Source organism: Hyphomicrobium sp., assembly GCF_003987855.1.
Taxonomy (GTDB): Bacteria; Pseudomonadota; Alphaproteobacteria; order Rhizobiales; family Hyphomicrobiaceae; genus Hyphomicrobium_B.
The window spans coordinates 23,772-81,442 of sequence record NZ_RXIZ01000001.1; the positions used below are offsets into that span (position 1 = coordinate 23,772).

General features: G+C 58.4%; 48 protein-coding genes (1 of these 48 only partly in view). 20 read left to right on the plus strand and 28 right to left on the minus strand.

All coding sequences use genetic code 11. The features are described 5' to 3' along the window. Positions 1-398, plus strand: a 398-nt coding sequence (locus EKK30_RS00110) for a hypothetical protein (protein WP_366927306.1), incomplete at its 5' end; no start/stop codon positions are given. A gap of 17 nt (positions 399-415) precedes the next feature. Here the strand turns inward: EKK30_RS00110 and EKK30_RS00115 are convergent. After that, on the minus strand, positions 416-679 hold the full coding sequence (locus EKK30_RS00115; protein ID WP_290978435.1) for a hypothetical protein: 264 nt from the start codon (positions 677-679) through the stop codon (positions 416-418). Positions 680-794: 115 nt separating this feature from the next. Beyond that, positions 795-1,556, minus strand: a complete 762-nt coding sequence (dksA, locus tag EKK30_RS18130; protein WP_366927307.1) for an RNA polymerase-binding protein DksA — start codon at positions 1,554-1,556, stop codon at positions 795-797. A 290-nt stretch (positions 1,557-1,846) separates the two neighbouring features. Between dksA and EKK30_RS00125 the strand changes: the two genes are divergently transcribed. Continuing rightward, positions 1,847-2,692: a MoxR family ATPase gene (locus tag EKK30_RS00125; RefSeq protein WP_290978437.1), complete on the plus strand. Its 846-nt coding sequence runs from the start codon at positions 1,847-1,849 to the stop codon at positions 2,690-2,692. A 392-nt stretch (positions 2,693-3,084) separates the two neighbouring features. Next, a complete protein-coding gene (asnB, locus tag EKK30_RS00130; RefSeq protein ID WP_290978457.1) occupies positions 3,085-5,127 on the plus strand; it encodes an asparagine synthase (glutamine-hydrolyzing) in 2,043 nt (680 codons plus the stop codon). 24 nt (positions 5,128-5,151) lie between these two features. Here asnB and EKK30_RS00135 read toward each other — a convergent pair whose 3' ends face one another. Next, entirely contained in the window at positions 5,152-5,817 is a 666-nt protein-coding gene (locus EKK30_RS00135) for a TetR/AcrR family transcriptional regulator (RefSeq protein ID WP_290978459.1), read from the minus strand. Between the two features lie 170 nt (positions 5,818-5,987). On the opposite strand from EKK30_RS00135, the gene EKK30_RS00140 reads away from it, so the two are divergent. Further along, positions 5,988-7,274 carry an HlyD family secretion protein gene (locus EKK30_RS00140; RefSeq protein ID WP_290978461.1) on the plus strand — a complete coding sequence of 429 codons (1,287 nt, stop codon included), beginning with the start codon at positions 5,988-5,990 and terminating at the stop codon, positions 7,272-7,274. 30 nt (positions 7,275-7,304) lie between these two features. Beyond that, positions 7,305-8,891, plus strand: a complete 1,587-nt coding sequence (locus tag EKK30_RS00145) for a DHA2 family efflux MFS transporter permease subunit (RefSeq protein WP_290978463.1) — start codon at positions 7,305-7,307, stop codon at positions 8,889-8,891. Here the strand turns inward: EKK30_RS00145 and EKK30_RS00150 are convergent. After that, entirely contained in the window at positions 8,888-9,277 is a 390-nt protein-coding gene (locus EKK30_RS00150; protein WP_290978465.1) for an ester cyclase, read from the minus strand. The two genes, EKK30_RS00145 and EKK30_RS00150, sit on opposite strands and share 4 nt — an antisense overlap. A 196-nt stretch (positions 9,278-9,473) precedes the next feature. On the opposite strand from EKK30_RS00150, the gene EKK30_RS00155 reads away from it, so the two are divergent. The 3 genes from EKK30_RS00155 to EKK30_RS00165 are packed head-to-tail and all read left to right on the plus strand — an operon-like array spanning position 9,474 to position 12,150. Beyond that, complete coding sequence (locus EKK30_RS00155; protein WP_290978466.1) at positions 9,474-10,622, plus strand: patatin-like phospholipase family protein; 1,149 nt, start codon at positions 9,474-9,476, stop codon at positions 10,620-10,622. Beyond that, complete coding sequence (locus tag EKK30_RS00160) at positions 10,619-11,362, plus strand: acetoacetate decarboxylase (RefSeq protein ID WP_290978467.1); 744 nt, start codon at positions 10,619-10,621, stop codon at positions 11,360-11,362. The genes EKK30_RS00155 and EKK30_RS00160 overlap by 4 nt, the downstream gene beginning before the upstream one ends. Before the next feature lie 11 nt (positions 11,363-11,373). Continuing rightward, positions 11,374-12,150: a 3-hydroxybutyrate dehydrogenase gene (locus EKK30_RS00165; RefSeq protein ID WP_290978472.1), complete on the plus strand. Its 777-nt coding sequence runs from the start codon at positions 11,374-11,376 to the stop codon at positions 12,148-12,150. A 56-nt stretch (positions 12,151-12,206) separates the two neighbouring features. On the opposite strand, the gene EKK30_RS00170 is transcribed toward EKK30_RS00165, so the two are convergent. Then, positions 12,207-13,460, minus strand: a complete 1,254-nt coding sequence (locus tag EKK30_RS00170; protein WP_290978474.1) for an MFS transporter — start codon at positions 13,458-13,460, stop codon at positions 12,207-12,209. Positions 13,461-13,964: 504 nt separating this feature from the next. Here EKK30_RS00170 and EKK30_RS00175 point away from each other — a divergent pair. Next, positions 13,965-16,991, plus strand: coding sequence for an EAL domain-containing protein (locus EKK30_RS00175; RefSeq protein WP_290978476.1), 3,027 nt, complete (start codon positions 13,965-13,967; stop codon positions 16,989-16,991). A gap of 204 nt (positions 16,992-17,195) precedes the next feature. Then, positions 17,196-18,317: a hypothetical protein gene (locus tag EKK30_RS00180; RefSeq protein WP_290978478.1), complete on the plus strand. Its 1,122-nt coding sequence runs from the start codon at positions 17,196-17,198 to the stop codon at positions 18,315-18,317. A gap of 15 nt (positions 18,318-18,332) precedes the next feature. Here the strand turns inward: EKK30_RS00180 and EKK30_RS00185 are convergent, their stop codons facing one another. The 7 genes from EKK30_RS00185 to EKK30_RS00215 all read right to left on the minus strand — a co-directional run bounded on the left by EKK30_RS00185 (position 18,333) and on the right by EKK30_RS00215 (position 22,652). Beyond that, on the minus strand, positions 18,333-18,686 hold the full coding sequence (locus EKK30_RS00185) for a hypothetical protein (protein WP_290978480.1): 354 nt from the start codon (positions 18,684-18,686) through the stop codon (positions 18,333-18,335). Between the two features lie 192 nt (positions 18,687-18,878). Further along, positions 18,879-19,175 (minus strand): hypothetical protein, encoded by a 297-nt coding sequence (locus tag EKK30_RS00190; RefSeq protein ID WP_290978482.1) that lies wholly within the window; start codon positions 19,173-19,175, stop codon positions 18,879-18,881. Between the two features lie 282 nt (positions 19,176-19,457). Next, positions 19,458-19,883, minus strand: a complete 426-nt coding sequence (locus tag EKK30_RS00195; protein WP_290978484.1) for a GFA family protein — start codon at positions 19,881-19,883, stop codon at positions 19,458-19,460. Between the two features lie 164 nt (positions 19,884-20,047). Then, entirely contained in the window at positions 20,048-20,887 is an 840-nt protein-coding gene (gene cysQ / locus EKK30_RS00200) for a 3'(2'),5'-bisphosphate nucleotidase CysQ (RefSeq protein WP_366927308.1), read from the minus strand. 5 nt (positions 20,888-20,892) lie between these two features. Next, on the minus strand, positions 20,893-21,711 hold the full coding sequence (locus EKK30_RS00205; RefSeq protein ID WP_290978488.1) for a sulfotransferase family 2 domain-containing protein: 819 nt from the start codon (positions 21,709-21,711) through the stop codon (positions 20,893-20,895). Positions 21,712-21,890: 179 nt separating this feature from the next. Continuing rightward, on the minus strand, positions 21,891-22,286 hold the full coding sequence (locus EKK30_RS00210; protein WP_290978490.1) for a glycine zipper 2TM domain-containing protein: 396 nt from the start codon (positions 22,284-22,286) through the stop codon (positions 21,891-21,893). 150 nt (positions 22,287-22,436) lie between these two features. After that, positions 22,437-22,652: a hypothetical protein gene (locus tag EKK30_RS00215; protein WP_290978492.1), complete on the minus strand. Its 216-nt coding sequence runs from the start codon at positions 22,650-22,652 to the stop codon at positions 22,437-22,439. 182 nt (positions 22,653-22,834) lie between these two features. On the opposite strand from EKK30_RS00215, the gene EKK30_RS00220 reads away from it, so the two are divergent. The 3 genes from EKK30_RS00220 to EKK30_RS00230 all read left to right on the plus strand — a co-directional run bounded on the left by EKK30_RS00220 (position 22,835) and on the right by EKK30_RS00230 (position 26,004). Further along, on the plus strand, positions 22,835-23,113 hold the full coding sequence (locus tag EKK30_RS00220; protein WP_290978494.1) for a transglycosylase: 279 nt from the start codon (positions 22,835-22,837) through the stop codon (positions 23,111-23,113). A gap of 270 nt (positions 23,114-23,383) precedes the next feature. Then, complete coding sequence (locus EKK30_RS00225; protein WP_290978496.1) at positions 23,384-24,595, plus strand: putative DNA modification/repair radical SAM protein; 1,212 nt, start codon at positions 23,384-23,386, stop codon at positions 24,593-24,595. Then, positions 24,592-26,004, plus strand: coding sequence for a UdgX family uracil-DNA binding protein (locus EKK30_RS00230; protein ID WP_290978498.1), 1,413 nt, complete (start codon positions 24,592-24,594; stop codon positions 26,002-26,004). Before EKK30_RS00225 ends, EKK30_RS00230 begins: the two co-directional genes overlap by 4 nt. Here the strand turns inward: EKK30_RS00230 and EKK30_RS00235 are convergent. The 8 genes from EKK30_RS00235 to EKK30_RS00270 all read right to left on the minus strand — a co-directional run bounded on the left by EKK30_RS00235 (position 25,994) and on the right by EKK30_RS00270 (position 33,335). Further along, positions 25,994-26,188, minus strand: coding sequence for a hypothetical protein (locus EKK30_RS00235; RefSeq protein WP_290978500.1), 195 nt, complete (start codon positions 26,186-26,188; stop codon positions 25,994-25,996). The two genes, EKK30_RS00230 and EKK30_RS00235, sit on opposite strands and share 11 nt — an antisense overlap. Continuing rightward, positions 26,188-26,670, minus strand: coding sequence for a pyridoxamine 5'-phosphate oxidase family protein (locus EKK30_RS00240; protein ID WP_290978502.1), 483 nt, complete (start codon positions 26,668-26,670; stop codon positions 26,188-26,190). Before EKK30_RS00240 ends, EKK30_RS00235 begins: the two co-directional genes overlap by 1 nt. A 114-nt stretch (positions 26,671-26,784) precedes the next feature. Then, positions 26,785-28,812, minus strand: a complete 2,028-nt coding sequence (locus tag EKK30_RS00245) for a response regulator (RefSeq protein ID WP_290978504.1) — start codon at positions 28,810-28,812, stop codon at positions 26,785-26,787. Then, the gene (locus tag EKK30_RS00250; RefSeq protein ID WP_290978506.1) at positions 28,812-30,623 is read right to left on the minus strand and encodes an ATP-binding protein; all 1,812 of its coding nucleotides are present in this window, start codon (positions 30,621-30,623) and stop codon (positions 28,812-28,814) included. Before EKK30_RS00250 ends, EKK30_RS00245 begins: the two co-directional genes overlap by 1 nt. Beyond that, positions 30,620-31,639 carry an ATP-binding protein gene (locus EKK30_RS00255; protein WP_290978508.1) on the minus strand — a complete coding sequence of 340 codons (1,020 nt, stop codon included), beginning with the start codon at positions 31,637-31,639 and terminating at the stop codon, positions 30,620-30,622. Before EKK30_RS00255 ends, EKK30_RS00250 begins: the two co-directional genes overlap by 4 nt. A gap of 7 nt (positions 31,640-31,646) precedes the next feature. Next, on the minus strand, positions 31,647-32,051 hold the full coding sequence (locus tag EKK30_RS00260) for an anti-sigma regulatory factor (RefSeq protein ID WP_290978510.1): 405 nt from the start codon (positions 32,049-32,051) through the stop codon (positions 31,647-31,649). Beyond that, positions 32,032-32,433, minus strand: a complete 402-nt coding sequence (locus EKK30_RS00265) for an STAS domain-containing protein (RefSeq protein ID WP_290978512.1) — start codon at positions 32,431-32,433, stop codon at positions 32,032-32,034. Before EKK30_RS00265 ends, EKK30_RS00260 begins: the two co-directional genes overlap by 20 nt. Before the next feature lie 2 nt (positions 32,434-32,435). Continuing rightward, positions 32,436-33,335 carry an STAS domain-containing protein gene (locus EKK30_RS00270; protein WP_290978514.1) on the minus strand — a complete coding sequence of 300 codons (900 nt, stop codon included), beginning with the start codon at positions 33,333-33,335 and terminating at the stop codon, positions 32,436-32,438. Positions 33,336-33,579: 244 nt separating this feature from the next. Between EKK30_RS00270 and EKK30_RS00275 the strand changes: the two genes are divergently transcribed. Further along, positions 33,580-38,034 carry an ATP-binding protein gene (locus EKK30_RS00275; protein ID WP_290978515.1) on the plus strand — a complete coding sequence of 1,485 codons (4,455 nt, stop codon included), beginning with the start codon at positions 33,580-33,582 and terminating at the stop codon, positions 38,032-38,034. 95 nt (positions 38,035-38,129) lie between these two features. Further along, positions 38,130-38,660: a hypothetical protein gene (locus EKK30_RS00280; RefSeq protein WP_290978516.1), complete on the plus strand. Its 531-nt coding sequence runs from the start codon at positions 38,130-38,132 to the stop codon at positions 38,658-38,660. Between the two features lie 14 nt (positions 38,661-38,674). Here the strand turns inward: EKK30_RS00280 and EKK30_RS00285 are convergent, their stop codons facing one another. The 5 genes from EKK30_RS00285 to EKK30_RS00305 all read right to left on the minus strand — a co-directional run bounded on the left by EKK30_RS00285 (position 38,675) and on the right by EKK30_RS00305 (position 49,142). Next, entirely contained in the window at positions 38,675-39,082 is a 408-nt protein-coding gene (locus tag EKK30_RS00285; protein WP_290978518.1) for a response regulator, read from the minus strand. Continuing rightward, positions 39,058-42,516, minus strand: coding sequence for a chemotaxis protein CheB (locus tag EKK30_RS00290; RefSeq protein ID WP_290978521.1), 3,459 nt, complete (start codon positions 42,514-42,516; stop codon positions 39,058-39,060). The genes EKK30_RS00285 and EKK30_RS00290 overlap by 25 nt, the downstream gene beginning before the upstream one ends. Before the next feature lie 622 nt (positions 42,517-43,138). Then, the gene (locus EKK30_RS00295; protein WP_290978523.1) at positions 43,139-46,039 is read right to left on the minus strand and encodes an autotransporter outer membrane beta-barrel domain-containing protein; all 2,901 of its coding nucleotides are present in this window, start codon (positions 46,037-46,039) and stop codon (positions 43,139-43,141) included. A gap of 718 nt (positions 46,040-46,757) precedes the next feature. Further along, a complete protein-coding gene (locus tag EKK30_RS00300; protein WP_290978525.1) occupies positions 46,758-47,444 on the minus strand; it encodes a hypothetical protein in 687 nt (228 codons plus the stop codon). Between the two features lie 117 nt (positions 47,445-47,561). Continuing rightward, the gene (locus EKK30_RS00305; RefSeq protein ID WP_290978527.1) at positions 47,562-49,142 is read right to left on the minus strand and encodes a glucan biosynthesis protein; all 1,581 of its coding nucleotides are present in this window, start codon (positions 49,140-49,142) and stop codon (positions 47,562-47,564) included. 204 nt (positions 49,143-49,346) lie between these two features. On the opposite strand from EKK30_RS00305, the gene EKK30_RS00310 reads away from it, so the two are divergent. Continuing rightward, positions 49,347-50,219 (plus strand): Ku protein, encoded by an 873-nt coding sequence (locus tag EKK30_RS00310; protein ID WP_290978529.1) that lies wholly within the window; start codon positions 49,347-49,349, stop codon positions 50,217-50,219. Positions 50,220-50,225: 6 nt separating this feature from the next. Continuing rightward, positions 50,226-50,471 carry a hypothetical protein gene (locus tag EKK30_RS00315; RefSeq protein WP_290978531.1) on the plus strand — a complete coding sequence of 82 codons (246 nt, stop codon included), beginning with the start codon at positions 50,226-50,228 and terminating at the stop codon, positions 50,469-50,471. Here the strand turns inward: EKK30_RS00315 and EKK30_RS00320 are convergent. Continuing rightward, the gene (locus EKK30_RS00320) at positions 50,468-51,322 is read right to left on the minus strand and encodes a Ku protein (protein WP_290978533.1); all 855 of its coding nucleotides are present in this window, start codon (positions 51,320-51,322) and stop codon (positions 50,468-50,470) included. The genes EKK30_RS00315 and EKK30_RS00320 overlap by 4 nt on opposite strands. 152 nt (positions 51,323-51,474) lie before the next feature. On the opposite strand from EKK30_RS00320, the gene xth reads away from it, so the two are divergent. Continuing rightward, complete coding sequence (xth, locus tag EKK30_RS00325) at positions 51,475-52,260, plus strand: exodeoxyribonuclease III (protein WP_290978535.1); 786 nt, start codon at positions 51,475-51,477, stop codon at positions 52,258-52,260. A 29-nt stretch (positions 52,261-52,289) separates the two neighbouring features. On the opposite strand, the gene EKK30_RS00330 is transcribed toward xth, so the two are convergent. Then, positions 52,290-52,745: a hypothetical protein gene (locus EKK30_RS00330; protein WP_290978537.1), complete on the minus strand. Its 456-nt coding sequence runs from the start codon at positions 52,743-52,745 to the stop codon at positions 52,290-52,292. A 280-nt stretch (positions 52,746-53,025) separates the two neighbouring features. Between EKK30_RS00330 and EKK30_RS00335 the strand changes: the two genes are divergently transcribed. After that, entirely contained in the window at positions 53,026-54,522 is a 1,497-nt protein-coding gene (locus EKK30_RS00335; RefSeq protein ID WP_290978539.1) for a tetratricopeptide repeat protein, read from the plus strand. A 3-nt stretch (positions 54,523-54,525) separates the two neighbouring features. Here the strand turns inward: EKK30_RS00335 and EKK30_RS00340 are convergent, their stop codons facing one another. Then, entirely contained in the window at positions 54,526-55,143 is a 618-nt protein-coding gene (locus EKK30_RS00340) for an OmpA family protein (protein WP_290978541.1), read from the minus strand. Positions 55,144-55,283: 140 nt separating this feature from the next. On the opposite strand from EKK30_RS00340, the gene EKK30_RS00345 reads away from it, so the two are divergent. After that, positions 55,284-57,671 carry the 5' portion of a CHAT domain-containing tetratricopeptide repeat protein gene (locus EKK30_RS00345; protein WP_290978543.1) on the plus strand. 342 nt of this gene lie beyond the right edge of the window, so 2,388 of the gene's 2,730 nt are visible here — the first part of the coding sequence; its start codon is at positions 55,284-55,286; its stop codon lies off the right edge, out of view.

Here is a 57,671-nt window from a genome sequence, read left to right on the forward strand (position 1 = left end):
TATCCGCACCGATCAGCCAGCGAGGCAGTCAAAAAATGCAAAGCTATTTCTTTTGGACGTTCCTGCTGATCGTCTTCGCCGTCCTAAGCGTTGGCGGCACAATCTTCCTGCGCTCGTATCTAACGGGTACGTCGCCGAGCGCGCTGCTCTTTCGGCCAAAGGGCGATCGTCGGCTGGAAGTCGTGGATCACGCCAACATCGACGGCCGGCGTAAGCTGATCTTGATTCGCCGCGATAACGTTGAGCATCTTCTGTTGACCGGCGGTCCGGTTGACGTCGTCGTCGAGACAGGCATTCAAGGCCCGCCGGCTCGTGCGGTCGTACCAAATTCCGAGGCGGAGCCCGCTGCAATCCGACGTGCGCCGATCTTCAGCCGCGCAAACGAGCCTGCGCCGTAACCTTGCAACGAAATGAATTATTTCTCTGGCTCGACGTCGCCGAAGTCGGCCATCGATATTTTTTTCAGATTGAAATCGCTAACCGCGCTGGACGCATGCGCGGTCTGCATTTGAGAACCCGTCGCCACCTGGCGGGGCGGAGGCGTACGCGAAGCGCGCGACAATGACCCTTGTTCCATATCGCCGGCACGAAATGGCGAAAGGTCGAGTTCGCCAGCTTTCGCCGGCACGCTCGCGCCTAATGCCAGAAGCGCGATAAAATATTTTGCATGCACAGTCACGGACACCACTCCCCGCAATCGCGGATGTGAAAGTGTCCGGCAAATCCCTTAAGAGGTGGTGAACCGCCGTGTCGAAACGACACCCCTCACGCTGCAGGAGCGCGCGCTAACGCACCTACTCTTCGCGATAGACCTTTTCGCGCCGTTCGTGGCGTTCCTGGGCTTCAACCGACAAGGTGGCGATCGGCCGAGCATCGAGACGCTTCAACCCGATCGGCTCGCCGGTATCTTCACAGTATCCGTACGAGCCATCTTCGATCCGGCCCAGCGCCGCATCGATCTTCGCAATGAGCTTACGCTGCCGGTCGCGCGTTCTGAGCTCCGTCGCCCGGTCCGTTTCAGACGTCGCGCGATCGGCGAGATCGGCGTGCTGCGTGGAATCCTCGTGAAGAATCGCGAGGGTCTCGCGCGTTTGACGGAGAATCTCATCCTTCCAGTCGAGCAGGCGCTTTCGAAAGTAGGCCTTGTGCATGTCATTCATGAACGGCTCGCTTTCCGAAGGCTTGTAGCCTGGCGGAAGAACGATATCTGCAATCTTTACGCGGGCAGCCATCTTCTTGTTCGTACCCTCTGACTTTTTCGAAGCCGTCGACTTGGCGACCGCTAATGTTCGCGCCGGAGCTTTCACCTCACTCGGCGGCTCCGCGATAGACCTGCTAACGGCCTGAGCGCCCTTCCCCGTCGGGCCTTTTTTTGGCGTACTCTTTGCGGCAGCCTTTGCCACCTTAATTTTCGCAGCTGCGAGCTTTTTTGCCTTTGCTGGCTTAGCGATGACTGTGCGCGATACCGCACTTTTGCCCGCGCCACTGGCTTTCGTCGCGGTCTTCCTGGAGACCGTTTTGGACTTCGCAGCCTTCGTGCCGGTTGCCTTGCTCATCGTCCGCCTCTCCAGAGGCTGCGTTCGCTCGAGCCGATCTTCCTCCGCCGAAAAAAGCTCTACTGTGAGTCGGCCTCGTTCGGCCGCCCCTTATCTATGTGCGATGCCCTCCGAGTCAAGCTCGGCCCGTCGCTATCATAAATTTTAGGGCTGCGATTTTTACCGAGATAAATCAAGCTTCTAACATATTATCAGGGCAAGGATCGCAATGAGCGGTCCCAGTCTTGATTGTGTGGGAGTGCTCTTCGGTCACCTTGCGAGGACAAGCCCTCGGAGTTTAGTGACGAACCATGAATTTCGAAGGTACCTCCGCCTATGTCGCGACGCCCGATCTCAAGATCGCGGTCAACGCCGCTGTAAAGCTACAGCGGCCTCTCCTCATCAAAGGAGAGCCGGGAACTGGCAAATCCGTTCTTGCGGCAGAAGTCGCAAAGGCACTCGGCGCGCCCCTAATCGAGTGGCATATCAAATCGACGACCAAGGCGCAGCAGGGTCTTTACGAGTACGACGCCGTCTCACGGCTACGTGACGGCCAGCTTGGTGACGAACGCGTCAAGAATATCGCCAACTACATCAAGCGCGGAAAACTGTGGGACGCGTTCGCTGCTCCGGAACGCTGCGTCCTGCTGATCGACGAGATCGACAAAGCCGACATCGAGTTTCCCAACGATCTTCTGCAAGAACTCGACCGCATGGAGTTCTTCGTCTACGAGACGAGCGAGACGATCAAGGCAACGACACGACCAGTCGTTATCATCACTTCGAATAACGAAAAGGAACTGCCCGACGCGTTCCTGCGCCGCTGCTTTTTCCATTTCATCAAGTTCCCCGACACCGAAACGATGCGCCAGATCGTCGAAGTGCATTTTCCGGGCCTGAAAAATCGGCTCGTGAGCGATGCGCTCCGCGTCTTCTATGAACTTCGCGAAGTGCCAGGACTGAAGAAAAAGCCATCCACTTCCGAGCTTCTCGATTGGTTGAAATTGCTTCTTCACGAAGACATCGATCCAGCGCTCGTGCGGGAGAATGATCCTCGCAAACTGGTGCCGCCGTTGGCCGGCGCACTCATCAAGAACGAGCAGGATGCTCAGCTGCTGGAGCGTCTCGCGTTCATGTCGCGGCGCCGAGGTGAGTAACAGGCTCACAGGCGGTAACTGCCGTTTACGTCGGGAATAAGTCCCCTCGATACTGAACGCCAATGAGGAAATTATCTTGCTCGATCAGAGCTATCGTCCTGGGATGCAACCCTTGCGTTCTTCCCGCCCAGTAACAATGTGCTATGAGGCTTTAGGCTGTTCGGTCTAATCCGCGGCGGCAACGTGCGTATTTGTCGCTCGCGGTAACCACCATTATGAGCCGGACTGGCAATATAGGTTCCGGCTCGGCAATCAACTGCCCTCAGTGCCTGACGATGTGCCGGCGAGCGCGTCCCTAAAGAAAACCGGCGGAGTGGGACGCCGCCGAAAGCGATACCTATCTCTGACCGGCAGATTGCCTGCCGTTCAGCTGATGAACCGTTGGAAACCCCATGTGTGGAATTTTCGGAATTATCGATCTCAAGGGCCGTCGTTCGGTACCTCTCTCGGTCCTGAAGCGCGCCGCCGATGCGATGCTCCATCGGGGTCCCGATGAAGACGGATACCTTCAGCGGCCTGGATTTGGATTTGCCGCGCGCCGTTTGAGCATCGTCGGTCTCGCCGACGGTCAACAGCCGGTCTTCAACGAAGACAAGTCGATCGCGGCTATCTTCAACGGCGAGATTTTCGATCACGACGATTGGCGCCAGCAACTTCGCGGCCTCGGCCACACACTGACGACCCATTGCGACACCGAACTGTTTCCGCACATGTGGGAACAGTACGGAGAAGACATGTTCGAGAAGTTCAACGGCCAGTTCGCCGTTGCCCTGTTCGACGAACGCAAACAGAAGTTCATCCTGGCGCGAGACCGGTTCGGAATTTGTCCGCTCTACTGGACGCGCACCACCCGCTTCGGCACCGATTGGCTCGTCTTCGGATCAGAGATCAAAACCATTCTGGCGACCGGCCTCGTAGAACCGAAAGCTGATCCCCGCGGCATCGATGCCCTCTTCAACTTCCTTGCTGTTCCCGGACCCGCAAGCTGCTTTGAAGGCATCAACATCCTGCCTCCAGGCCATTTCCTGACAATATCGCGAGGCCGCGTAGGCGAAGACGCTCACATCGATGAGCGCACCTACTGGCAGATGAATTTCCCCGACATGGGGAAAGAGACGCGTTTTGCCGACGAAGAAAAACTCGTCAAAGACTTCGAAGCCGTTCTCTACGACGCTGTGAAGCGTCGCCTGCGCGCCGACGTGCCGGTGGCCTCTTATCTTTCCGGGGGCGTCGATTCCAGCACTGTCGTCGCCATGGCGAAAGACATTCTTGGAGCGGCTCCCGCGACGTTCACCGTCAAGATCCGCGATCCGAAACTGGACGAGACCGAGCAGGCGTCGATCATCTCGAAGCACCTCTCGGCCGATCCTTACGTCGTCGCGTGCGGGTCAGAGGAAATCGTTTCGAACTATCAGCGCCTACTCGTCGCAACAGAAGCGCCCGTCACGGATACCTCGTGCACGGCCTTGATGATGCTTGCCGGCAAGGTGCACGAGAAAGGCTTCAAAGTCGCGCTGACCGGCGAAGGCTCCGACGAATGGCTGGCGGGCTATCCATGGTACAAGTTCGACCGCATTATCGAATGGATGGGCAAGGCGTCCGGCGGAGCGCTCCCGCCGCGGATGCAGCGGCTTTTCCATCGGTGGCTCGGGTGCAACGACGAAGCGATCGCCTACCTCGATAAGTGCGTGGAATCATCGGGCGGCATGCACGCCTTCCAGCGCTTCTACGACCTTCTTGGCGCCTCGCGCTTCCGCTTCTATAGCCCCGGCATGATGGCTGGCCTGAGCAGCCATGATCCCTATCTCGCGATCGATCCGGACGCCGGCCGCGCCGCGAAATGGCATCCCGTGAACCGCGGTGTCTACTGGGCCGGCAAGATCCACCTTCCCGGCCAGCTCCTGAGCCTGAAGGGCGATCGCATCGCGATGAGCCAGTCGGTCGAGATGCGCTATCCGTTCCTGGACAACAACGTCTTCGACTTCCTCGCCGGCATCGATCCGAAGTGGAAGCTCAAGGGCCTGACCGAGAAATACTTGCTCCGCCGCGTGGCCGAGAAGTGGCTACCGAAATCCATCGCCTGGCGTCCGAAAGGCATGTTCCGTGCCCCGCTCGACGGGTTCTTCCTCGAACAGCGTCTGCCCTACGTCGACGAGCTTCTCAGTGATGAGTCGATCAAGAAGGCCGGATACTTTGATGCCAAGGCGGTCGCGAAATGGCGCGCCGATTACAAGAACCTTTCCTGGTGGGGCTATCAGCGTCAGTCGGGTGAGTTGGGCCTCGTTGCCGTACTCGCGACCCAGCTTTGGCACCACACCTACATCGATCCGACCCTCGCGAGCTTGCCAGACTGGCGGGCGCTCTCCGGCGTTCCGGCAGAGTGGAGCGATCTCGATTTTGCAGAAAAGACGATGGCGGAGGAAAGCGTCGCCTAACCCTAGGCGGCGCTTCCGCGCGAATTAGGCCGCGTAGCCTTTGAGGAACATCGCTAGGCCGGAGCTGACGTTCTTCTCGATATCCTCGCGCGGCGGAGCACCGGCGATAACGCCGTAAAGGCGGGCTTTGCACAACCCGCCTTGTATCACCTCGCACAATTGCGCAGCTGCCAGCCGGGTGTCGGGAATGTTCAAGCGCCCTGCCGCAACGTGGTGGTCGAGATACTTCGCCACCGCATTGATCACGCGGACCGGTCCCGCCTCATAGAACTCCGAACCGATTTCCGGCATTCGTTCGGCCACGCTGATGACGATCCGATGCGCCGCAATCACGAAAGGCGCCGCCATCGTCTCGAGCATCTCGATTCCGAAACGATACAAGACATCCTCAAGCGGCTGATCGACATCGAGGAGCGCGATCTTTTCAGCGATATGCCGGTCGCGATGCTCCGCGCAGATTGCCGTGAAAAGATGTTCCTTGTCCTGAAAGTAGACGTACAGCGTTGCCTTAGAGACCTGCGCCGCACGCGCCACGTCGCTCATGCTCGTGGCATCGAACCCTAGCTCGGAAAAGATCCTACCCGCGCCGTCGAGAATCTGACGCCGCTTCGCGGGGTCGGTGCCTGCTGCAGGCCGACCGCCGCGCCGTTCATCCTTGGGGCCAGAGCCGGTGAACTGTGAACCTTCCATAACCTCATCCTACCCGATCGAAACCCGCGGTTCAATTCAAACATCGTAAAAAACGAACCAGACGGTTCAGTTTCATCTTGATCTCTACCGTTCCAGCCTGTATGTCAAGTGCAAAGTGAACCAAATGGTTCAGTACAACGTTCAATCGTCCATGAAGCGAGGCGGGCGTGATGGGCAGACATAACTTGAACAGCGTTTTGAAGAGTTCGCAGGAAGAAGCCGGATCGGCACCGCAGGAGACGAGCGACAGCCATACTGGGCCGGCACCGGCGCGCGTGAGCAGCATCTCACCGGTATCCACGCCCCGCGGCGCACCGCAGGCAAAGGCTGACGAGGCCGAAGCGCGGGCGCGAAACGCTGAAACCACGACTCCCGCCGATACCGCCAAGCCGCGCTCGCATCGCAAGCCGATCTTCATCGGTCTCGGGATCCTGGCGCTCCTCGCCGCTGTCTACTTTGGCTACGATTACTTCACCGTCGGCCGCTTCATGATCTCGACCGATGACGCCTACGTCGGCGCCTATATGTCGATAGTCTCTCCCAAAGTTTCAGCGATCGTGACCGACGTTCCCGTGGTCGACAATCAAGCGGTCAAAGCCGGGCAAGTCCTCGTTCATCTTGACGAGGGCGATTACCGCCTCGCGCTCGAGCAGGCTGAATCGAAGCTTGCGACGCAAATGGCGGTCATCCAGACGTTCGAAGCTCAAATCCGTGCAGCGGAAGCGACCGCCAGCCAAGCGCGCGCTCAACTCGATGCAGCAAAGGCCAACGTCATCAAGACGCAAGCCGACTTTGAGCGCACGAATGCTCTCACGGCAAAAGACTACGCGTCCAAGTCTACGCTTGATGCGGCGGTCGCCGCGCGCGACTCCGCCACAGCACAGGTCAAAGCCAACGAAGCCGGCATTCAATCCGCTGACGCGAACGTAGCGTTGCTCCATGCCCAGCGCATCCAGGCGGAAAAGACAGCGAAGGAACTCCAGGTCGCCGTCGACCAAGCCAAGCGCGATCTTTCCTTCACCACGATCTATGCGCCTTTCGATGGCGTCGTCGGTAACCGCGGTGGCGTCCAAGTCGGCGATTACGTCACGCCAGGCAAACGTCTGATGGCCGTGGTGCCGCTCGACAAGGTGTTTGTCGATGCAAACTACAAAGAGACGCAGCTTCCCCCGATCACGGCGGGCCAGAAAGCGACCGTCTGGGTAGACGCGCTCAACGGCGAGGCACTGAAGGGCACAGTTGAAAGCGTTTCTCCCGCGTCCGGCTCGCAGTTTTCACTTCTCCCCCCGGAGAACGCGACGGGCAACTTCACCAAGATCGTCCAGCGCGTACCCGTGCGCATCGCGATCCCTGCATCCGAAGCAAAAGGCAAGCTGCGCCCGGGACTGTCCGTTGTGGTCAGCGTAGATACGCGGTCGGCCGCAGCATCTAAGCCGGACAATACCGCCCAGAACTAGGACGGCCTCTGACGAGCCTGAGAGTGGGCAATGACGATAGCCACCACATATTCGGACGAACCGAAGAAACTCGATTGGATCGGGGTTACGCCGCGCGAACTGGCGGGCTTTCTCGCCATGGTCTTCGGCATGTTCATGGCGATCCTCGACATTCAAATCGTCTCGGCTTCTCTGAAGGAAATCCAGGCGGGCATTTCGGCGAGTTCCGATGAGATCACCTGGGTTCAAACGTCCTATCTGATTGCCGAAGTTGTGATGATCCCGCTCTCGGGCTTTCTGGCGCGAGTGTTCTCGACACGGGTCCTGTTCTTCAGTGCGGCCGTGGGCTTCACGGCGGCCAGCGCGCTGTGCGCGACTGCCACCAACATCAATGAGATGATCGTTTATCGTGCGATCCAGGGCTTCATCGGCGGCGGCATGATCCCGAGCGTATTTGCCGTGGCCTTTACGCTTTTCCCGCGATCTAAGCAAAGCATCGTCTCACCGATCATCGGCCTTGTCGCGACCCTTGCGCCGACGATCGGCCCGACCGTCGGTGGTTATCTCACCGACACGTATTCCTGGCACTGGTTATTCCTCATCAATGTCGTGCCGGGTATTCTCGTCGCCATCGCCGTCTTCTTTCTCGTTGATTTCGACAAACCGAACTACGCGCTCCTCGATCGTTTCGATTTCGTCGGCCTCATCGGGATGGCGATGTTCCTAGGCTCACTCGAATACGTTCTCGAAGAGGGGCCGCGCTACGATTGGTTCGACGATCAGACGATTGCAGTCTTCGGCGTGCTCACGGTTCTCGGCGCGCTGATCTTCTTCTGGCGCGCGGCGACGGCTGAAGATCCGATCGTCGAGCTTCGCGCCTTCAAGAATCGCAATTTCGCATTCGGTTCAGCCTTCAGCTTCACCATGGGCATCGGCCTCTACGGGTTGACCTACGTCTACCCCGTTTATTTGGGGCAGGTGCGCGGATACGATTCCCTGATGATCGGTCAGACGATGTTCGTGACCGGCGTCGCGATGTTCATGACCGCGCCGGTCAGCGGCCGGCTCTCAGCACTGATCGATCCCCGATACATGATGCTGATCGGCTTCGCCGGCTTTGCACTCGGAACCTATATCGCGTCTTACATCACGCCCGATTGGGACTTCTGGGAACTGATGGTGCCGCAGATTTTGCGTGGCTCGTCGCTCATGTTGTGCATGGTGCCGATTACCAACCTGTCGTTGGGAACGTTGCCGCACGACCAGATGAAAAATGCGTCGGGATTGTTCAATCTCACCCGCAACCTCGGCGGCGCCGTGGGTCTGGCCGCCATCAACACGCTACTCAATAAGCGACTCGACTTGCATCTCGCACGCTTGCACGAACAGGTCGCTTGGGGGCATCAAGCTGCCGAAGAACAATTGGCTATGATGCAGCAAAACTTCGGCATGGCGATGCATTCCGATGGCGATGCCGCGGCGTTGAAGAAGCTCGCGATGCTCGTGCGCAATCAGGCAAACGTGCTCTCGTTCGCCGATCTCTTCATCGTGCTCACCGTTCTCTTCGCTGTGACTGGGGTGTTCACGCTCCTCATGCGAAAACCCGGCGCCGTCCCCGCTGGAGCCGGCGGCCACTAACCGATCTGCGCTTCGATGGCCGCCTTGTCGATCACCGACCAGACCCGCGCGATTTTTTCATCACGAAACTCGTAGAAAACGTTTTCCGTGAACGAGACCTGTCTTCCATTCACCGCCACTCCGCGAAACGTCGCTTTCGGCGTGCAGTGGAATGCAAGACGGCTCGCGATCAGCGGCGGTTGCGAGACCAGCAGCGCGATCTCGAAACGGAGATCTGGAATTTCGCTAAAATTTTGCTCGAGCATCTCGCGATAGCCGCGCTCCCCCAGCAAGCGGCCATTATGCTGTACGTCGTCACGAACAAACCGGTTCAGCGCCTGCCACTCCTGCGCGTTCAGACAATCGATATATGACCGGTAGATGTCGGCGAGCCGTGCTGGGTCCATGCATAGATCCTTTTCATTCCATTGCCATTCGAACGCTTCTAGGAGCGTCGTAAGCTTCTCTTCATCGTAACTAAATTTCGGTGCCGCCCCCACTTGCCTTTCGGGCCGTTCTGCTGCATCGCAGCAGAGCCTAACGCGAGGTGCTTCGCGCACTTTCGCTGTCTCCTAGCGTCCCCCAGCTCGGCAGATCGACATAATGGCTCAATCCAACGGCACCTCCGGCGAAAAAAAGGTTCTGGTCCTCCAAGGCGGCGGAGCGCTCGGCGCTTATCAGGGCGGCGCCTACGAGGCGCTCGCAGCTCAAGGGCTCGAACCGGAGTGGGTCGCCGGGATATCGATCGGCGCCATCAACTCGGCCCTGATTGCCGGCAATCCGCCCGAGCGGCGCGTGAAGCGTCTCCGCGAATTCTGGGATCGCGTTTCGAGTCACCTGCTGCTCCCGCCACTCGCGACCGATAACGCGTCGCGCAAGTTGTTCAACGAAACGAGCGCAGCTCTTGTGGCATCCACCGGCGCTCCAGGTTTCTTCGATCCTCGCTATCCGCCGGCACTTCTGATGCCGCCCGGCACGCCACAGGCGATCAGCATCTACGACACGACTCCCCTGAAGGCGACGCTACTCGAACTCGTCGACTTCGATCTTCTGAACTCAGGAAAGACGCGGTTCAGTGTCGGCGCAGTGGAAGTCGTGACTGGCAACCAAGTCTATTTCGACAGCGCCACCGAGACGATTACGCCGGAACACATCATGGCGAGCGGCGCACTGCCTCCAGGCTTTCCGCCGGTGGAGATCGACGGCAAGCTCTATTGGGACGGTGGAATCGTCTCGAACACGCCGCTGCAATACGTGCTCGACGGCAGCATCCCGCGCACCGACATGTGCATCTTCCAATTGGATCTGTTCAGCGCGCGGGGCAAGATGCCGGAGAACCTCTTTGATGTTCACACGCGTGAGAAAGAGATCCGTTATTCAAGCCGCACACGGATGGGCACCGATTATTCGCAACTCATTCAGTCGTTGCGTCGCGCCGTCCGGCGTCTCGATGGTGTTCTCCCCGACGACATCAAATCGACCTCTGACTGGGAGCTCTTGTCCACCCACAGCTGCAACGCCGCGATCACCGTGGTCCATCTCATTCATCGCCGCGCGGTTTATTCCACGCAGTCGAACGACTATGAATTCTCTCGCTACACCGTCAACGAGCATTGGCGCGCGGGTATCGACGACGTCGAGCACACACTCTCTCACCCTTCCTGGATAAATCGGCAAAAGCCGGATGACGGGTTGATGGTGCTCGACCTCACAAAGGAACTATCCCCCTCATCGCCGGAGACCAACTCATGAAGATTGCGGACGTCAAGAAACGCGCTTTTGCGATGCCTCTGACAAGTCCTGCGTTCCCTCCTGGCCCCTATCGCTTCATCGACCGTGAATACCTGATCATCACCTATCGCACCGACCGCGAAGCCCTCGAGAAAGTCGTTCCCGAACCGCTCACGTTCGACGACCCCATTGTCAAATACGAATTCATCCGCATGCCGAACTCAACCGGGTTCGGTGACTATACCGAGTCCGGTCAGGTCATCCCTGTCAAGTTCATTGGCGTGGAAGGCGGCTACACCCATGCCATGTTCCTCAACGACGGTCCTCCTATCTACGGCGGCCGCGAACTTTGGGGTTTTCCGAAGAAGTTCGCCAAACCAACGCTGGGACCGGACATCGATACGCTCGTTGGAACCCTCGACTACGGCAGCGTCCGCATCGCCACGGGAACGATGGGATTCAAGCACAAGGCCCTCGACCCCGCCGCCGTGGCGAAATCGCTCGCCGTGCCGAACTACCTGCTGAAGATCATCCCGCACGTCGACGGCAGCCCGCGCATTCTCGAGCTTGTCGATTATCGCCTCGAAGATGTGACGATCAAAGGCGCCTGGACCGGACCAGGAGCGCTCGACCTTCGTCCGCACGCGCTTGCGCCGATAGCCGATCTTCCCGTCCGCGAGATCATCTCCGCGACCCACATTCTTGCCGATTTGACGCTAGGCCTCGGCAAGGTCGTCTACGACTACCTCGATGAGAAATAAGGAGACGCCTCATGAAACTTGACGGCAAGGTCGCGCTGATCACGGGCGCGGCAAGCGGCATTGGCCATCAGATTGCAAGACGCTACGTCGAAGCCGGAGGCCGGGTCGTCATCGCCGACCTGAACCTCGAAGCCGCTACGGCCGCGGCCAAGGAGCTCGGTGGCGATAAAGATGCCATCGCCGTCGCTATGGACGTCTCCAATGAGGAACAAGTGAATGCCGGCGTAGAGAAGGCCGCTGCCACCTTCGGCACGGTCGATATTCTGGTCTCGAACGCGGGCATTCAAATCGTGCATCCGATCGAGGACTTCCCGTTCGCCGATTGGAAGAAGATCATGGCCATTCACGTCGATGGCGCATTTCTCACGACCAAGGCGTGCGTGAAGTACATGTACAAGCAGAAATCCGGTGCGCTCATTTACATGGGCTCCGTGCATAGCCACGAAGCCTCACCGTTGAAGTCCGCCTATGTCGCAGCGAAGCACGCTATTCTCGGCCTCGGCCGCGTAATGGCAAAGGAAGGTGCACAGCATAACGTCCGCGCCAACGTCATTTGTCCGGGGTTCGTACGCACGCCGCTCGTCGACAAGCAGATCCCCGAGCAGGCGAAGGAACTCGGCATCTCCGAAGAACGCGTCATCAAGGAAGTGATGCTCGGCGAGACCGTCGACAAAGAATTCACGATGGTCACGGATATCGCCGAAGTTGCCTTGTTCCTTGCCGCGTTCAAGACCAATGCGATGACAGGCGAAAGCATCATCGTAAGCCACGGCTGGCACATGAACTGACGAGAAGCTGCTCTCCGAGCAAATCGGAGAGCTGCATCTTCCCCATCACTGTCTCATCATTCACCCGCCGCTGTCCGCGGGTGATGTGAGACATTACGCCCATGTTTTGGGTCGGTCGCCATCGAGATCGCCCAAAATACCATGCCTCCAATCGCCAGAGCCGTGCCGACGTATCCCGTCGAACTCCATCCATAGCCCTGCGCGATCGCCAGCCCTCCGAGCCACGGGCCGATCGCATTCGCCGTATTGAAGGCGCTGTGATTGAGCGAGGCGGCAAGCGTCTGTGCATCGTCAGCGACGTCCATCAGCCGCGTTTGCAGCGGTACGCCCAGCGAGCCGCCGCAACCGATCATGAATACGACGATCGTCACAGCGTAGATGTTGGTCACCGCGAGAGGGAAGACGGCCAACCAGAACGCACTCCACAGCAGAAGTCCGCCAGCCGTCGCCATCAACGCCCGATCCGCGAGCCATGCACTAACGTATGTGCCGACCGTCAGGCCCAAGCCGAAAACCATGAGCACGATTGGCACGACCCACGGCTCAACTCGCGTCACGTCCATCAGCGTCGAAGCGAGGTATGAATAGACGGCGAACATACCGCCGAAACCGACGGCGCCGATTGCGAGCGTAAGCCAAACCTGACGCCGTTTCAGAGCGCCCAATTCCCGTGTCATGCTCGCGCCGGGCGTCGGCGCATCAACGGGCACATATTTCCAAACCAGAAATACTGTCAGCGACGCCAGAAGGCCGACGATGCCAAACCCAAATCGCCACCCGAAAGCCTGGCCCATCCAAGTTGCAGCAGGCACGCCCACAATGGTCGCGATCGTCAATCCGATGAGCACCCGCGACGCCGCTTGCGTCCGCTGATTGGGCGGCACGAGCGACGCAGCAACGAGCATTGCGACGCCGAAATACGCGCCGTGAGGCAGGCCGCTGATGAATCTGAACAGAACCATCCACTCATAGCTTGGCGAAAGCGCCGTCATGACGTTGAAAACGGCGAAACAGGCCATCAGCGCCAGCAGCAAGCGTCGACGAGACCACCGAGCGGCCAGCACAGCGATAACCGGCGCCCCGATGACAACGCCAAGAGCGTACGCGCTGATTGCGTGACCTGCCGTCGGCTCGGTGATGCCGAAGGTGGCCGCGAAATAAGGCAGCAGGCTCATGGCTGCAAATTCTGTCGTGCCTATCGCGAATCCGCCCATGCCGAGCGCGAAGAGCACGAGGCGCACCTGCGCCGGCGTCAGCGCTGCGGATGACTCGGCACGCGGCGGCGCGCTGTCTGCAGATCGTGCGTCCATTCCGATGTGCCCCTCACGTGACCAGCCTTCGCCGCAGCGCGCTGTAACAGCCCTGCTTAACTAACGGCAGATCAGGGGGAAATCGTTCTGCGTCGAGGTGTCACCAATTCCCATTTTGCAGGTGCGAGCTGACGTCAGCACATAGCTGCGCCCCCGGTTTTGCCGGCTGAGCCGTCGATACGGGCTGTGAGTCGCTACAACGAACGCAAATTGAGGGCTTATTCCCGCTCATTTATCCGAATGTTTCCATTTCGATTCCGTGCAATTCGCTCGAAATTGTGAATATGCGTTTATATTTCGCCAAATTTCCAAAAGCAGAGCGGATGCCCTAGTACTTTTGACCTAAAATTAATGAAAGCCATTCAGCGTATTCCGAATTCGCAGAAATACGAGCGGAGTCCCTGAAATGCCTCGCGTTTCTCTTTTGACTCTGTCCGAAACATTGCGATCAGGAATGGAATGCGCAGGCGCAAAGACGCCTGTAGGGAAATGAAAGTTTTAGGCATGTCGTCGCCATGGAGAAGCGTCTACACGTCTGATCGGAAGGGACTTGCAAAGGCACTCGCCGTTGCCGTCGCCTTTGGCACTGTCGCGTATTTATCGGCAGAATTCACAAAAGATGCTGACGGTATAGCGACCCTCTGGCCTGCCAACGGAATTACCTATGCGGCGCTCATCATCGCGCGGCGCCCGTGGCGTCGCCACCAGATCCTTGCGCTAAGCTTCCTCGCCAACGTCCTGGCGAATTATCTCGCCCATCGCGGACTAGCAGCCAACATCGGCTTCGCCGCATCGAACACGTTGGAAGTCTATACCGGCCTCGCGTTGCTGAAACTCCAGGAAAAGGAGCCATTCGCTTTCCGAAGCGTCCGATTCTTGGGTTCTTTTGCGATCGCTTCTGTGACCGGCGCGCTGCTGTCCTCGACAGTCGCGGCCCTTATTGCGTCCCTAACGCTGGCCGCGCCGAGTTGGAGCACTTTTGGGTCATGGTTCTTCGCCGACCTGCTTGGTCTGCTCACCGTGACCCCCGCCGTCGTTCGTCTTTGCCAAAGTCGACACGTGCGGCCTTCCACATCCGCCGCCGCATGGGAAAGCTATGCTCTTTTCACCGCACTCGCCCTCGCCACTTTCGTGGTCGTCGTCCTTCCGCAAGCAACGCTCGGGTTTATCGTACTCCCGATCTTGGTAATGATCGCTTATCGGCTTGGACCGGACGCCACTTCAACGGCAATCCTGGTGATATCTGCAATCTTTCTCGCAGGAACCGCGGCGGGCTTCCACTACGCACCCGATGCTCCGAACCAAGCTTGGCTGACCGATATCCAGATAATGCAGCTCCGCATACTCACGGTCTTCATTATCGTGATGTTGCTTGCGGAAGTAATCGATACCCAGGCTCGGCTGAGAGAGCGGCTTTCGGCAGAGATTGCGCTTCGCGACCAACTCAACGAACATCTGAAAGCCCAAGAGCAAGCGATATCCGTTAAGAAGGCCGAGCTCGAGAAGGCGCACAATCGCCTGAAGGAAGCAATCGACATCCTCCCTGAAGGCATTGTCATTCTCGACGCTGACAATCGCTACGTCGCTTGGAATGAACGTTACGCCCAGATCTATCATCGCGCGCTCGACACGATTGTCGTTGGCGGAAGCTTGGAAGACGCCGTTCGCGTAGGCCTCGAACGCCAGATGTATCCCCAGGCGTTCGGCCGTGAACAAGCTTGGCTCGCGGAGCGCCTGAAGAATCTGAACACCCCGGCTGCGCCGCACGAACAGTTGCTCGACAATGGCCGCTGCTATCTCATCGAAGAATGCCGGACAAGTGAAGGCGGCCTTATCAGCCTCCGCATCGACATCACTGAATTGAAACAGCGCGAAGCTTCCATTCGCCTCCTGTTCGAAAACAATCCGCTCCCGATGTTCGTGGTCGGCCGAGACAAGTACGCAATCCTTGCCGTGAATAACGCCGCTGTGGCGCACTACGGCTATACCCGCAAGGATTTCTCACTGATGTCATTGCGCGACATCCAGAAGGGCGAACTCGTCCTGCCGCGCGAGCACGGCATCCAGCACATCACACCGACCGACGAAGCGCAGCTGTTCAAGCATTACCGCCGTGACGGACGCTCAATCGAAGTTGAAGTCTACGTTCGACCGCTCATCCACGAAGGTCAGGACGCGCTGTTGATCGCCGCCATCGACGTGACGGAGCGGCGCAAAGCAGACCGCAAGGCCGCCTACATGGCGCGCCACGATCCATTGACCTCGTTGCCCAACCGCCATCTCCTCGCCGAACGAATGCAGCTTGCCACCGCGCGCGCCAAACGGGGCGAGCGAATGGCGCTGCTGTTGCTTGACCTCGATAACTTCAAGCTTGTGAATGACACGCTTGGCCACGCTGCAGGCGACGAGCTCTTGCAGACCGTTGCTGATCGGCTGACGTCCGCGGTACGCGAAACCGATACCGTGGCTCGGCTCGGAGGCGACGAGTTCGCAGTGCTGGTCGTCGACCTAGATCAGGATGGGAGTGCGTTACGACTTGCCCAGCGGCTGATCTCGATCATCAATGAGCCGATCCGAATTCGCAGCAAGAACGTGACTTGTAGCGGCAGCATCGGCATCGCAATGGCGCCCGACCACAGCTGTGACCCGGACGAACTCTTCCGCTTGGCCGATCTAGCACTTTACGCTGCCAAGGAAGAGCAACGCGGGACGGTTCGTCTATTCGAGCCCGAATTGGACGCGAAGGTCCGGGCACGCACGCTGCTCGAAGGTGAAGTGCGCGAGGCAATCCTAAGCAACGACTTCGAACTTCACTATCAGCCCATCTTCTGTCTCAAGACGATGAAGCCGGTCGGCGCGGAAGCTCTGCTGCGCTGGCGCCACCCGCGGCTCGGCCTCGCCTCACCTGCTGATTTCATCCCGATCGCAGAGGAAATCGGCATGATTGCCGAACTCGGAGCGAAGGTTCTGCGTCAAGCATGCATCGAAGCGATGTCATGGCCGGACGACACGAGCGTATCGGTGAACGTCAGTGCCATCGAACTCGAGGCCGAGAGTTTCGTCGATACGGTGAAGGCCGCGCTCGCCGAATCCGGCCTGCCGTCGCATCGATTGACGATCGAAGTCACTGAATCGATGATCATGAAAGACCTCCAGCATTCCCGCAACGTACTGGGGCAGATCTGCGATCTGGGCGTTGAAATTGCGATGGACGATTTCGGCACCGGGTACTCGTCGTTGAGTTCACTCACCAACGTGCCCTTCCAAAAGATCAAGATCGATCGGTCGTTCGTTCGTGATCTTGCTGTCTCGATGGAGGCGCGAGCGATCTTGGCGACGATTGTCGATCTCGCCCGAACACTCGGCATGCGCACCACGGCCGAAGGCGTCGAGACCACCGAGCAGCTTGAAATCGTGAAAGAATACGGCTGCACCCTGGTCCAGGGATTTCTGTTGAATCGCCCGGGACCAGCCGACGTCATTCGAAAAATTTTGCACGACGGCATCGCAGGACAACGCGACGCCGCGTGAGACCCGTCTCGTGCGATCCTTATGAACGACGATCACTCAGCAAAGACAATGCGACGTACAAGGAGCAACAATCCGACTACCGAATGAACAAAAGCGGCGTCTATTATTCAAACGGATGATGCCAAACCTATTTAGCCTTGCTCAAAGACGATGTATTGCAACTACCTTTCAATATTACCGCGCTTATTTTGGAAGGGGTCCGCCTTGGCAGATGTCGATTGCACTGCTGCACAACGCGGCCCCTTCGATTTTATCGGCGACATCTACGATAGCGCGCTTGACCCCTCGCGCTGGAGCGACGTTCTCTACAAGACCTCGAAGCTTGTGCAGGGTTGCGCGGCGGCACTGATCGTCTACAGCCCGAGCGAAGACAATCTGCGGGTTGCTGGCCGCTGGAATATCAACTCGCAATTCGAAAAAGCAATGACTGCGGCGGCGCCATTGAACCCGGCGGTTCCCGCTATATGGCTTCTCGGCATCGAACGGCCGATCATAACAAGTGCGTTTCTTCACATTGGCCAGCGGGATCATTCGATCTGGCGACAAAAGATCATGCAGCCCCACGGGTTGCTTGACACCGCCATCGTTCCGCTCGCGCGCACCGCGCGAGCCTTCTCAGCAGTCATGATCATGCGGCCGCACCGAGCCGGAACGTTCGACCATGCCGACACAGCACTTCTCGCTGAGCTCACGCCCTATTTTCGCGAAGCGGCAAGCGTCGCGGCGCTCCTCGACTACAATCCGTCAACTATGCAAAGCACCTCGACCGCAATGATACTGACGAATGCGCAGGGCCGTATTCTTCACGCCAATGCGGCTGGGCAATGTGCTCTCGACGGCTGCGCGCTGCTCTGCCTCGACGAGGAACTCGCCGCGCGAGAACGGGCATCGGATATGAGACTCAGAACGGCGATTGCCAGGGCCGCCTGCCTGCCCGACAGCGCCCCGGGTCCTCGCGTCGCCTCGCTTGCGATCAAGGGGATCGACACCTCTGCCTTGGCAGTGCGCGTCATGCCCATCAGCAAGGACGTTTCACGCTCTGTTGCTGGTTCGGATCTGGCGCGTGTCGCCGTTTTCGCCAACTCGGCACGACGGATGGAACGCCCTGCCCATGAGATGAACTCCGGTCATCGCGCCGTTGCAGTTGAAGACGAGCGCCTTCTCGCCTTGCTTGTCCAAGGATTGAATTTCGAACGCGCGGCTTGGACACTATCGATGTCCCAGCCCGCGGCTGACGCTTCACTCGCGCGACTGCTCGCCAGGATGAAAGCTCATAACGCAACGGAACTGGTCGCCCGTATCAAGGGGCCACCATCGTTCGCTTGACCGGCGCGTGTCCGCTCAGTTTCCGCCTTCCACGGCCGTGAGTTTCACGCCCGGAGCTTCCGGGTCGACACGCGGCGTGCTGCAATTCGCTTTAGCGATATAGACCCTGACGCCATCCGGCCGGACGCCAGCAACCGCATCACCCGCTGCCACCGAAGAGGACACCTGCTCGCAGATCTCCCTCGGCACCCATTCCATTTCCAGTTGACCGTCCGCCATCGTGGCGACGAGGAGAGAAGTGCTTGCAGGAACAACGGGTTTTTGGATACGAGCAGCCTCGCTCGTCTTTTCCCCACTCGCGGGCCCGCCGGCGGCAGCAACGACGAGCACCAGGGACGTGATCAGCTTCGACGCGGTCGCACCATACATAAATCAACCCTCCGACAACGCGCTTTAAGCACCATACTGAGTCGGGGCGGGCCAAGAGGCGGCCGCCAGAGCATCCACACAAAACGAGTATTGCACAGCTGGCTGTGCAAAACGCCCGGTTCAGCCCCCCAAACGAAAAGCCCCGGCTGGTGAGCCGAGGCTGAACTTTAAGGTGCGTTGGTTTACGACGGCCTAATCGCAGTAGCGATAGCCATCGCGGTAGTAGCAGTCGCCGCCGTAGTAGCGGTCCGCCGCGGCTGCACCGAGAATGGCAGCGCCTACGCCGAGGGCAATCCAGCGGCCATTGTGCCAGTGTCCACGGCCGCGATGATAACCGCGACCGTATCCGCCGCCGTAATGGCCACGGTAACCGTGTCCACCGTTCCAACCATGACCGCCTCTATAGCCCGCATCTGCGGTTGCGGCGCCGAGCGTTGCCAGCGGAAGCGCCGTGGCGAGCGCCGCTGCAAGCCCAATAAGCTTTCTCATGTTTCCTCCAATCGGCGGTCGTGCGCGACGCGCCATTTCGATACCCGCCAAACGCGACGGCCCGCAGTTAGTTTCACGACTGCAGAGATGCCGCGCTTGATTAGGAGATGGAGGTCAAAACGTGAGCGAGAAGGGATACTCGGACATGCCTGCGACGCCGGAAAAAACGGCGATATTCACGAGCCATTCAGTCCCACTTCGATCTCGCGCGGAGTGTAAAAAGCCTCGTTCATCCGCCATTCACAGTAAGATCGCGGCGAGCGTTCGTGCGAGCGATGCAATTCACTCGGAGATCATCTCGCCGGACCCACCCGCCTCGGCTGGAAAATCTTTGAACTTCGGCAACCCATCCTTCATGGGCAGGACAGTTTCGGCGTAGTTGACATGGATCGCTGGCTGGAAGGGCAATGCCGGCAGCATGGCGGCAAAAACATCGACGAGACCCATGCCCGGGTGGTTGGTCATGATATGGCCGCCGCACTTGGAGCAATACTTCCTCTCGCTTGCGGCCGTCTTCTGATACATGGCGATGAACCCTTCGCCCTCGGTTACCCGTACATGTTCCGGCTTCCAAAGCGTGAATGCGTTGACCGGCGACGCTGACCACGAACGGCAGGATTGGCAATGACAGTAGCCGCTCGCTTCCGGCGATCCGCTCGCCTCGATCTTCACTGCCCCGCAAAAACATGCGCCGCTGTAAGTTGCCATCGCCTTAGCCTTCTCACGATCTCACGATGCCGAGGTTATATCGCCAAGTCGCGCGAGAATGGAGCCTCGAGCGGGCAATATCAGCTCTTAGCTTTCGTCATGACTGGAGCCGCAAATCGCAAATTCGCGTGGAATGAGCAGAATACGATGCCCGGAAAGGCCGCTTAGTCCTGGAGCACAGCCGGTTCCGCAGGTCGGAGTGCAGGCGCCGCCATAAGCGCGCGCAAAACATCCGCATGTCCCCCGTACGAGACAAAATAAGGATTGTCGAACGTGCCGTTCGCGCGCAGCACACCATATTCGAGTTCCTCGCCATCTCGAGTCAACGTGCAGCCGCCTGCCCCGCGCAACACGGCATCGCCCGCGGCGGTGTCCCACTGCATCGTTCGTCCGAACCGCGGATAGATATGAGCGTCGGCAGCGGCAACAAGACAGAACTTCAACGACGACCCGACCGATATCTTCCTATCGACCGGCAGCGTTTGCAGGAACTCGTCGGTCTCAACTCCAGCATGAGAAGCGCTCGCAACGGCCGTCAGCTTGTCTGGCGAACAGCGCGAGCGGATCGTAACCCGCTCTACGATAGATGCATCCTGGGCAAGGCGGCAGCGGTATGATGCCGAACCATCGCCGCTAAAAAGCTCATGCCGCGCGGGCGCAAAAACCACCCCGAGCTTTGGTCGCCGATTTTCAACGAGGCAGATGTTCACGGTGAAGTCGTCTCTACCGCGAATGAATTCCTTGGTCCCGTCGAGCGGATCGACAAGGAAAACCGCCCCACACGAAACTGGATCGATCGCACCCGAAGCAGTTGCCTCTTCGGCGATGATCGGAATTCCCGGCGCGAGCTTGTGCAATTCGCGCAGGATCAACGCCTCCGCTGCCTCGTCCGCATTGGTAACTGGGCTGCCGTCGGACTTCTGGACGACGCTCGGGCCCGACGCACGATATTGCGAAATCAGCTTTCCCGCTTCGATAGCGATCGCTTCGAGCTGGCTCAGCATCCGCATCAACCGAACATGCGCGCGAGGCGACGTTCGCACTGATAGCGTGGCCGAACGATTTCTGTCTGCACGAACCTCCGCGCAGGCTCGGGCCGGAACGGAGCACCATCCTTCAGGACCCACCGGCGCCAGAGATACCGATCGAGATTGGTTCGCGCCTTTAGCTCGATGCGGTCCGCTTCGGAAATTTCTCCCGCACGAAGAATTTTCCACCCGGTCATCTGTTGATTTGCTTCAGCCGTGTTCCGGCGTTGCGCCAGAGGCGAAATGCCGAGTTCCTCCGAGATCGTCCCGACGAGTTGATCGGTCTCGCCAATGTGCGAAACGTGATCGACCGAAGCCATGATTTCGTCGAGCAGCGCGGCCTTCTGCTCATCCCGCATGTGGATCAGCTGGATCCACGGAAGCTCGAGCCAACGCTCAAGCAGAAAATGAGTGATGAAGTTCTGCCGTGTGGCGCGCAGGAACAGCGAAAACCCATATGCGTTCTGCCCACGCGTCATGTACCGCATCATGCGGTAATTGTAGTACGACAGCAGCAGGGCTTCCGGCTCGCGCAGAATGATGGACCGAACGATCCGGCGGTCGGGAAACATGTCTTCGACCGAACGCCCAACGAAGTGACCGGATATGGCTCTGATATCTTTGACCGCGGCACGCGGCGTCGCATTGTATTTGCGACCAAACCAGCCAAGAGGAAATTTCCTCGTCCGCTTTCCAGGCGCCCAAAAACCGTTTTCGCCGAGTTCGGCGTGCAAGTGGTTCTCGACGGTTGTTCCGGCGCACTTCGGAACATGGATATGGATGAGCAGAGGCTCGGACATATGAATCCCTCCGTCCGGATGCACATCAGTGCATAGGCTGATCGGCCGAGGGTGAGGCTAGCCGCGCAGGCGCCGCGCGCCTAATCCAAATGGCATATTGGACGAATTTCTAAGATGGTGTGCCAGCGCAGCCACAGTGGGCGCACCGGGGTTCTGAAAGCGGACTTATTCTTGCGCGTTCAAGGTTTTGCAGGAGGTGTGTGGTGGTAGGCTATCACGAGCAGGCTTGTGAGGATCGATGATAGCAGCCCGGCCAGCGCTCCGATCCAGACGGGGAAGGACTCGCCGATCAGGAGAGCGACTTCCAGTCCGGCCAGACTTCCGACCACCGACGCCACCGCAGCGAAGATCAGAATAGGCGTCGGCAGCGCCGCTTCATATTCGCCAACAGCAATCCCCTGGTCGACGAGAAAATTGCGGACGACGGCGCCGAGCACGGTGCCCGCCAACCCAGCGAGAATGGCAAGCCATGGCCCGGGCGGAATTGAGTTACCGAGGAACATGCCGACCAAAGCGCCGATGATCGTTCCAACGAACATGACCACCAGCAAGCTTGCTGTTGTAATACCGGCCATCGTGCGCCCTCGTCGATATTCGTCTGGCGAGCGCCTTTATGCGCTGCGCTTGCAATCGGCGCCAAGCCTTTTGTAGCACGAGCTTCCGTGACCGGCCTGGACTGAAGAGTTGGCGGCCCGATCAGAGCCGCCAGGTATGCGGGCGGGATCTCAAACGTGCTTGCAGCTAATCCAGCCGAATACGCGGTCGCCGAACCGGACCGTCCGGTCGGCAACGCGTTTGACGAAGGTCGTCGTGCCGTCAACGGTGGAAGCGACATCGGATCGGAAGTGCTTGTATCCAAGGCAATGCGCTTCGGATGCAGCTGGCATAGAGATCAAGGCAGCAAGTCCCAATGCGGCGCCGACTACAGATTGTTTCGACATGCGAGAACTCCTTTGGGCTTCAACGATCCAGGGAATCTACGCCGGCTGCGCGCACGAGCGAGCACCACCTCGCGAACTGGTTAGCCTGAGATGAAGGAGGAAGGCGGCGTTTGAAAACACGTATCGCGGTTGAACTTATTCGCATGTTGAGCGTTTAGGCTTAGCGCAAGGGGAGAACCAACATGCCCATCCTGACGACGGCCATCACCACCTTCATCCTGCTTGTCTTGATCGGAATTGTCGTCGGCATCTTCATGAACCGTGGCGGCCGCAGCTGGCTGGGACGACGGGTTGCCGAAGCAACGGGCATTGGCGACGTAACTTATGCCCTCGTCGGCATCGCCGGTTCGTTCATGGGCTTCCACATTGGAGTCATCTTGGAGCTTCTACCGAGCCTGCTCCTCTACATCGCCGCAATCGCCGGCGCCTTCCTGACGATCATTCTTTGGCGCAGAGCTTAAGACCGCCTGTTCTTCGAAAAAGTTCGTCTCGTTCTTCTAAGAGCGTGAACCTTGAGTGGTTCGGCACGTTGACTAAGTAGTACGTGCCCGGTGCCAACCGGCCGTAACGGAGAATGATGGACGCAGCTATTTTGCCGGTTTCTCGCTGCGACACCAACGCATTGGTACGCGTGGACATCTGACCTGTTCCGGGCACGTGCACTCCCTTTTTCGCGCAGGACCTACCCGATTTAACTTGCGCGAGAGGCCAGGAACATTTAGTGAACGAAAATGCCTTTCACGTTGTTCGACAAGCTGAAGGTTCTAGCTGACGCCGCCAAATACGACGCCTCTTGCGCGTCTTCCGGTGCACCGAAGCGAAAAGCGAGAAGTGGTGGCCTCGGATCAAGCACCGGCGCTGGTATCTGTCACGCCTTCACGCCTGACGGACGGTGCGTGTCGCTTCTCAAGATTCTGCTGACGAACTATTGCCTGTTCGACTGCTCGTACTGCATCAACCGCCGCTCATCGAACGTGCCGCGCGCCCGGTTCTCGGTCGACGAGGTCGTTAAACTCACCATCGAATTCTATAAACGCAATTACATCGAAGGACTTTTTCTATCATCGGGCATCATCCGCTCTGCCGACTATACGATGGAGCAGATGATGCTCGTCGCGAAGAAGTTGCGGCGCGACCACGGCTTTGCCGGCTACATCCATCTCAAGAGCATCCCCGAGGCCAGCCCTTGGCTTATTGAGCAGGCAGGGTTGTGGGCTGACCGGCTCTCGATCAACGTTGAACTTCCCAAACAAGCAAGCCTGCAGAAGCTTGCTCCAGAAAAGAATGGCGCCACGATCAAGCACGCCATGGGGCAGATGCGGGAACGGATCGCTGAAGCCAAGGAAGAGAAGCGTTGGTTTTCGCCCGCTGGACAAAGCACCCAGATCATCATCGGCGCCGACAGTTCAACCGACTTGGACGTACTGAAATCAAGCACCGATCTCTATGGCACCTATAAGCTGAAGCGCGTCTACTATTCTGCTTTCAGCCCTATCTCGGATGCGAGCAGCATCTTGCCGGTGGAAGCACCACCGCTCGCCCGCGAACACCGCCTCTATCAGGCCGACTGGCTGTTGCGGCACTACGAATTCTCTATTGGTGACCTCACCGACGCCGCCGATGACGGCATGCTTGATCTTGCTATAGATCCCAAGCTCGCGTGGGCGTTGAAGCATCGCGCGCAGTTTCCACTGGATGTGAACCGCGCAGCCCGCGAGATGCTTTTGCGCGTGCCGGGTCTCGGCAAACGCGCGGTCGATCAGATCATTTCCTCTCGCCGTCATCAACGGCTTCGAGCCGAAGATATCCGCCGCCTGTCGCCCGGATTTAAACGGGCGATGCCCTTCCTCGTCACAGCCGATCATCGACCGACGATGACCTTGGATCGCCTCGATCTGCGACAGCGAATTGTGCCACCGCGACAGCTCGAACTTTTTGGATGACAACGATCGAACTAAAACCCGGTGCCGACCTCGATGGCTTCCGAAGTGCCATTCGGTGGCTCACGACAAAAGATGTGTCGCCGGCGGAGGTGAATTGGCGAGTCTCCGCCCTGCCCGATACGGTACTGAAGTTGAACGGCGCCGACGCGCCCCCCGTTGTCCTTCCGGCTGCCGTCCTGCAACTCTCCAAAATCATCGTGTGCCACAGCGATCCCGAACGGTATGCCCTTCTTCATAGTTTGATTTGGCGCATTCGCCATGGCGAACGGCACCTTCTCGAGGTCGCGAGCGATCCCATCGTCAACCGGCTTTCGCGAATGCGCAAAGCTGTCGCCCGCGACATCCACCACATGCATGCATATTTGCGCTTTCATCGCGTTCGCAATGAGGGAAGCGAGAGGTTCGTCGCATGGTTCGAGCCTCAACACTTCATCCTCGATGAGGCCGTTCCGTTCTTTGTCTCGCGATTTCCAAGTTTCGAATGGTCGATCCTGACGCCCATCGGGGCGCGGCATTGGAATCTTCATGCTCTCACGTGCGGCGGCCCCGCGCAAAAGCCTGACCTCTCCGCGCAAGACGATTTCGAAAATGCCTGGATCGATTATTATCGCAGCACCTTCAATCCCGCACGCACCAACGTCAAACTCATGCAAGCGGAGATGCCGAAGAAATACTGGGCCAACATGCCAGAAGCGGCCGCCATTCCCGAATTGGTGCGCGGCGCGGCAGACCGGGTGCAAAGCATGTTGGCCGCGAGCCCATCCATGTCAAACACGCGCATTCCCGATCGCGCTGTCAAACGCTCCACGAACACAACGCCCGCTTCTCTCGAAGAACTGAATGCCATCATCAAGGCCACCGAACCTTTCGTCGCCGGAGGCCGAACAGCTGTCTTGGGCGAAGGTCCCATGAGGCCGGCGATTGCATTCGTTGGCGAGCAGCCCGGCGATCAAGAAGACCTGCAGGGGCGGCCCTTCGTTGGCCCCGCCGGCCAAGTATTCGATCGCGCGTTAGCCGAAGCCGGCATCGCGCGCGAAGAAGCCTACGTCACCAATGCGGTAAAGCATTTCAAGTTCACCGAAAGGGGAAAACGGCGCATCCATCAAAAACCCACGATGGGTGAGATCAAGCATTACCGCTGGTGGCTTCAGGAGGAACTGTCGTTCGTTCAACCCAAATTGGTCGTAGCGCTCGGCGCCAGCGCTGCATTCGCGCTAGCCGGCCGTCCCGTCGCGATTACACGGGAACGCGGCCCCATGACATTTTCCTCTTGGCCGGGAGTGGTGACGATCCACCCATCCTTCATTTTACGCGTTGAGGACTCGGGCGCGGCCGACCAAGAGTTTAAGCGCTTTGTCGCCGATTTGCGCGTGGCCGCCGAGCTTTCAAGCCCGGCTCCTAGCGCTTAGCTGACTTCTTCGCCTTGGACTTCTTCGCAACGCGCATATTGTCGACGAGATTGGGATAGGGCCGTCCGGCTTTCTTTGCGGTCTTCTTAGCGCGCGCTTTCTGAGAAGCTGTCAAATGACGAGACTTGCCCGCTTTCGCTCTTGGATTTTTCTTATCCCAAGGTGCCTTTCGGGCGGTCGCCATCAGAACGTTACCTTCGCTACGTTGTCCTTGTAGTCCTGCTTCGGATCCGCGCCGAAAAGAAGCTTGATGCCCGCCAACAGGTTCGAGGCGTTGAGCCAGATTTCCGCGTGATCGGGATCGAGCCGAACCAGAGCCAGCTTCGGATCATCTTTGCCGCCCTCGTACCAGGCTGCAATGAAGCTGTTCCACAGCGCATCGATCACCCGCCGGTCATTATCGACTTGGATCTGTCCGTGAACTGCGGCGAAGAGGTCGTGCCCTTTCGATGTGAACGTCGCAACGGTGCGCTTTGGCTTGTCGAGCCGCTGCACCAGTTCGCTATCCCTCGAGGTGAAGAACCAGATAGGCCCGCCATCGTGTTCGATCTGTGCCGTTAAAGGGCGCGTATGGCTGTCGTCCTCACCACTGAGCCCGACCATCATGGTCATGTCGGACTTCAGCGTCTTCCAGAAGCGCGCTTCCAATTCCTGCGGTGTTGGCATGGTATCTATTCTCCTAAACCTGCAAAACCCGCAGTGCCTTGGACTGTTCCAAAAACTTCTAATGAGACTTCGAAAGCGCGCTTGAAAGCGATCAAATCCGCTCGCTGCCTAGGATCACGGCTGATCAAGGACGTGCCGCACCTTCGCGGCAAGCTGTTCGAGCGCGAAGGGTTTCCTCAAGAAATGCGAGGCTCCCAGTTGCGCGCCATTATGCAGATGCTCATCGCGCGCGTAGCCGCTGGTGAAGAGAATTTTGATTTCCGGGAAAAGTTGGTTGACGCGATCCGCAAGCTCGCGACCCGACATGTCGGGCATGACGAGATCCGTAAAGAGCAGGTTCGGCTTTTTACCCTCACCTATGACTTTGAGCGCCTCCATGCCATTCGCAGCCTGAAGCACCGTGTATCCAAGATCGCCCAGTGCATCGACCGCCATGAGTCGGACCCGATCCTCGTCTTCAACGACAAGTACGATTTCGCTCGGGCTCCCCACCGCCGCTTGTTTGCTTGGCGCTTTGGCGGCGATATCTTCACCGCCGCCATAGCGCGGCAAGAAAATTTTAACGCAGGTGCCTGCGTTCACCTCGGAAATGATCCTCACGTGTCCGCCCGATTGCCGGACAAAACCAAAGACCTGGCTTAATCCCAAGCCGGTCCCTTTACCCACGCCTTTGGTTGTGAAGAATGGATCGAACGCCTTCGCGATCACCTCGGGCGGCATGCCCGAGCCGGTATCGCTGACCGCGAGCATCACGTACTCACCAGGCGAGAATTCGTTACGTCGCGCATATTCGGCGTCGATCACGGCATTTTCCGTCTCGATCGTCAGCACCCCGCCGCTCTCCATGGCATCGCGGGCATTGACGGCAAGGTTCAGAAGTGCGCTTTCGAGCTGGGTCGTATCGATCCGTGTCCGCCATAGACATTCATCGAGCGACGTGCGGATCTTGATGTTTTCGCCCAACGTCCGGCCAAGCAGGTCGGCCAGACGCGTGACGAGCTGGTTCGCATCGGTGGGCTCCGGCGTCAGGGGCTGCTGACGCGAAAACGCCAGAAGCCTTTGCGTGAGGTCCGCCGCACGCTTAGCGCTCTCCATAACGCCTTGCGTGTATTTCGAGATGTCTTTTTCCCCGCGAGCGACTTGGCGATCGATCAGCCCGAGCCCGGCCATCACGACCGCCAGCATATTGTTGAAGTCATGCGCGATCCCGCCGGTGAGCTGACCCAGCGCATCCATCTTGTCGCGCTGATGCAGAAGCTCCTCGGCGCGGGCACGGTCTTCCATCTCCCTTTTCAGGAGATCGTTCGCAGTCTGAAGTTCCTGCGTCCGCTCGGCGACGCGAACCTCAAGGCTCGCGGCAAGCTCGTGCAACGCTCGTTCCGTCTCGAACTGCGAGGTTTGATCGCGCAGAATTTTCAGAAAGCCAGGGGCCGCGGGAGGCGATAGCCGGGTCATCACGCCATTGGCGAAGAAAAGCGAACCATCTTTCTTGATCTGCCAGCGCTTGTCGTCCGACCGGCCAGTTGCGCGAGCTTGCTCCCGTTCCTGCTCAGCCGCATCGGCGGCTCGATCTTCACTCGTGAAAATCAAGTTGATGTCTTGCCCGAGCGCTTCCGTCTGGGACCAACCGAAGATGGCTGTCGCGCCTTCATTCCAGCCTGATATCTTGCCTTTTTCATCAAGACGGATGATCGCGTAATCGATTGCACTGGCAAGAACGCCTTGCAGATGCGCCTCGCTCGCGCGCAGAGCTTCTTCCGCGGTTCTGATGCGCAGCAATGCTCGTACGGAGGCAACGAGCTCGTTAGGCGCAATTGGCTGCGCAAGATAGGCGTCCGCGCCGCCATCGAGTCCCCGCACGCGGTCCCCTTCGGTAACGCGGGAAGCCGAAATCTGCAGGACAAAGATTTTCGGATAATCGTTTTTCAGAATGCGGCAGACTTCCAGCCCGCTTATGTCGGGCAATCTTACATCGAGCAACACCAGGTCCGGTTGCTTCTCTCGTGTAAGTTCTATGGCTTCTTGCCCGTTTCGCGCCTCGATGATCTCGAAACCCGCATGGCGCAGTATTCGCGACTTCGTGTATCGGCCGACATCGTTGTCGTCCACGTTGAGAAGCAGCCTCGGCCCGCTATTCGGCATCAGGGGCTACTCTCGAGAACACGGTTTAATGCAGACGCGATGGTATCACGAGACAACCCGCGCTTCGTGAGGAAACCACGCGCCGCCGCAATGCGCTCATGCGACAACGTCTCGTAGTCGGCAGACGTGAGGAGCAGCACCGGCACCCTGCTCGTCTCAGGATCGGAAGAAAGATCGCTCAGCACCTGGTAGCCGTCGCGACGGGGCATTTGCAGATCCAGCACAATGACGTCGGGATGCAGATCTCGCGCCTTCACAACGCCTTCGGCGCCGTCAGGCGCTTCGATGACGTTGTAAGCACTGTTGTGGCCAGCGATCATCTGGCGAAGCGCATACCGGAACGCAGCGTCATCATCGACAATGAGCACGGTGATCTGTCCCTGCTTCTGCAGTGGGCTCAATTGAGGAAAACGATCTCTTTCAACGTACGTTGCACCCTCATCTGCCTCTGGGCCAGCCGCCTCGGCAAGCTCCGGTATGTCTAAGGTAAATGTCGAGCCTTTTCCCACCTTACTCTCAAGTAGAATTCTTCCTCCCAGCAGATCAGCCAATTTACGGCACAGCGACAAGCCGAGGCCCGTCCCCTTTACCATTCGCTGCGTCGGGCTATCGATTTGCGAGAATTCCTCGAAAATCCTCTCTCGATCGTTCGGCGCGATGCCGATCCCGGTATCGTTTACCGAAAACAGCAGATGCTTGGTTTCGGGGTCGCGCGAGACGCTGACGCGAACCTCGCCCTCAATGGTAAATTTCAGCGCATTCGCGACGAAATTGCGAATGATCTGAACGAGCTTGCCCTCGTCTGAAGTAATCGAAACAACATCCGGTGGAGGATCTTCAAATACGAGTCGGACCTTATCGTCCCTCTGCAGAGGCTTCATCACCCCGCGCAAGCCGCCCAGCAGATCACGGGCCGTGAACGTCGAGACGTGAAGATCAAGCCGCCCCGCCTCGAGCTTCGCGATGTCGAGAAGGTCGTTGACCATCTCATACAGGCTTTCGGCCGAGCGCTTGATAAAGCTGACCTGCGTTTCCTGTTCTTCCGTCAGCTGCCCGTCGACGCGTTTGATAAGCAGATCCGACAGCGCGAGAATGGAATTCAAAGGCGTGCGAAACTCGTGGCTCATGTGCGACAGGAATCGCGTCTTTAGCTCGCTGGCTTGCTTGAGCTCGTCAGCTTTCTGCTCGAGCTCCCCATAGAGCGCCACAACTCCCCGATTGGTGTCTTCCAGCTCCCGGTTGAGACGGCCCAGCTCCTCCTGGCGATTGGTGATTTCATCGAGACTGAGCGCCAGCTCCTGGTTCTGCAGCGCCATGGCGGCATGCGGATCGCTCTCCGGCCGTTCCTTGGCCAACAAGGCAGCGATTTCTGCAAATCGCTCACGCGTCAACAACGCCTGGCGACGTGTGAAGGGTTTGCCGATCTCGACGACAGTGCCACCTTCTTTGCTCTCGACGCGGAACTTCTCCATCAGTCGCCGAGCGCCGGTTATGCCAATTCCAAGCCCGTGCGAGGAAGCGTATCGACCGTCCAGAATCTCTTGCAGGTTCTCGATACCAGGACCTTCGTCCTTGATCGTTATGTAGAGAATTTGAAGCTTGTCCTTCCCGGCATCCAATCGGAAGCTGGCGGTCCCCCGTCCGGCATACTCGAAGGCGTTGCGGGCAATCTCCGACACCGCAGTCGCAATGCGCGTCTGCTCTTGATTGTCGAAGCCGACGAGGTCTGCAATCCGCTTTGCCCGCTGGCGCACGGCCACGACATCGGACTGGCTGGTGATTTGCATCGACAGGATCGGCCAAGAGGTCATGATATAACCCCCTTGCAGACCAGAACGGTGGCATCGTCGCGTCCGCGCGTGAAGTCGCGATAGAGGACCGAGGCAAGCAGAATGGGAGCCCTCCCGATGAGACCGGGATAGGCGCTGGACTGCCAGCTTGTCCCAATTCCATCGGAGTGCATGACGATCATCGTATCTTCGGGACGGTCCATCGCGTATTGGAGCTGCTGAACGTTGCGGGCATTGTGACCGATTGTTCCATTGTACGACATCATCCGTCGCATATCGCCGTTACTCGAGCAGATCGCGCCAGAAATATTCCCCACGCCTGAATAAGTAACGCGCTTGGCCGCAGGCTCGACGCGCGCTACCGCAACTGCGCCGCCGCGGGTGGAGCGCAAACCCGCATGGAGGCAACGAACGACCTCGGATGGATCTTCCTGCCAGTATTTGTCAAACAGACGCAAAGCTTCATTCGAGACCTTGGCAGCGTCCGGCCCATGGCCCAGACCGTCAATGACCATCAGAGTTTGAACACCGCCCTCGGCCCGCGCTGCCCATCCGTCGCCGCAGACTGACTCCCCGGGATAAGGCACGGAAACGCAAGCGGGTCTGGCATCCGATATTCCTAACCCCCTTTTTCCATTTTCCGGTTTGGCGTACAGCCGTGCGACGAGAACAGTGCCGCGGCCGGATTGGGAGAAGATTTCGAAGCAATTCGACTGTCGCTTGATCGCGCCAAGACCGGCTCCAGCAGTTCCTGCCGTTGAAACCCCATCACGCAAAGCCGATTCCAGATCGGCGATCCCGCCACCTTTGTCGATCGCAATGACCTCTATTGCAGGTCCGCCTTGCTCATCCTCGACGATGCCGACGAGAATCTGTCCGCCTGTCCCGTGCTTCACGAGATTGGTCGAAAGCTCCGTGGCGACGATCGCCACGCGGCCGCCAGCTTCTTCGTCGAAGCCGTTACGTTGGGATAGCTCCACACAGGTCCTGCGTGCTTCGGCCACCTGACTGGCTTCCGTGACCGAGACGGCGATCATTTTTTTCTCACTTCCACCGAACGATCGTAACGCGCGTCCCCTGCCCGGGGTTCGAAGTGATGGAGAATTCGTTGGAGAGCCGCTTTGCTCCGCCAAGTCCAAGCCCAAGGCCGCCACCCGACGTGTAGCCATCGCTAAGCGCGCGCTCGATATCGGGAATGCCTGGCCCCTGATCCTCGAACGTCAGCCGTACTCCTCGCCGCCGGCCATCATCCACACACTCGATGAGCATGGTTCCTCCGCCGCCGTATTCCAGCGTGTTGCGTGCAAGCTCACTGGCCGCCGTGATGATCTTTGTCTGATCCACGAGGGAGAAGCCGGACTCTATCGCCCGGACGCGTACTTGTTGGCGCGCCCGGACAACGTCATCGCCGCTTCTGATCTCGAAGACTTCACTCGTCGTAACGGTCATCGAGTTCTCCCCGACTGACCGCGTCGGCATCGATCCTCCGGCTGATCAGCGCCATGCCGCGCTCGACGTTGAGCGCAGTTTTCACCCCCGGGAGAGACAGTCCAAGTTCCACAAGCGTAATAGCCACAGCCGGGCGCATGCCGACCACAACCGTCTCGGCATCGAGTACGCGCGAGACGGCTGCGATGTTGTCGAGCATGCGGCCGATGAAGGAATCGACGATCTCGAGCGCCGAAATGTCGATCAGAACCCCTTTCGCGGCCGTGGCCGCGATCTTGGCTGTCAGATCTTCTTCGAGCGCTATGGCAAGGCGGTCGTGCATGTCGACCTGAATGGTAACCAGCAGCGCGCTACCAAGCTTCAGGATGGGGATGCGATCCATCGTTAGCCGCGGTCCTCTGTTGAGGCGGCTCTCGATATCCGGGGTTGGCCGGCCTTCAGCGATACGACGGTCTTGTTGAGACGCTGCAGCGCCAGCGCGAACGCATCGGCGAGGTTCGCTTTCGAAACAACGTTGAGTTCGACGCCGAGGTGCACCATCGTCTGCGCAATCTGCGGCCGAATTCCCGATATCACGCAGTCAGCACCCATGAGCCGGGCGGCCGCAACGGTCTTGAGAAGGTGCTGAGCGGTAAGCGTATCGACGGTGGGAACGCCCGTGATGTCGATGATCGCGATCTCAGCCGACTGATCGACGATTGTCTGAAGCAGGTTCTCCATGACCGTTTGCGTGCGCTCGCTATCGAGGGTGCCGATGATCGGAAGCGCCAATATGCCGTCCCAGAGCTTCACGACGGGCGTCGACAGTTCGGCAATTTCACGACTCTGGCGCGCGATGACCTCCTCGCGCGTCTTCGAATAGATCTCGATCGTGTACAGGCCAAGCTCGTCCAACAGAGCGGAAGTCTTCCAAATAAACGACGCTTTGTCGGTGACGCCGCCGGATTCCTGGTTGATGGCGTTGAACAGCGGTTGCTTGAGGGAGAAAACGAAGTTGGCCGTCTCGGTTGGCGTGAAACCCAGAATGGCGCGCGAACGCGAGACGTCCGCCAGCATCGATTTCAGGCCTTCGAAAGAACTCGCGGAGCGGTCGACAGAGCCGTCAGACTGCATCGCTTGCTTTAGCTGGGACAGAAACCCACGACATTGCGTCTCGAGTTCCGCTTCCTTAATCCGTCCGGTTTGCAATACGCCGGAAGACTTCAACAGTCGTAGCCACTCCGTTAGTATCTCTTGTTCATGTGCAGTGAACAGCTGATTTAGGCCACCTGCCGATGGGGACATGATAAGTACCTTATTGTGGAATGCCTGTAGCGAGGCTTGGCCAAAAACGAAAAGACGGGATAGCGCGTCATCGCAACACGGTTAACCCCCACTTGAACGCCGACAGCGCAAAACGCACGCACAGAGGTTTTGTTCCGCAACGGTGAAGAAAAAAATTTGTGCGAGGTATCAATCTTTCCAGGCAACTTCGGAGTTCTGGCCCGGCGTGTAAGTACGCTGGGATTGTCGTGGGGTGCGGCCTGAGATGAGCGCGCAAGAATGTGCGGATTTTTCAGCCGGCGGCGTCTTCCTCGGCGAGGGCGAACTTGCGCAACGCATGAGGCAATTCGATTGGTCCAGTACCGAACTTGGATCACCCGACACTTGGCCTGACAGTCTCAAATCTGTCATCCGCATGCTCCTCACCACCCGTTATCAGATGTGGATGGCCTGGGGGCCTAGCCTGACCTTCTTTTGCAATGACGCTTACCGGCCAACTCTTGGCGTCAAGTTCCCATGGGCGCTCGGGCAGCCCGCCTCGAAAGTTTGGTCCGAAATCTGGCCTGACATCGATCCGCTCATCCAACACGTGATGACCACTGGTGAAGCTACCTACTCGGAAAAGATGCTTCTGTTCCTCGAACGCAGTGGCTTTGCCGAAGAAACGTATCACACCTTTTCGTACAGTCCGCTCTTCGGCGATAATGGCAAAATCGCCGGCATGCTCTGCGTGGTCGTGGAGGAAACCGAACGCGTCATCAGCGAGCGCCGTCTCGCAACCCTCAGCGAACTCGCATCCAAGAGCAGCACCGCGAAGACCGAACCCGAATTGTTCAAGAACATATGCTCCAGCCTCGCTGACAATAGCCGCGACCTACCCTTCACCCTCACCTACGTCTTCAGTGGAGATGAAGCACATCTCGCTTGCGCGACAGGCATCGAAGCTGGCCATCCTGCGGCGCCGCCCATACTGACGATGCAAAATTCGCCTTGGCCGCTTTCCGAAGCCTATGCCAACGGCGAAATTTTTCTCGATGAAGCCCTCGCGGAACGCCACGCCAATCTCCCCTCTCCATATTGGAGACGCTCATCCCGGCAGGCGCTAATATCTCCTATTTCCTCTTCAGGCGGGAAAGGCGGAATTGCCGGCTTTTTTATAGTTGGCCTTAATCCCTTCCGTCCTGTCGATGAGAACTACCGCTCCTTCATCGAACTTGTGTCAGGCCAGATCTCCGCTGCCCTCGCCAGCGTAAGATCCTACGAAGCGGAACGAAAGCGCGCCGAAGCTCTCGCCGAAATCGATCGAGCCAAGACGAATTTCTTTTCCAATGTCAGTCACGAATTCCGCACGCCGCTGACGTTGATGTTGGGCCCGCTTGAGGAGTTGCTTGCCCAAGCCGCCCCAGAGGCGAAACAACAGATCGAACTCGCTCATCGGAATGGATTAAGGCTTCTTAGGCTCGTCAACGCGCTCCTCGATTTTTCCCGCATCGAAGCGGGCCGCACACAGGCCCGATTTGCCCCGACGGATATCGCCGAGACCACGGCTGAAATAGCCTCGGAATTTCGTTCCGCATTCGAGCGAGCGGGGCTTTATCTCAAGGTCGAGAGTGAGCCCCTACCCGAGCCGGTCTTCGTCGATGCCGATATGTGGGAGAAGGTTGTTCTGAACCTGCTCTCCAACGCATTCAAATACACCTTCGTCGGAGGCGCCACCGTCAGAATCCGCCGCGCCCCCAACGCGGAGGCCGTCGATATTGAAGTGCGGGATACCGGCACGGGCATTGCCCCTCACCAGCTTCCAAAATTGTTCGAGCGCTTTCATCGGATCGAGGGTGCTCGTAGCAGAAGCATCGAAGGCACCGGCATCGGCCTTGCACTGGTTCAGGAACTCGTGAAGCTTCATGGCGGCTCGATATCTGTTTCCAGTGAGCCTGAGAACGGCACCGCATTTACGATCCGCCTCCCATTCGGCTCTGACCACCTGCCTCAGAACAGCGTCTTCGCTGAGAGCCTGCCCAAAAGCCCGCAAATTGGCCGCGCCTATATGGAGGAAGCGCTGAGATGGCTTCCCGATGGCGAAGCCGACGAAAACATGCTCGAAATTGTCAATGCGTCGCCCATTGAGCAGCGGGACGGGATCGTTCACCGTGTCATCCTTGCCGACGACAATGGTGACATGCGCGATTACGTCAGCCGCTTGCTTGAGACGCGCGGCTTCCGCGTAGATGCCTTCCCTAACGGCGTCGAGGCGCTCGAGGCGGCGCGCGCACAAAGGCCGGACCTCATCCTTTCCGACGTCATGATGCCTGGAATGGACGGCTTCGCGCTCCTGCACGCCATTCGCGCCGACTCGGCGTTGGCTGGCGTTCCCGTGATTTTGCTATCAGCGAGAGCAGGAGAGGAAGCGCGGATCGAAGGCCTTGAAGAAGGCGCCGACGATTATCTCACTAAGCCATTCACCGCCCGAGAGCTCATTGCTCGCGTCACAGCGAACATCCAGCTTGCCCAAATGCGCCGTGACGTCGAGCGCGAGTTGCTCCGCAATGAGACCAAATTGCAGATGACGCAGGATCGGCTCGAACTCGCGCTGTCGAGCGGCCGCATCACTGTTTTTGAAACGGACGTCCAAGCAGATCGCGCAATTATGCTTGGGCCGCTCACGTCCGCTTTCGGTGTTGGCGAAATAGCCGCATCCAAGGGCCTACAAGTCAACGCCTACCTCCCAGCGATCCATGAGGATGATAGGGCGCGGGTCGATCAAGCCGTTCGCCAGGCAATCGAGACGGGTTCCAACCTGGAGGAAGAATATCGCGTCGGCCCTGAAGACGATCTGCGGCACGTCGCTGTGCGTGGCAAAGTCATACAAGGCCCCGATGGCCCGAGACTTGTCGGAGCCATCATCGACATCACTCAGGAAAAATCCGTCGAACGCGAGTTGCGCAATCAGAAGCAGGCTCTTGAGATCCTCAACAAGTCGTCATCCACGGTTGCGGCCGATATTGAGCTGGAGCAAATCGTCCAAACGATCACGGAAGCAGGCCTCGCTCTAAGTGCCGCCGAATTCGGCGCATTTTTTTACAACGTTCTCAATGATGCAGGCGAGAGCTACATGCTTTACACGCTCGCCGGCGTTCCAAAAGATTCATTTGACGACTTCCCGATGCCCCGCAACACGTCCGTGTTTGCGCCAACGTTCAACGGCGAAGGCATCGTCCGATCAGACGACATAACGAAAGATCCGCGTTACGGTAAGAACGACCCTCATAATGGCATGCCGAACGGACATCTTCCCGTTCGCAGCTACCTCGCGAGCCCGGTGCGTTCGCGTTCCGGAGAGGTGTTGGGCGGGCTCTTCTTTGGTCATTCCAGCCCGGCCATGTTCTCGTCCCGCACCGAAGATCTCATCGGGACACTCGCTGCTCAGGCCGCCGTGGCGATCGACAACGCGCGGCTCTTCCAAGCCTCCGAACGCGAATTGCATCAGCGCCGGAAAGCCGAGCGCGAACTCTCCGAACTCAACGCCGGGCTGGAGAAGAGAGTCAATGAGGAAGTTGGTAATCGACTACAAGCCGAGGCTGCACTGCGCCAAGCTCAAAAAATGGAAGCTGTCGGGCAGCTCACTGGCGGCGTAGCGCACGACTTCAACAATTTGCTGACAGTCATCCTCGGTGGTCTCGATACGCTCCGCCGAGGCGGCGTTGCCGACAATCCGCGATGGTCACGGGCGCTCGCAACGTCCATGCAGGGAGTGCAGCGCGCGGCAACGTTGACGGCGCGGCTTCTCGCCTTTTCACGCAGGCAGCCCCTCGATCCAAAGCCCCTTGACCTCAACACAGTGGTCCGCGACAGCACCGATCTGCTCCATCGCACAATGGGCGAACTAGTGGAGATCGAGGGCGTCCTTGCCCCTCGCCTCTGGCTCGTCGAGGCGGATCAAAATCAGTTGGAAACGGCGATTGTCAATCTGGCGATCAACGCTCGCGATGCCATGCCGTCGGGCGGCAAGATGACGATCGAAACCGGCAACGTTTACCTCGATGAGGCCTACGCGGCGACCGACGCGGAGGTGGTGCCGGGCCAGTATGTGATGATCGCTGTCAGCGACAATGGCGAAGGCATGTCGGAGGAGGTGCTCGCCCGCGCGTTCGAGCCCTTCTTCACAACCAAGGAGACCGGCAAGGGCACGGGCCTCGGTCTCAGCATGATCTACGGCTTCGTCAAGCAATCCGGCGGCCACATCACGATCTATAGCGAGGAAAATCACGGCACGACCGTGAAGATGTATTTCCCTCGCTACACTGGCACCCTGCCCCTTCCTTCTCCGACACAGGAAACCAAAACACCTCAAGGCAGCAAGGACGAATGCATTCTCGTTGTCGAGGATAACGCCGAGGTGCGCGCCAATAGCGTGATGATCTTGAGCGAGTTGGGCTACTCGATCCTTGAAGCCGCCGAGGCCGAAGCTGCACTCGAAATCATTTCGGGCCCCCAGAAGATCGATTTGCTGTTCACCGACGTGGTGCTGCCAGGAAAAAGCGGCCGGCAACTGAGTGATGAAGCGCGCAAGCTCCGCCCCGACCTCAAGGTGCTTTTCACGACCGGCTATTCCCGGAATGCTCTCGTCCACCAGGGGCGGCTGGATACGGGCGTCAACCTCATCTCTAAGCCCTTCACGTTCGAACAACTCGCGGCGCGCATACGTGCAATCCTCGATTGAACTAGCAATCCCTTCAAAGCTGCTCATTCCATCAGGAACAAGTCCGCCGCGGTCTAGTATCCAAAGAGCGCCGTTCGTCGCCGCAAGGAAAACAGATGTCCACGAACGAAGGCCCGATCTACTACTGCGTCGACCGCACGGACACCATCGTGGAAATAGGAGGCTCGTGGGACCGTTTCGCAGAGATGAGCGGCGCAATGGATCTCTTCGCGCATAAGGTGATCGGAACGGGCTTGCTGAGCCACATCAGTGGAGATGTTACTCAAAGCTTCGTCGCTGCCGCGCTCGATGCCGCGCGTGTGCTCAACGCGCGCCGCGTCATGCCCTACCGTTGCGATGCCCCGCGATTCAAACGCTTCATGGAAATGAAAGTTGAGCCGGTCCCGTCGGGCTTACTGCGGGTTTCCCACCGCCTGATCCGAACCGAACGGTTCCCATACGAACTCAATTTCAAGGCTTCCGCGACGGGTGGGAGCCCCACCATTCGCTGCAGTCTTTGCGGCCGCATTTCCGGAGCGGACGGGTGGCTCGAGCCCGAGGAAGCTTCTCTTTTGGGGTTGGTCCGGACGGGAGACGTCAATCAGGTCATCTACACCGTTTGCGAACCTTGTAAGTCAGTCAGATAGCATCGAAGACAGCTCTAGGCGGCCTTTCCGAGCACCACTCCCAACGCCTCCGACAGACTTTGCTGATCGTAGGGCTTGGCGACGCAAACGGCGTCGACGGGCTCGAAGTCGTTCCGCCGATCCAAATTATAGCCACTCGCAAAGATGAAGGGCCGGCCCCTCTTCTTCAGCATGTCGGCGAGCGGAAAACTCGTCACGCCATTGAGATTGACGTCGAGGATCGCCAGATCGAAATCGTTGCGCTCGATCCGCACGACAGCCTCATCGAAGGTGCCGGCAACCTGAACGTCGCCAGCCTCCAGCCCTCGAAGCATATCCTCAATGTCGAGCGCTATGAGATATTCGTCTTCGACGACAAGGACTTTCTTGCCGGCGAGAGAGAACGGTTGCTGCTCATTCAAAACGGCACCTCGAGTGTACATTTTACACCATCCTGTTCGAGCGTGTAGGTGCATTTCCCGCCCAGATCGTGGGCGACGGCATTCTTGATCAACCGCGTGCCAAAACTCTGCCTCGTGTTCTCTGTCTTTTCTATCGGCACCCCGGTTTCCCACCAACTGATCGTCAGCTGTCGCCCTGAGGCGGTCAGCATGATCGCCCATTCCACACGCAAGCGGCCAGATTCGTGCGCGATGGCCCCGTATTTGGCGGCGTTAGTCGCAAGTTCATGGAACGTCATTGTCAGCGTCAACGCGTGCTTTGGGGGAAGGGCAACCGGCGGACCTGACATCTCGATGCGATCCCGATGATCGAACGGGCGCAGTTCCGTATTAAGGATGTCCATCAGCGAGACTTCTCGCCAGTCCTTCGACGTCAACAGGTGGTGGGTCGCCGCCAATGCCCCGACGCGTCGCCTCAGCGTGTCGATAATATCGGGCACAACCTTGCCGCTGGACGCCGTTTGATTGATGACGGAAGAAACAGTGGCAAGGGTATTCTTCACCCGATGCTGAAGCTCGTCCATCAGACGCCTCAGCTCTCTTTCGAGAACGCGGACCTCCGTTACGTCTTTGACGATGATGCCCACTGCGGTGACGCGGTCGTCCTCGAGATAGGGGTAGCTGTCGACGAGGAAGTCGCGATATTCGTCTTCTTCGACGCGGAGGCTGACATCGAGGTCCGGAACGCTTTTGCCCGTTTCGAAGACCTCCTCGATGGGGCGGCTCAGGCGCTCGGCCAAACGCGGCGTCATAACGTCGAGCGAGCGCCCAAGATGATCCTCGATCGTTGCGCCATTCAAGTCGGCGAACAGCTGATTGATTTTCAAGAATCTTCTGTTTCGGTCGACAAGCGCCATCCCAACGGTCGCGGTCTGGTATAGCGTCTCGATCTCATGACTGCTGCGGCGTGCGATCTCGATGTTCTTGGCAAGTTCGAATTGAGCCTGACGAATTTTTGTGACGTCGTTGAATACCAGGATGACGCCGTCAATGGTTTGCGAGACGTTCCGATAGGGCAGCGCGCGCAGGACGAACTGCTCCGTCCCCTCGTCGACGGCAAGCTCTTCCTCGACGACTTGCCCACTATCCAGAACGCGCCTGGTAAGACTTTCGAGCTGTTTAAGGTCTGCTCGCGATACCACGTCCGAGAATAGCCGCCCCTTATCCTGTTCCTGGAAACGAAACAGCCGCCGAACCGCGGGCGTGAAGCTGCGAATGCGCAGCTTCTTGTCGAGGAAGATCGTCGGAATCTGCGTACTCTCGATGAAGTTCTGAAGATCGCTATTCGCGTTGCCCAGCTGATCGACCTTGTTCTTCAGCTCTTCATTGACCGTCGCGAGCTCTTCGTTTGTCGATTGCAGCTCCTCGTTCATCGACATCATTTCTTCGTTGGAACTCTTCAGCTCCTCGTTCGAAGTTTCCAATTCTTCGACGGTGGTTCGCAGCTTTGTTTTCGTCTCGCCGAGTTCGTCCTCTAGCTCCTTGATGCGCTGGTCGTCCGAATAGCCATCGGCATTGGCTTCTAAGTCCCCATCCAATTCGCGCGCTCCGCCTGGAGCATCGCGAAACACGAGAAGCAGGTGGCCGTTGCTGAGCCGCTCGGCGCAGACGTCGACGAGAACTGCCTCTTCGTCTCCGTCCATCCTGACGTCGTGCTTGACCGTGCGCTGTCCAGTCCGACGAGCCGTATCCAGGACCGACCGGACAGCGGATCGCAGACCCCGCCGCGTCAGATCAACGATGCGGTTGCTCGGCGCGCCCGGAGCAAATTCGAGATATTTGCCGGTTCGCGACGAAACATATGTAACGCTATTTCCGGAATCGACGACGACATGCGCGGGCGCATACCGCTCGAGAACACGGCGCGCGATTTCTTCGCTCTGCTCCACCTGATTAAGTTCTGGACGCACCGGTCGCGTGGTGTGCGGATGAACTTGCAGGGGCATAGTCACCGACTGGCGTGAGGATCCTCTACGCCGATAGATCTTGGCGCTCAACTCGACCGTCTCAAAGAGATCGTTTCTCGTCGCGATGTTTTCCGCGGAGCCGAGAAACAGCCAACCGTCCTTCTTGAGCGCGTAGTGAAAGACCGGAATGAGCCGCTGCTGCAAGTTGCTATTGAGATAGATCAGCAGGTTGCGGCAAACGATCAAATCGCAGCGCGAGAACGGCGGATCTTTGATCAGGTTGTGATTTGAAACGCGAACCATGTCTCGTATTGGCTGCGACAGGACATAGTCGTCTTCATTCGAATAGAAGTAGCGGTCGAGGAGTTCGATCGGCACTTCGCGCACTGCCGAGTGCGGATATCGGGCCGCTCTCGCTTTTTGCAGCATCGGCTCATCGATATCGGTGGCGAAAATCTGAACGTGGGGGTGCTCCTTCTCGCGGGAGAGAACTTCCGCGATGAGGATTGCGAGACTATAGGCCTCCTCGCCGCTGGAGCAGCCGGGCGTCCAAATACGGACGGTGTCAGAGGCGCCTTTGCCCTTCAAAATTCCGGGGATGACCTCGCGCCGTAAAAAGTCGAACGCTTCAGCATCTCGGAAGAAGCAAGTGACGTTGATCAGCAGATCTCGAAAGAGCAGCTCGGGTTCTTCCGATCCTTCCTTCAGAAGCGCGATATAGTCGGCGCCGTTCGACGCGCCCACCACCTGCATGCGGCGCTGAACGCGACGAAGCATGGTGCTGCTCTTGTATTGACTGAAATCGTGGCCGAGCCTGCTTCTGACCTCCTCGCACACCTGCGAAAGAAAATCATCGATGTCGGGGAGCTTTAAAGATTCCTGCCCGCGATCGAAATAGTCGCGAATGGCCGCTGGCATCTCATCGACCCGCAGCACTTTATCAACGAGACCCGTCGCAACGGCATTCTTTGGCATCCCGTCGTACTTGGCCGTTTCCGGCTCCTGCACGATGGTGAGCCCGCCCGCTTCCTTGACGGCGCGAAGGCCCTCACTGCCGTCACCCCCCGTTCCGGAAAGCACCACGCACGCCGCGTTTGGCCCCTGATCGATGGCCAAGCTGCGAAAAAACACGTCGATGGGACGGCGGAATCCTCGCGGCTCGGAGAAGTCGGACAGCCGAAGCTCGGCCTTCTCGACGATCAAGCTGGCGTTCGGAGGGATCAGATAGACGTTATTGGGCTCTATCGGCATTCCGTCAGAAACCTGACGAACCTGCATTTCGGTGCGGCGGCTCAGAAGCTCCGCGAGCATGCTTTCGTGGTTGGGATCAAGGTGTTGGACCAGGACGTAGGCGTATCCCGAATCCGCCGGTACGGCCGCGAGGAGGTTCTGGAAGGCCTCTAGACCACCCGCCGAGGCGCCGACGCCGACGACCGGACAGGGCGCAGGATGCGCCCCAATACCCGGCTTATCGGGCGAAATGTTTCGGTCATGAAGTTCTTCAGACAAGTCTATCCACCGCGCCTTGGAGCACGTTTTCACTGAGCGACATTGGGGAATTTTCCCGCAGCACGGGTAACTCTGAACGGCTTGGCTGGGTTCCAAGCAGTGGCGCCTTCCCATAGTTGGCAAACGGGAAAACACGCCGGGCAATATTTAGGAATAATCTGAGGATGTTCCACCCTGTCTGAATGCCGTACCCACCTCCCTCGGAACACGAGACCAGCAGGGCGGTGCCTCAGCCAGACGCGGCCAGAACTCGATCATGACCCAACGATGGACTTCGTCGCTTGCCTCCCAGCGCGTACTCGCCCCGTCGCAATGAGCGCAGTCCTGGAACGGCACCCATTCAAAGGGGCACTTGAGCAATGGCGGCGGCGATGGGTCGACCAGAGTCCGAAATTTGGAACCAGAGACGGTCAAATGCTGTTGAAGCTCGCAGATCAAATAATCCCCGAGCTCAGCAATGGACGGCCATCAGAAATTTCAGTGCACCTTCCACTTGCGCATGTATAGGGCAAGGTCCGAGGCACCGATCGCATCAAAGCCGCCGACCGCGCCCGATGGAAGAGATGACCGCAAAGCAGAAGCGCCCGCCAATTAAAGCGGGCGCTTAGTCATGACCGATGCTTCAGAAGTTTATGTCGATCCGCGCGGAGCCGACATGCGCAACGAAGTCCTCGCGCAGGTTGGCGTCGTAATTCAACTGAAACGTCGAATTATATCCGATATCCGCTAGAATGCCGATGCCGAGGTTGGCCGTATCTCTTCCAACACCGGGACCGGCCGCAGTGAAGGTGCCGCCGCCAGCAGCAAAGCTTGCTGACACGTCTTGCGCATCGTCCAAAAATTCATGCAACCACAGCGCCCGGCCCTCGATGACCGTATCAGCGGCAATCGGTACCAAGCCCTTGAGACCCAATCCTGAGACGAGCGAATTGTTGGTCTGGCTCGCGACATCGAGGGCCATGCCGTTGTCGCTCGATTCCGAATAAGCGGCCTGGTGCAGGCGAGAATAGGTGAGCGAAGCGACCGGCGTGACGATCAATCCCGAATAGTGCACCGGCGCGCCGATTTCGAAAGCCGCGTTGAATTGATCGCCGTCGTGACTTCCCTTCGCCTGATCGCTGAAGGGAACGGTCAGCGTCCGAGTCGTATCGTAATCATGCCAAGTGAAGCCCGTGCGGCCCGTGGCATACCAGCCCGTACCTTTGAATGCGCCATAAGCCTCGATGAGATAGCTGTCGATCGCCGTCGCGTTCTGCGAGGTGTCGCCCTTGCCGTCGATGTTGGTGTTGGCATAGCCTCCAGCGACGCCAAGCCGGACGTTTGGCGAGATCCAATTATCGTAGCCAGCGATGAAGCCATAGAGGCGCGCGTTGTAGCCGTCGACTCCGTCGATATTTCCCTGATCCATGCCGGCGCCAAATCCTTGCGCCCACACGGCCGCGCTGCGTGGCATGACGAAATCCTGGTCGCTATCCTTCAGGCTGCCACCGAGATTGGAGCGGTTTGGATCGGCTTTTTGCCCCATGCCAAGTCCATACGGCGCCGGCGTTCCTGACCCGGAATAAGCCCCCGTAGCACCGACTGCATTGAGCCGCGTATCGATATGCTGGCCAATCGCGTTGTTGAGCGTAATAGCAGCCTGCTGCGTTGCGTAATTCGTTTCCGGCGCAAGCTGATTGGCCGCTTTCGCGACGTCGGCGTCATCCTGCAGATTTTGCACGGCACCACCCAGAGCGTCGAGTCCGGCGTCAGCTCCCGCCGCTCCAAGAAGTGCATTGATGGTGGAAGCACCGGGCCTTGAGATGCCATCGACGTCGAATGCATCCCTGACGTTCGATCCGATCACAAGTGCGCCGGAGGTGTTCTTCTGTACCTCCCAGCTGACGAGGGCGGTGCCCGCTACCGTGGGCAGATCACCGACGTTACCCGCATCATCTAACGAGTTGGCGACCTTGTACCATTCGCCGGATGCCACGGTGGAATCGATGACCGGAGCAATCGTCGTCGTCCGGCCGAGAGAGCTTGTTCCGCCGGAACCATTGTGGATACCGTCAGCAACTCTCAGCGTGCCGCCGATGAAGCCGCTGTTGTTGTTTGGATTGTCGGCATCGTGCGAGCCCGCGCCGAAAATATGCGGCAAGATCGTCACTTTGCTGTCGGGTACGGAGAAACCATTGATGGTTGTGGCCGGCGCGGTCAGGACGGTCAGACTGCCCGACATTGAACCAGCGTTTTCAAAGGTAAAATCCTTCGTGCCCCAAAGGCTATACGTGTAGGTCGTCGGCGACCCAACGTTCGCGCCCGTCGTGATCAGCGTTGAGCCGTTCTGGCTCGCCTCCTCCGAGGCGGGATTGCCAACGGCCACATCACCTGTAGTCGTGTTCGAGCTGAAGCATTCGCTAGCACCAACGGTGCACGTGCGCCCAGGGATGTACATCGGCCGCTGGTCAACCTCGATATTGCCCGTAATCGTCGCTCCGGACTGGTTGGTCAGCACGTGTGTGCCGTTCGAATAATAGAAATTGCCGGTGATGGTGCCTGCGTTTTCGATGTTGGAGTCGAGCTGCCCGAACTGACTGTTGATGTTGAGGCGGTTGTCGATGGCCGTGCCGCCGATCACGGGACCTGTTGACTGGTTCCCGCGTCCGTCGCCCTTTGAGAGCAACCACCAGCGCAGCGCGTGCCCATCAACCATCAGGACGTCGCCAGTGATGGTGCCGTTGTTGACGACTGTCGCCTGCGTGAGGTTACCCGAGTCCGCCACAGCCGCAACTGCGATGCCGTTACCGGCTCCTGCCAGATGCTCGATCGTACCATTGTTGGTAAGGGTGAATTCGGCTGCTCGACTGTACACGCCAGTGGCGAACTTGCCCTGCGCCTGAATGACTCCGCTGGCGGTGTTGGTAACGCTCAGCTTATCAAGCTCTTCCTCCGAGAACACACCCGCCGCAATCGAGAGACTGTTCGTGGTGGCGTTGTTGCCAGTCGTGCCGTTGTTGGGATTGTTCGTTATATTGATGGCCGCGGAGGTTATCTGTCTGACATCCGAGTCCGACAGCGTTCGATTGACTTTGATGGATCCCGAGTTGGTTACTGTGAGAGATTCCACGTCACCGTTGCCCGTAATGCCGTATGCCTGTCCTCTTGCTCCGCTCGTGATGTTGATATTGCCCGAGTTGTTGACGGCGTACTCACCCTCCGCCTCGGTATCGATACCGATGATGTTGTTGCCGGTCGTCGGAGCAGTGGTATGCGTAATTGTAATATCCGCGCTGTTATTGAGACTTCCAGCTTCGCCGACCGGCGACAGAAGGATGCCCGTTTTAGCGGCCGTTCCGGAAAAGGAGATTGCTGGCGAGGAGTAAACATTATCTTCGCCGGTGCATTCGACAATCGCCGGCGCGGTACCCGAGCCGCACGCCGCCATTGCTTGATGCGAAACACCGAGGCTTAACACTGCGGCGAGAGAGCCCAGCAAATAGACAGACGCCGGGCGTGACGTATGATGAACCTTTACAGACATAACCCCTCCCTCCGGTTCAGATGCCCTGACCAGATGTTTTCGACTTTTATTTTTCGGTAGCTTTCAGCCGCCGTTATAGGAGCTGAGAAGGAATGCGGCGACGAATGTCGGCTTTATTCTATGAAACCGTTGGTCACTGCCGTCCCCCTGGTCTGACCTTGTGTCCGGATCCTGTCACTCTTCTTCGCGGTTCTTTGGCGGCACTTAATTCGTGCACGGGATATTGCTAGCGATATGCAAGCCTGGGCGGATATGGGACTAATTCCCATAACGTAAATTAGGCAACAAATATCCCAAGCCGTTGCAACTCAGCGACAGCGAATTTTTCCCGCGCGTAATTCGAGCCCCGGATTTCCCTAAAGCCAATAAGCGCGAAGTTATCCACAGGAGGCAATGCGAACGCGGGAACCGCAGCATTGGGCCAGTGTTTTATGGTCAGTTCAGCCGCGTAACTGGTACCGCGTTTTGTATGGCTGATGACGCCCCCCGTCTAACGGTCCGGCAGGCTACTGCCGGACCGTAATTTGTTTTCGCCTATGAGCGCGGGGAGGGAATGCATAATCGCGTGCGATGCATCCTGAATATTGGATCGTTTCTCCCGAGTTACCCGCGAGAGGAATTAGCATCCGCACCAAGCTCTATTGGCCAGGCATTCCGGCGTCATCCGCCGGCATTTGGACAAGATCGGCTGCATCGCCGATTGCGCAATCGGATTGCATTAGTCATGCGTATTTGCGCCGACCATACTAAGTCCGCTCACTCCGCCAGCGTACGTAGCTGAACAACTTCGAACCAGCGTGCCGGGCAAGGAAGCCTTCACCGGACCCGCAACGAAATAGGGAGATAGGTGGCGAACCACCGCAGCGCTCGCGGCTTCACCCCACAGGATGCCAGTGTCGAAGGGCTCCGGGGTGATATCCCCCGCCGCCTTTATGCAATTGATGCCGTCCTGGTTCAGCATCGAATACCGGACTGTCCCAGACATCAGCAGCGCAATGCGCTGCTGGGCTCTCTGATAAAGCTCGGTGGTGACCTCGAACGGTCCCCACGATTGGACTTTGCGCCGCGCCTCGCAGGCCATGCGGAGTGTCTCGTCCAGCGAAAAGTTGCGCCCACGCTCGCTTCCAAGAACTTGAACCGAACCGGTCGCTGGCAGCCAGCTTATCGTCGAAGGCTTCACTACACCCCGCGCGAGATCGTCGCCGCTATAGAAGCTCGTGAACGTATGAGCGTGCACTAGATCGTCGTCCGGACCTTGGTAAGACCAAACGACCACGAAATATCGGCCGCGCAGCAAATCGGGACTCACCTTTTCGCTCGCTTGCGTCGGCGCAACGATGAAAAGCATCATCATCAAACTGAGGGCTAGCGCATACGCTGCGTGGATATCTATGATCTTCCGCATGGTGCTTCTCGACTGGATGACGCGCACTCAAACGGCACAAGTCGACGCCGTGCAGTTCGGCGCGTTAAAGTCTCGAACAGCGTTGGAAGTTCCCGTCGGCACGCGCGACGCTAAGGCTCAACTCGTTAGCGGGTTGAGTTGGTAGATCCACGTCTCGCTGAGCGCTCTATCGCCTCGTCTGAGGTACGCGCGCAAATCCACCGCGTCGATCCCCGACGCGTCGAGATCGAAGAGCGCCCGCCAACGATTCCGTTCGCCGACAACTGGATAGCTCGATGGATTCGATATCCGTCCGCGCGATACATTGAGGACGAGTTCCACCCCAGACGATCCGTCGAGGCCCTCGAAGCACGCTCCCTCGAAGTCGATCACGATCTTGACTTTGTTCGGGCTGCGCTCCTTGAAGGATAAGCCGGGAGGACCACCGATACCGATCCAAGTGCCGATCGTGCGCGCAAGCGTGTCAGGAAATGGAGGCTGATCGCACCAGCTCAGCTTGTAGGCAAATGTCTTGTTCTGGCCGGCTCGATTGAAGTCTGCGGGACACCAATAGGCTACGACGTTGTCCCACGTTTCTTCGCCCGTCGGCATCTCGACGAGGTGCACAGCACCCGCCCCCCACTCCCCCACTGGCTCGACCCATACCGAGGGACGCTTATCGTAGAAAACGCCGTCGTCGAGATAATGCTCAAAATCTCGGTCGCGCTGCAGAAGCCCGAAGCCCCTCGGGTTTGTGTCGACGAACGCGTTGGTGGAAACGTGCGGAGGATTTCGCAAAGGTCGCCAGATGCGCTCGCCGCTTCCTGTCAACAATGCCAGACCATCGCTGTCGTGAATCTCGGGGCGCCAATCCTTTGGCTGCTGAACCGGAGCTTCCCCATACCAGAACATGCTCGAGAACGGAGCAATCCCGACCCGATCGACCGAAGCCCTGAGATGAAGGTCAGCTTCGATCAACATCTCTGTCTCGAGGAGTTTCTTCGCGTTCTCAACACGCCGGATTTCCATCCGGTACGCACCGACGATGCTTGGGCCATTGAGCAGCGCGTAGACCCGGAGCGGACTAGTCTGCCCGTCGCTATCCTCCAACCAAAAACGCTCGAAGCGTGGAAACTCTTCCGCCATCGGTGAAGCGGTATTCACGGCAATGCCACGGGCCGATAGCCCATACTGATCGAATGGACTGCCGCTTCGGAAGTAGGATGCCCCGATGGCGGAGAACCAATCCGATTTCAACCCGTCTTCCATCAGGCGAAAGCCGGCGAAGCCGGAACCATGGCTAAGTTGAGCTGCGGGATTGGAGGAAGGGATATCGAACAGCGATTGATCGTAGATGATCTCCCTGGCCTCGCCGTTCTTCACGAGGGCCATCTTGACGGGATGCGGCGCATACCGTCCCAAATGAAAGAGTTGCACCTGATCGTGGCCGCCAACGAGCGCGATAGTGCGATCGGGACGATACTTGATCTGCTGGTAGGCGTCGTAAGTGATCTGATCGATGACGAATGGGTCGGCAGCTTTCGCCTCGGCATAGCTTTGCTCGGCCATGGCGCGAGCTTGCGCTCTGAGATGATCGAAAGAGAAAGGCGACCCCGGCCCCATCTCGATATCCCGCAGCTCGCTTCGAGCATACTTGCCGAGAATTGTGGCGGCAGGCACGCTCCCGAGACTAGCGACGACATGGCGACGGCTGAGCATTGCGAAGAATTCCACACCTTTGTGGGCTAACAACGGCGAGCGAGCCGCCACCGTTCCCAAAAGCTGCGATGTTCCTCCTCCGTGGTGGCGCTGCCGAGGATTTGTCCCCTGCGCTTGGGGTCCCTATGAACGCGGAAACGTATAAGATGTTCCGGAACTTGCAATTCGACGGCACGTTACGACCGATCGTTCATGGAGATCACGATGGCAAGCGCGCGGGCATATTGGAAGGGGCATCTAAAACTATCTCTCGTCACATGCCCTGTAGCGCTCTTTCCCGCCTCGTCGACTTCAGAAAAAACGCACTTTCATCAAATCAACCGCAAGACGGGTCATAGGCTTCGCCAGCAGATGGTCGACGAGGTGACGGGCGACGTCGTCGAGGGCGACGACAAAGGCAGGGGATACGAACTGGACTCCGGCAAGTATGTCGAAATCGAACCCGAGGAACTCGAAGCGGTCGAACTTGAAAGCACACGCACGATCGATATCGACAAGTTCGTACCCGAAAGCGAGATCGACAAACGCTATTACGACAAGCCCTACTACATCGTGCCTGACGACAAGAGCGGCGAAGAGGCGTTCGCCGTCATCCGCGATGCCATGAAGAACAAAGGCCGCGTTGCTTTGGCCCGGATCGTATTCGCCAACCGCGAACATATCCTTGCGATGGAAGCCTGGGGAAAGGGTATCCTAGGCACGACGCTGCGCTACGACTACGAAGTGCGCGACGACAAGGCGGCCTTCAAAGATATACCCAGTCCCCGCGTTCCCAAGGATATGATCGAGCTCGCAGGCCATATCCTGGACAGCAAGGCCGGACATTTCGATCCCAGCGAATTCAAGGACAAATACGAAGAAGCGCTTCGCAAGCTTGTGAAGAAAAAGGCCAGCGGTAAGGCCATAGAGCCGGTGGAACGCCAGTCGGAACCGTCCAACATCGTCAATCTCATGGATGCGTTGCGCCGGAGCGTTGGCTCGTCCGCGAAACCGAAAAAACGCGCGCCAAAAGCCGCTAAGAAAACGAAGGGCGCCGTCAAGAAGCGGCGCGCGTCAGGCTCCAAACGCGCCGCGTGACCTGCAATGCCGAAAACAACGAAGCGCAAGACCTTCAACATCGATGCCGATGTCGCCTATGCGCTGGAAACCTATTCGCGCGAGTCCGGCGCACGCATTGATGAACTCGCCAACGAAGCTTTAAGCGCTCTTTTGCGCAAGCGTCACCAGCCCATAACCGTCGCAGAGGCGTTGCGCGAAAGCGTGAGGAGCATTCCGGCGAACGACCGTTCCCCGCCCACCAAACCCAAACGACGCAAGCGGAAGAGCTAGGCGGATCGCTTTTTCGTCGGCTTTCCTGACGGCTTGGAGGACTTGGTCTTGGCCGGCGGCTTTGCCCCGCCGCTCACGCTGCGTCGGAGCGCTTCCATGAGATCGACGACGTTGCTTCCCTTCGGCCGCGTGTCCTCGGAAGGAGCAATGATCTTGCGCCCCTTCAGCTTCTCTTGCACCAGATTGCGAAGAGCAGTCGCGTAATGATCTTCGAACGATTCTGGTTTGAACGCTCCCGACTTCTTGCCGATCAACTGCACGGCAAGATCGACCATCTCTTTCTCGGGCTTGAGGCTTGGTATCTCGTCGAAGAAGTCTTGCGGATTGCGCAACTCCTCAGAATAGCGAAGCATCTCCATGACGAGCCCGTCTTGTAGAGGCGCGATCGCAACGAGCCATTCGCGGCCCGCGATCGTCACCTGGGCGAGCCCAACCTTGCCGGTCTTTCGCAATGCTTCGCGAATGACGACGTAGCCTTCCCCGGCCAATTCGTCGGCGGGCACCAGGAAATAGGGACGCTCAAAAAACCGATAATCGATATCCTTGGCATCGACGAATTGCACGAGATCGATCGTCTTGCGGCTTTCGAGTTTCACCGCGTCGATCTCGTCGGGCTCAAGGGTCACATAAGTATCCGGTTCGACCTCATAGCCCTTGACGATGTCGGAGCTGTCGATCTCGCCAATACCCTGCACGATCTTCTGATAGTTCACGCGCCGGCCGGAGGGCTTGTGAATCTGGCGAAAGGAAATCTCCGACTTGCTCTCGACCGCGTTATAGACTTCGACGGCAATCGAAACGAGGGAGAGGCGGAGAAAGCCTTTCCAGTACGTCCTGGCTCGCTTGGGCATGATCTACTCGTTACGCTGACTTGCACCAACACCAGATATGGTATGGGCACGAACCGTAACGCGTAAATAGGCGTATTGTTCGACGTCGGAGCTAAATCTGGTTACCGAACGTCTTCTCTCTCGCCTGTTATCGGTTTGTTCTGGATCTTCGCTTGAAAATCGCGACTTTCAACGTCAATGGCATCAATGGCCGTCTCGATGTGCTCCTCGAGTGGCTGAAAACGTCGAAGCCCGACGTTGCGTGCCTGCAAGAGTTGAAGGCTCCCGACGAGAAGTTTCCATTGCGCGAGATCGAAAAGGCCGGATACGGCGCCATTTGGCATGGACAGAAATCGTGGAACGGCGTCGCCATCCTCGCCCGCGGTGCCCAGCCGGAAGAGCGACGGCGCGGCCTTCCCGGCGACCCGGAAGACACCCATAGCCGCTATCTGGAAGCCGAGGTTTCCGGCAAGATTGTCGGATGCCTATATCTGCCCAACGGCAACCCGGCGCCAGGACCGAAATTCGACTACAAGCTCGCGTGGTTCAAGCGGCTCTCGCGTTACGCTAAGACCCTGCTGAAGAGCGGTGCTCCGGTGGTGCTGGCTGGCGATTACAATGTCATGCCCACAGACCTCGATGTCTACGCACCAGAGCGATGGAGAGATGACGCCTTATTTCGCCCCGAAGTCCGCGATGCCTACCACCGACTCATCGAGCAGGGCTGGACCGACGCCATTCGCACCCTTCACCCCGATGAGCGCATCTATACGTTCTGGAAATATTGGCGCAATTCATTCGCGCGTGACGCGGGTCTGCGCATCGACCATCTCCTGCTAAGCCCGAACTTGACTGGAAGCCTAACGAAAGCTGGCGTCGACCGCCGGATCCGGGGCTTGCCTGGATCAAGCGATCACGCACCGGCGTGGATCGAACTCAAGACGTCTCGCCGCAAATAAGCGGGCTCGAAGCAATGTCAGGCGATCATTCACGGCCGCTTGACGATCCGATTCAGCGCATCCAGCCATTCCATGCGCCCATTGACCGCAAACCGTTCGACCTTTCCTGAAGACCGTGTGACGGCAATTCCATTAGGAATGATCTTGAAAATCCGCACGGGTCGCACATTCGCAATCTCCGCAAGCGGAATATCCACGCTCCGCCTCTGAAGATTAACCGCATGGGGCAAGAAGCGAAGATGCGTGCTAGTCAGCGCCAGCCGTCCGCCTCGCCCCTCGAAGTTCAAAAAATGATTTGCTAACCCCGTATGGACCAGCGTCTCACCCGGCTCGAGGGGCAGGTCCGCGGCCTTGGGAATGATGGGTGACCGCAGAAAAAGCCAGATCAGCACCGCGAAGAAAAGCGCATTGCCGGCATATTCTCGAATGAGGGCTGCGCTTCCCCCCTGACTGATCGACGGAAACCGCCCCTCGATCACCGCCATGATCAGGCCATAGAAAACCCCAAATGCCAATCCGGCGCAGGCGGCGGTCCGAAAGGATTGCAGACGTTCGCTCATGATCTCCTCCTCTGAATGAACTCAGGACCATGGCCCGCAGCGGTCGTAATTTCGGTCACCGGGGAAACACTTCGGCTGACATTAGCCACGTCCCGAAATGCGATATCAACGATGCCTCAAGACGCTGAGGCAGGCGTCAGAAAAGGATGCTAACAAGAATCCGACGATCGGCTGATGATGCCGACCCACCTGCGCGGAGGCTCCCTTGAATCGCAAGCTCACTGTCATCCTTGCCGCCGATCTTGCGGGATACAGCCGGCTTATCGCCGAAGACGAAGAGGAAACTTTGAGACGCTTGGCGGTCTACCGAGGCGTCTTTGAAGACCTTGTCGCGCATTCCCGGGGTCGCGTATTCAACACGGCCGGCGACGCCATCTTGGCGGAATTTCCCAGCGCAGTTGACGCATTAAGATGCGCAATCGACGTGCAGGAAAGTCTGCGCACACGCAACCTCGCGTATCCTCCAAGCCGGCAGATGTGCTTCCGGATGGGAATGACGGTGGGCGACGTCGTCGAACGCGACGGCGATCTGCTGGGCGATGGGGTGAACATCGCCGCGCGCCTCCAAACTCTGGCGCAACCGGGCGGCATTTGCATCTCGAAAAGCATGCACGACGCTGTGTCCAACAAGCTCTCCGCGAGCTACTCGGATATGGGTCTTCACACGGTCAAGAACATTCCCAATCCCGTGCACGTCTACAACGTTGGGCTGACGTCGGCTGCGCCGCCACCTCCGCCAGCGCGCAGTATGCCGCTCGTTCGTGCAGGGCTGATCTTGAGCTTCGCCGTCGCTTTGATTGCTGGCGTAGCGTTCGCTTACCTTGCGGGCGTCCGTAGCCCACTTCCCGATACAACGATCAAGAGTGCTCCCAATGCGGCGGATTCCTCTAGCGAGAAAGCAGCGACGGTGGTGACGCCACCGGCAGTCACAAAGGAAGCGTCGGCATCTGATCGTCCACCAGCTTCGCCTGCGGCCACTTCTCCGAACAATCCGCCCGAATCTGCCTCACCGCGCGCTACAATAGCAGAGCCGGACAAATCCGCCGCCGCACCTGACGTTTCAACCTCCCAGCCGCCCGAGAAACAAATCGCAGCGATCACCCCGCCGAAGACGGATCTCGGAAGCCAGGATGCCGAGCAGCTCTCCCGTCTTCGGTCCATGCAGTGGACCAGCTGCCGCGGAGAGGATACCTCCGCCGCTATCGCGGCCTGCACGCGTCTGGTGGATGCTGCGGATGTTCAAGGGTCCGATCTCGCGTTGGCGCACGAGAGGCTCGCTTATGCGCTCCGCAAACAGGGAAAAATCGATGAAGCGATAGCGGCCTTCACAAAGTCGCTGGACCTCGCCAAGTCATCCGACGCTTACAACGAACGCGGCACGGCTTACTTTATCAAGGGCCAGATCGACAATTCGATAGCGGATTACAATCGCGCCATTGCCGAAGACGCAAACAATGGGGAAGCTTTCAACAACCGCGCGTGGGCGTACTACACGGTGGGTAAAACAAAGGAGGCGCTGGTCGATGCCGATAAGGCAGTCGCGCTCAGCCCCGACAAGGCCTACGTCTGGGATACGCACGGCCACATTGAGGAAAAGCTCACGAACCGCGACGCGGCGATCGAAGATTTCAGAAAGGCGCTCTCGCTCGATCCGAAACTGCAATCGAGCGAGGTCGGCCTGAAGCGACTGCGCGCCGACTGACGGCTATTCCCCGAGATTGACAATCCGAACGCGACGGTTTTCAGGAGAGTCGGGTTGCTGCGGGTTTTTCAGATGTTGCGGACCATAGCCGACGGCGATGAGTTGCTCGTTCGTGAGGTGGAACTCCTTGATGAGCACTTCGCGCACCGCTGCAGCCCGCCGCTCCGAAAGCGTCTGATTGTATGGGAGCGTCCCGGATACATCGGTGTGTCCGGCGAGCAGGAAGCTCGCCCCTTTCAGCTGATTGTCTTGCAGCGCCTTGCCCAGCGCCTGAATGTTGGGCCGCGCGCGGTCGGTGATCTCGGCTGAGTTGAGATCGAAGGGAATATCCATGTCGTAGGCCGGCATCGCCTTAGTCGCCTCGGCGAGGCGCTCACGCTCCTCCGACGTAATGGCAATCCCCCGCGACGTCTTTACCTTGAGCGCCTTGATGAGCTCGCTGTCTTGCGACGATGTCAGCCCTCGAGACGGCCCCTTCGCTTTCAGCGCATCGATCAGGCTCGCTGCGCTTGGCGCGGACGCTTGCTCACCAACGGCGCCGGCAGTGGTCAACAAGATGGTGACGCATGCGAAGGCGGCGGCTTTAATGAGACTTGAACGATCAAGCAGACTGTCAGTCATGGGAACGCTCCGTAGGCGCAATGTAGGTTGGATCTTCATCCTAGCAAAATAAGGAAGTAAGGCTGTATCCAAAGTGACAGTCGAACGGAACACCAGGCCTTAAATCCCGGGGCACATGCTCAAATTCGGCCGATGGAATAATGAGAAGATTAATACTTTCACTGATCATCGCGCTTGCTCTCGTCGCGCCGTCCTTCGCGGCGGACGATGCGTCGTCGATTATTTCCGGACTGGCGGCGGCGGCGAAGTATGACGAGGCGCTGGCCGCTGCTCAGGAATTGGAAAGAAAAACCCGCGGCGCCGAAGGCGGCAATACCGCCGACCACGCCGTCGCCATTTCCTGGATCGCATTTTTAAAGAGCGTGCTGGGAGACCGCCAGGGCGCAACGCCCTTCTATGAAAAGGCCGTCGAAATCTATTCCAAGATAAAACCACCGCGCCAAGCTGACTACGCGACGAGCCTCAACAATCTTGGTTACAACCGGGCGGAAACCGGCCATCCCGACGATGCGGAGCAGCTCTATCTGCGCGCGCTCGATATCCGGGAAAAAGTGCTGCCGCCAAACGCTCCGGAAATTGCCGACACCCTGAATAATCTGGCGCAACTGTATAAATCTCAGGGCCGACTCGATGAAGCGATCACCCTTCTCAACCGGTCTCTGGAAATTCGGACCAGAAGTCTGCCACCCACCGATCCGAGGATTGCATCGAGCCTTCAAAATCTAGCCGGCGCCCTCGAATTGGATCCGCGCGGCGACAAGTTCGTGGCTGCCCAGCACATGCTCGAAAAGGCCCTTGAAATTCGCCGCCAATCGCAGACGGCAAACCATCCCGAGATCGCGGGCGTGATCAGCAAGCTCGCCACCAACCTTTTCAATCAAGGCAAATATCGCGAAGCCGAAAAGCGGTTTGATGAAGCGCTCGAAATCCGGCGCAAATCGCAGCCGGCAAACCATCCCGACATTGCCGGCACCCTCGTCGGCCTCGGCATGACGGATCTCGAGCTGAAGCATTATTCGGCAGCCGAGTCTGAGTTCCGCGAGGCCCTTGCCATCCGCCAGATCGCGCTTGCGCCCGGCTCGACGGGGATTGCCGATACGTTCGATCTCCTTGCCCGCGCCCTCGATGGCCAGGGGCACTTGGTGCAAGCGCTTGAGATGACGCGGACCGCAACAAAAATGCGGTTACAGGCGCGCAACATCACGGCCAAAGATCAGGAGTATCTCTACCACCATCTCGATATGCTGGCGCGCGTCACACCTCTCCTGCAGCCAGCCATTGTGGAAGAGAGCTTCATGCTCGGCCAGAATGCCGAGCAAAGCGAAGCGGCAACCGCCGTCGCGAAGATGGCAGCACGGTTTGCAACGAGCGATCCGGCATTACAAGATCTCGTGCGAGAGCGTGACCAGCAGGACGCGATGCTCACGGCCTTGGAGCGTCAATTCAGTGATGACCTGAGCCAGCCCCCGGAAAAGCGGAATCCCGATATCCGGCGCGATATGGAAAAGCTGCAGGCGCGGCGCACCGCGATCGATGCAGAGTTGAAGAAGAGCTTTCCCAAGTACTTCGAGCTCGTGAAAGCCGAAGCAGTGAACATCAACGCTCTTCGTGAAGTTCTCAAACCGGACGAAGCGCTGATAAGCATCGCCTCTGGTCCGGACTTCACATACGTCTGGGCGATTTCGAAGGATACCGCCGCATGGCAAAAGGTTGACGTCTCGCGCGACTGGCTGACGTCCTCAGTCCGGTCGCTTCGCCCGACCCTTGATACGGAGGATTTGAAAGCGGGACTCTCGAACGGCGCGTCCCTCTTCGATCTCGGCCTGTCTTATGAGCTCTACGCCAAGTTGCTGCAGCCGCTGGAAACCGTGTTCGACGGCAAAAAGCATTTGATCATCGTACCCTCAGGCGCGTTGACGAGCCTTCCCTTCCAGGTGCTCGTCACTAAGGCCCCGGTGAACCCCCATCCAAAACTCGAAGACCTCGGCGTCTATCGCGAAGCCGACTGGCTCATTCGAAAGCACGCACTGTCGGTCCTGCCATCCGTCAACAGCTTGCGCTCGCTGCGCCGACTGGCTTCCGCTGCCGCCACCACAAAACCGATGATCGGCTTCGGCAATCCGAGCCTGAAAAAGCGCGTGGCCTCAAACGGAATTCCGTCGGCTTCCATCCAGGTATCGCAAATGGAAACCCGCGGCCTGAGCCGTAGCCCGCGAGAGCTCTTGGCCGAGGATCAGATCTTTGATCGGCTCGATGAACTACCGACGACCGAGCAGGAGCTTCGTAGCATCGCCAAGGATCTGGGCGCTTCCAATGACGATTTGGAAATGGGCCCCGCCGCAACGGAAACGCGGGTAAAGGAAGCCAACCTCTCCATATATAATGTCGTCTATTTCGCGACCCACGGCCTGGTCGCGGACGACCTGAAGGGCAGCCTGGACGAACCGGCACTCGTACTGTCCAGACCCGAACACCCGAATGCCTTCGACGACGGCTTCCTAACCGCATCCGAGATTTCGGAAGATCTG

What these genes read in the sequence shown, in the direction of transcription:
- dksA (WP_366927307.1), bottom strand. Translation starts at nt 1,556, where the DNA reads ATGAGCAAGGCAACCGGCACGAAGGCTGCGAAGTCCAAAACGGTCTCC.
- EKK30_RS00125 (WP_290978437.1), top strand. Translation starts at nt 1,847, where the DNA reads ATGAATTTCGAAGGTACCTCCGCCTATGTCGCGACGCCCGATCTCAAG.
- asnB (WP_290978457.1), top strand. Translation starts at nt 3,085, where the DNA reads ATGTGTGGAATTTTCGGAATTATCGATCTCAAGGGCCGTCGTTCGGTA.
- EKK30_RS00135 (WP_290978459.1), bottom strand. Translation starts at nt 5,817, where the DNA reads ATGGAAGGTTCACAGTTCACCGGCTCTGGCCCCAAGGATGAACGGCGC.
- EKK30_RS00140 (WP_290978461.1), top strand. Translation starts at nt 5,988, where the DNA reads ATGGGCAGACATAACTTGAACAGCGTTTTGAAGAGTTCGCAGGAAGAA.
- EKK30_RS00145 (WP_290978463.1), top strand. Translation starts at nt 7,305, where the DNA reads ATGACGATAGCCACCACATATTCGGACGAACCGAAGAAACTCGATTGG.
- EKK30_RS00150 (WP_290978465.1), bottom strand. Translation starts at nt 9,277, where the DNA reads ATGGACCCAGCACGGCTCGCCGACATCTACCGGTCATATATCGATTGT.
- EKK30_RS00155 (WP_290978466.1), top strand. Translation starts at nt 9,474, where the DNA reads ATGGCTCAATCCAACGGCACCTCCGGCGAAAAAAAGGTTCTGGTCCTC.
- EKK30_RS00160 (WP_290978467.1), top strand. Translation starts at nt 10,619, where the DNA reads ATGAAGATTGCGGACGTCAAGAAACGCGCTTTTGCGATGCCTCTGACA.
- EKK30_RS00165 (WP_290978472.1), top strand. Translation starts at nt 11,374, where the DNA reads ATGAAACTTGACGGCAAGGTCGCGCTGATCACGGGCGCGGCAAGCGGC.
- EKK30_RS00170 (WP_290978474.1), bottom strand. Translation starts at nt 13,460, where the DNA reads ATGGACGCACGATCTGCAGACAGCGCGCCGCCGCGTGCCGAGTCATCC.
- EKK30_RS00175 (WP_290978476.1), top strand. Translation starts at nt 13,965, where the DNA reads ATGTCGTCGCCATGGAGAAGCGTCTACACGTCTGATCGGAAGGGACTT.
- EKK30_RS00185 (WP_290978480.1), bottom strand. Translation starts at nt 18,686, where the DNA reads ATGTATGGTGCGACCGCGTCGAAGCTGATCACGTCCCTGGTGCTCGTC.
- EKK30_RS00190 (WP_290978482.1), bottom strand. Translation starts at nt 19,175, where the DNA reads ATGAGAAAGCTTATTGGGCTTGCAGCGGCGCTCGCCACGGCGCTTCCG.
- EKK30_RS00195 (WP_290978484.1), bottom strand. Translation starts at nt 19,883, where the DNA reads ATGGCAACTTACAGCGGCGCATGTTTTTGCGGGGCAGTGAAGATCGAG.
- cysQ (WP_366927308.1), bottom strand. Translation starts at nt 20,887, where the DNA reads ATGCTGAGCCAGCTCGAAGCGATCGCTATCGAAGCGGGAAAGCTGATT.
- EKK30_RS00205 (WP_290978488.1), bottom strand. Translation starts at nt 21,711, where the DNA reads ATGTCCGAGCCTCTGCTCATCCATATCCATGTTCCGAAGTGCGCCGGA.
- EKK30_RS00210 (WP_290978490.1), bottom strand. Translation starts at nt 22,286, where the DNA reads ATGGCCGGTATTACAACAGCAAGCTTGCTGGTGGTCATGTTCGTTGGA.
- EKK30_RS00215 (WP_290978492.1), bottom strand. Translation starts at nt 22,652, where the DNA reads ATGTCGAAACAATCTGTAGTCGGCGCCGCATTGGGACTTGCTGCCTTG.
- EKK30_RS00220 (WP_290978494.1), top strand. Translation starts at nt 22,835, where the DNA reads ATGCCCATCCTGACGACGGCCATCACCACCTTCATCCTGCTTGTCTTG.
- EKK30_RS00225 (WP_290978496.1), top strand. Translation starts at nt 23,384, where the DNA reads ATGCCTTTCACGTTGTTCGACAAGCTGAAGGTTCTAGCTGACGCCGCC.
- EKK30_RS00230 (WP_290978498.1), top strand. Translation starts at nt 24,592, where the DNA reads ATGACAACGATCGAACTAAAACCCGGTGCCGACCTCGATGGCTTCCGA.
- EKK30_RS00235 (WP_290978500.1), bottom strand. Translation starts at nt 26,188, where the DNA reads ATGGCGACCGCCCGAAAGGCACCTTGGGATAAGAAAAATCCAAGAGCG.
- EKK30_RS00240 (WP_290978502.1), bottom strand. Translation starts at nt 26,670, where the DNA reads ATGCCAACACCGCAGGAATTGGAAGCGCGCTTCTGGAAGACGCTGAAG.
- EKK30_RS00245 (WP_290978504.1), bottom strand. Translation starts at nt 28,812, where the DNA reads ATGCCGAATAGCGGGCCGAGGCTGCTTCTCAACGTGGACGACAACGAT.
- EKK30_RS00250 (WP_290978506.1), bottom strand. Translation starts at nt 30,623, where the DNA reads ATGACCTCTTGGCCGATCCTGTCGATGCAAATCACCAGCCAGTCCGAT.
- EKK30_RS00255 (WP_290978508.1), bottom strand. Translation starts at nt 31,639, where the DNA reads ATGATCGCCGTCTCGGTCACGGAAGCCAGTCAGGTGGCCGAAGCACGC.
- EKK30_RS00260 (WP_290978510.1), bottom strand. Translation starts at nt 32,051, where the DNA reads ATGACCGTTACGACGAGTGAAGTCTTCGAGATCAGAAGCGGCGATGAC.
- EKK30_RS00265 (WP_290978512.1), bottom strand. Translation starts at nt 32,433, where the DNA reads ATGGATCGCATCCCCATCCTGAAGCTTGGTAGCGCGCTGCTGGTTACC.
- EKK30_RS00270 (WP_290978514.1), bottom strand. Translation starts at nt 33,335, where the DNA reads ATGTCCCCATCGGCAGGTGGCCTAAATCAGCTGTTCACTGCACATGAA.
- EKK30_RS00275 (WP_290978515.1), top strand. Translation starts at nt 33,580, where the DNA reads ATGAGCGCGCAAGAATGTGCGGATTTTTCAGCCGGCGGCGTCTTCCTC.
- EKK30_RS00280 (WP_290978516.1), top strand. Translation starts at nt 38,130, where the DNA reads ATGTCCACGAACGAAGGCCCGATCTACTACTGCGTCGACCGCACGGAC.
- EKK30_RS00285 (WP_290978518.1), bottom strand. Translation starts at nt 39,082, where the DNA reads ATGTACACTCGAGGTGCCGTTTTGAATGAGCAGCAACCGTTCTCTCTC.
- EKK30_RS00295 (WP_290978523.1), bottom strand. Translation starts at nt 46,039, where the DNA reads ATGTCTGTAAAGGTTCATCATACGTCACGCCCGGCGTCTGTCTATTTG.
- EKK30_RS00300 (WP_290978525.1), bottom strand. Translation starts at nt 47,444, where the DNA reads ATGCGGAAGATCATAGATATCCACGCAGCGTATGCGCTAGCCCTCAGT.
- EKK30_RS00305 (WP_290978527.1), bottom strand. Translation starts at nt 49,142, where the DNA reads ATGCTCAGCCGTCGCCATGTCGTCGCTAGTCTCGGGAGCGTGCCTGCC.
- EKK30_RS00310 (WP_290978529.1), top strand. Translation starts at nt 49,347, where the DNA reads ATGGCAAGCGCGCGGGCATATTGGAAGGGGCATCTAAAACTATCTCTC.
- EKK30_RS00315 (WP_290978531.1), top strand. Translation starts at nt 50,226, where the DNA reads ATGCCGAAAACAACGAAGCGCAAGACCTTCAACATCGATGCCGATGTC.
- EKK30_RS00320 (WP_290978533.1), bottom strand. Translation starts at nt 51,322, where the DNA reads ATGCCCAAGCGAGCCAGGACGTACTGGAAAGGCTTTCTCCGCCTCTCC.
- EKK30_RS00330 (WP_290978537.1), bottom strand. Translation starts at nt 52,745, where the DNA reads ATGGCGGTGATCGAGGGGCGGTTTCCGTCGATCAGTCAGGGGGGAAGC.
- EKK30_RS00340 (WP_290978541.1), bottom strand. Translation starts at nt 55,143, where the DNA reads ATGACTGACAGTCTGCTTGATCGTTCAAGTCTCATTAAAGCCGCCGCC.